The sequence below is a fragment of the Halomonas sp. KAO genome (genome assembly GCF_015595025.1).
Classification (GTDB): Bacteria; Pseudomonadota; Gammaproteobacteria; order Pseudomonadales; family Halomonadaceae; genus Halomonas.
Genome location: NZ_JADNRL010000024.1, coordinates 212,014 through 269,684 on the forward strand (window position 1 = coordinate 212,014; position 57,671 = coordinate 269,684).

49 protein-coding genes (2 of these 49 only partly in view) are annotated in these 57,671 nt (G+C 66.1%); 35 read left to right on the forward strand and 14 right to left on the reverse strand.

Going from position 1 to position 57,671, the window contains the following annotated elements; all coding sequences use genetic code 11:
• Positions 1–2,185, forward strand: the 3' portion of a protein-coding gene (locus IOC61_RS12015) for a heavy metal translocating P-type ATPase (protein WP_195689028.1). 41 nt of this gene lie to the left of the window's left edge; the window shows 2,185 of its 2,226 coding nt (coding positions 42–2,226); its start codon lies off the left edge, out of view; its stop codon occupies positions 2,183–2,185.
• 197 nt (positions 2,186–2,382) lie between these two features.
• Here the strand turns inward: IOC61_RS12015 and murU are convergent, their stop codons facing one another.
• Entirely contained in the window at positions 2,383–3,063 is a 681-nt protein-coding gene (gene murU, locus IOC61_RS12020) for an N-acetylmuramate alpha-1-phosphate uridylyltransferase MurU (RefSeq protein WP_195689029.1), read from the reverse strand.
• The gene (locus tag IOC61_RS12025) at positions 3,060–4,082 is read right to left on the reverse strand and encodes an aminoglycoside phosphotransferase family protein (protein ID WP_195689030.1); all 1,023 of its coding nucleotides are present in this window, start codon (positions 4,080–4,082) and stop codon (positions 3,060–3,062) included. The genes murU and IOC61_RS12025 overlap by 4 nt, the downstream gene beginning before the upstream one ends.
• Before the next feature lie 140 nt (positions 4,083–4,222).
• Here IOC61_RS12025 and IOC61_RS12030 point away from each other — a divergent pair, with 140 nt between their 5' ends.
• The 9 genes from IOC61_RS12030 to ltrA all read left to right on the forward strand — a co-directional run bounded on the left by IOC61_RS12030 (position 4,223) and on the right by ltrA (position 14,305).
• Positions 4,223–6,655: an LPS-assembly protein LptD gene (locus tag IOC61_RS12030; RefSeq protein WP_195689031.1), complete on the forward strand. Its 2,433-nt coding sequence runs from the start codon at positions 4,223–4,225 to the stop codon at positions 6,653–6,655.
• 27 nt (positions 6,656–6,682) lie between these two features.
• A complete protein-coding gene (locus IOC61_RS12035; RefSeq protein WP_229333106.1) occupies positions 6,683–7,357 on the forward strand; it encodes a SurA N-terminal domain-containing protein in 675 nt (224 codons plus the stop codon).
• Positions 7,357–8,400: a 4-hydroxythreonine-4-phosphate dehydrogenase PdxA gene (gene pdxA, locus IOC61_RS12040; RefSeq protein WP_195689032.1), complete on the forward strand. Its 1,044-nt coding sequence runs from the start codon at positions 7,357–7,359 to the stop codon at positions 8,398–8,400. Before IOC61_RS12035 ends, pdxA begins: the two co-directional genes overlap by 1 nt.
• Positions 8,401–8,594: 194 nt before the next feature.
• Positions 8,595–9,413, forward strand: a complete 819-nt coding sequence (gene rsmA / locus IOC61_RS12045) for a 16S rRNA (adenine(1518)-N(6)/adenine(1519)-N(6))-dimethyltransferase RsmA (RefSeq protein ID WP_195689033.1) — start codon at positions 8,595–8,597, stop codon at positions 9,411–9,413.
• A complete protein-coding gene (apaG, locus tag IOC61_RS12050; RefSeq protein ID WP_420706343.1) occupies positions 9,410–9,823 on the forward strand; it encodes a Co2+/Mg2+ efflux protein ApaG in 414 nt (137 codons plus the stop codon). Before rsmA ends, apaG begins: the two co-directional genes overlap by 4 nt.
• Before the next feature lie 53 nt (positions 9,824–9,876).
• Positions 9,877–10,698 carry a symmetrical bis(5'-nucleosyl)-tetraphosphatase gene (locus IOC61_RS12055; RefSeq protein ID WP_195689034.1) on the forward strand — a complete coding sequence of 274 codons (822 nt, stop codon included), beginning with the start codon at positions 9,877–9,879 and terminating at the stop codon, positions 10,696–10,698.
• Positions 10,699–10,779: 81 nt separating this feature from the next.
• Positions 10,780–11,100: a thiosulfate sulfurtransferase GlpE gene (glpE, locus tag IOC61_RS12060; RefSeq protein WP_195689035.1), complete on the forward strand. Its 321-nt coding sequence runs from the start codon at positions 10,780–10,782 to the stop codon at positions 11,098–11,100.
• Between the two features lie 2 nt (positions 11,101–11,102).
• The gene (locus IOC61_RS12065; RefSeq protein WP_420706344.1) at positions 11,103–12,251 is read left to right on the forward strand and encodes a polynucleotide adenylyltransferase; all 1,149 of its coding nucleotides are present in this window, start codon (positions 11,103–11,105) and stop codon (positions 12,249–12,251) included.
• A gap of 776 nt (positions 12,252–13,027) precedes the next feature.
• Complete coding sequence (gene ltrA / locus IOC61_RS12070; RefSeq protein ID WP_229333107.1) at positions 13,028–14,305, forward strand: group II intron reverse transcriptase/maturase; 1,278 nt, start codon at positions 13,028–13,030, stop codon at positions 14,303–14,305.
• A gap of 96 nt (positions 14,306–14,401) precedes the next feature.
• On the opposite strand, the gene folK is transcribed toward ltrA, so the two are convergent.
• Entirely contained in the window at positions 14,402–14,932 is a 531-nt protein-coding gene (folK, locus tag IOC61_RS12075) for a 2-amino-4-hydroxy-6-hydroxymethyldihydropteridine diphosphokinase (RefSeq protein ID WP_195689037.1), read from the reverse strand.
• Positions 14,932–15,297 carry a dihydroneopterin aldolase gene (gene folB / locus IOC61_RS12080; RefSeq protein WP_132044215.1) on the reverse strand — a complete coding sequence of 122 codons (366 nt, stop codon included), beginning with the start codon at positions 15,295–15,297 and terminating at the stop codon, positions 14,932–14,934. Before folB ends, folK begins: the two co-directional genes overlap by 1 nt.
• Positions 15,298–15,432: 135 nt before the next feature.
• Between folB and IOC61_RS12085 the strand changes: the two genes are divergently transcribed.
• Positions 15,433–16,020 (forward strand): glycerol-3-phosphate acyltransferase, encoded by a 588-nt coding sequence (locus IOC61_RS12085; RefSeq protein ID WP_420706345.1) that lies wholly within the window; start codon positions 15,433–15,435, stop codon positions 16,018–16,020.
• Positions 16,021–16,025: 5 nt separating this feature from the next.
• Here the strand turns inward: IOC61_RS12085 and tsaD are convergent, their stop codons facing one another.
• Positions 16,026–17,054, reverse strand: coding sequence for a tRNA (adenosine(37)-N6)-threonylcarbamoyltransferase complex transferase subunit TsaD (gene tsaD / locus IOC61_RS12090; protein ID WP_195689038.1), 1,029 nt, complete (start codon positions 17,052–17,054; stop codon positions 16,026–16,028).
• Between the two features lie 260 nt (positions 17,055–17,314).
• Between tsaD and rpsU the strand changes: the two genes are divergently transcribed.
• From rpsU to rpoD, 3 genes are all read left to right on the forward strand, one after another.
• Positions 17,315–17,530: a 30S ribosomal protein S21 gene (rpsU, locus tag IOC61_RS12095; protein ID WP_016416934.1), complete on the forward strand. Its 216-nt coding sequence runs from the start codon at positions 17,315–17,317 to the stop codon at positions 17,528–17,530.
• A gap of 151 nt (positions 17,531–17,681) precedes the next feature.
• The gene (gene dnaG / locus IOC61_RS12100) at positions 17,682–19,532 is read left to right on the forward strand and encodes a DNA primase (protein ID WP_195689039.1); all 1,851 of its coding nucleotides are present in this window, start codon (positions 17,682–17,684) and stop codon (positions 19,530–19,532) included.
• Positions 19,533–19,781: 249 nt separating this feature from the next.
• Positions 19,782–21,614, forward strand: a complete 1,833-nt coding sequence (gene rpoD / locus IOC61_RS12105; RefSeq protein ID WP_195689040.1) for an RNA polymerase sigma factor RpoD — start codon at positions 19,782–19,784, stop codon at positions 21,612–21,614.
• A gap of 150 nt (positions 21,615–21,764) precedes the next feature.
• Here the strand turns inward: rpoD and IOC61_RS12110 are convergent, their stop codons facing one another.
• Positions 21,765–22,421, reverse strand: a complete 657-nt coding sequence (locus tag IOC61_RS12110; RefSeq protein ID WP_195689041.1) for a hypothetical protein — start codon at positions 22,419–22,421, stop codon at positions 21,765–21,767.
• 244 nt (positions 22,422–22,665) lie between these two features.
• Between IOC61_RS12110 and IOC61_RS12115 the strand changes: the two genes are divergently transcribed.
• From IOC61_RS12115 to IOC61_RS12135, 5 genes are all read left to right on the forward strand, one after another.
• Positions 22,666–23,439, forward strand: coding sequence for an ABC transporter ATP-binding protein (locus IOC61_RS12115; RefSeq protein ID WP_195689042.1), 774 nt, complete (start codon positions 22,666–22,668; stop codon positions 23,437–23,439).
• Positions 23,440–23,501: 62 nt separating this feature from the next.
• The gene (locus IOC61_RS12120; protein ID WP_195689142.1) at positions 23,502–24,194 is read left to right on the forward strand and encodes an ABC transporter ATP-binding protein; all 693 of its coding nucleotides are present in this window, start codon (positions 23,502–23,504) and stop codon (positions 24,192–24,194) included.
• Between the two features lie 84 nt (positions 24,195–24,278).
• A complete protein-coding gene (locus IOC61_RS12125) occupies positions 24,279–25,499 on the forward strand; it encodes an ABC transporter substrate-binding protein (RefSeq protein WP_195689043.1) in 1,221 nt (406 codons plus the stop codon).
• Between the two features lie 57 nt (positions 25,500–25,556).
• The gene (locus IOC61_RS12130) at positions 25,557–26,444 is read left to right on the forward strand and encodes a branched-chain amino acid ABC transporter permease (RefSeq protein ID WP_195689044.1); all 888 of its coding nucleotides are present in this window, start codon (positions 25,557–25,559) and stop codon (positions 26,442–26,444) included.
• Positions 26,445–26,448: 4 nt separating this feature from the next.
• On the forward strand, positions 26,449–27,432 hold the full coding sequence (locus IOC61_RS12135) for a branched-chain amino acid ABC transporter permease (RefSeq protein ID WP_195689045.1): 984 nt from the start codon (positions 26,449–26,451) through the stop codon (positions 27,430–27,432).
• A 58-nt stretch (positions 27,433–27,490) separates the two neighbouring features.
• Here the strand turns inward: IOC61_RS12135 and IOC61_RS12140 are convergent, their stop codons facing one another.
• The gene (locus IOC61_RS12140) at positions 27,491–28,381 is read right to left on the reverse strand and encodes a LysR family transcriptional regulator (protein ID WP_195689046.1); all 891 of its coding nucleotides are present in this window, start codon (positions 28,379–28,381) and stop codon (positions 27,491–27,493) included.
• 125 nt (positions 28,382–28,506) lie between these two features.
• Between IOC61_RS12140 and IOC61_RS12145 the strand changes: the two genes are divergently transcribed.
• From IOC61_RS12145 to mtgA, 3 genes are all read left to right on the forward strand, one after another.
• Positions 28,507–29,616 carry an S-(hydroxymethyl)glutathione dehydrogenase/class III alcohol dehydrogenase gene (locus IOC61_RS12145; RefSeq protein WP_195689047.1) on the forward strand — a complete coding sequence of 370 codons (1,110 nt, stop codon included), beginning with the start codon at positions 28,507–28,509 and terminating at the stop codon, positions 29,614–29,616.
• 210 nt (positions 29,617–29,826) lie between these two features.
• Complete coding sequence (fghA, locus tag IOC61_RS12150) at positions 29,827–30,681, forward strand: S-formylglutathione hydrolase (protein WP_195689048.1); 855 nt, start codon at positions 29,827–29,829, stop codon at positions 30,679–30,681.
• A 130-nt stretch (positions 30,682–30,811) separates the two neighbouring features.
• Positions 30,812–31,516 carry a monofunctional biosynthetic peptidoglycan transglycosylase gene (gene mtgA / locus IOC61_RS12155; protein WP_195689049.1) on the forward strand — a complete coding sequence of 235 codons (705 nt, stop codon included), beginning with the start codon at positions 30,812–30,814 and terminating at the stop codon, positions 31,514–31,516.
• On the opposite strand, the gene IOC61_RS12160 is transcribed toward mtgA, so the two are convergent.
• Positions 31,498–32,400, reverse strand: coding sequence for a LysR substrate-binding domain-containing protein (locus IOC61_RS12160; protein ID WP_195689050.1), 903 nt, complete (start codon positions 32,398–32,400; stop codon positions 31,498–31,500). The two genes, mtgA and IOC61_RS12160, sit on opposite strands and share 19 nt — an antisense overlap.
• Before the next feature lie 116 nt (positions 32,401–32,516).
• Between IOC61_RS12160 and IOC61_RS12165 the strand changes: the two genes are divergently transcribed.
• The 8 genes from IOC61_RS12165 (at position 32,517) to IOC61_RS12200 (ending at position 44,688) form a co-directional block, all read left to right on the forward strand.
• The gene (locus IOC61_RS12165) at positions 32,517–33,959 is read left to right on the forward strand and encodes an aldehyde dehydrogenase family protein (RefSeq protein ID WP_195689051.1); all 1,443 of its coding nucleotides are present in this window, start codon (positions 32,517–32,519) and stop codon (positions 33,957–33,959) included.
• A gap of 28 nt (positions 33,960–33,987) precedes the next feature.
• Positions 33,988–34,995, forward strand: a complete 1,008-nt coding sequence (locus IOC61_RS12170; protein ID WP_195689052.1) for a dipeptidase — start codon at positions 33,988–33,990, stop codon at positions 34,993–34,995.
• Positions 34,996–35,078: 83 nt separating this feature from the next.
• Positions 35,079–36,767, forward strand: coding sequence for a BCCT family transporter (locus tag IOC61_RS12175; protein ID WP_195689053.1), 1,689 nt, complete (start codon positions 35,079–35,081; stop codon positions 36,765–36,767).
• Between the two features lies 1 nt (position 36,768).
• A complete protein-coding gene (locus IOC61_RS12180; protein WP_195689054.1) occupies positions 36,769–38,529 on the forward strand; it encodes a hypothetical protein in 1,761 nt (586 codons plus the stop codon).
• A complete protein-coding gene (locus IOC61_RS12185) occupies positions 38,526–39,320 on the forward strand; it encodes an Ldh family oxidoreductase (protein WP_195689055.1) in 795 nt (264 codons plus the stop codon). The genes IOC61_RS12180 and IOC61_RS12185 overlap by 4 nt, the downstream gene beginning before the upstream one ends.
• Positions 39,321–39,454: 134 nt before the next feature.
• On the forward strand, positions 39,455–39,838 hold the full coding sequence (locus IOC61_RS12190) for a RidA family protein (protein ID WP_195689056.1): 384 nt from the start codon (positions 39,455–39,457) through the stop codon (positions 39,836–39,838).
• A gap of 136 nt (positions 39,839–39,974) precedes the next feature.
• Positions 39,975–41,690 (forward strand): NADH-ubiquinone oxidoreductase-F iron-sulfur binding region domain-containing protein, encoded by a 1,716-nt coding sequence (locus IOC61_RS12195; protein WP_195689057.1) that lies wholly within the window; start codon positions 39,975–39,977, stop codon positions 41,688–41,690.
• A 10-nt stretch (positions 41,691–41,700) separates the two neighbouring features.
• Entirely contained in the window at positions 41,701–44,688 is a 2,988-nt protein-coding gene (locus IOC61_RS12200; RefSeq protein WP_195689058.1) for a molybdopterin-dependent oxidoreductase, read from the forward strand.
• Here the strand turns inward: IOC61_RS12200 and IOC61_RS12205 are convergent.
• Positions 44,648–45,571, reverse strand: coding sequence for a DMT family transporter (locus IOC61_RS12205; RefSeq protein ID WP_195689059.1), 924 nt, complete (start codon positions 45,569–45,571; stop codon positions 44,648–44,650). The genes IOC61_RS12200 and IOC61_RS12205 overlap by 41 nt on opposite strands.
• A gap of 410 nt (positions 45,572–45,981) precedes the next feature.
• On the opposite strand from IOC61_RS12205, the gene dctP reads away from it, so the two are divergent.
• From dctP to IOC61_RS12220, 3 genes are all read left to right on the forward strand, one after another.
• On the forward strand, positions 45,982–47,142 hold the full coding sequence (dctP, locus tag IOC61_RS12210) for a TRAP transporter substrate-binding protein DctP (RefSeq protein WP_195689060.1): 1,161 nt from the start codon (positions 45,982–45,984) through the stop codon (positions 47,140–47,142).
• Between the two features lie 139 nt (positions 47,143–47,281).
• Complete coding sequence (locus IOC61_RS12215; protein WP_195689061.1) at positions 47,282–49,480, forward strand: TRAP transporter large permease subunit; 2,199 nt, start codon at positions 47,282–47,284, stop codon at positions 49,478–49,480.
• A gap of 144 nt (positions 49,481–49,624) precedes the next feature.
• Complete coding sequence (locus tag IOC61_RS12220; protein WP_195689062.1) at positions 49,625–50,011, forward strand: DUF4168 domain-containing protein; 387 nt, start codon at positions 49,625–49,627, stop codon at positions 50,009–50,011.
• 153 nt (positions 50,012–50,164) lie between these two features.
• Here the strand turns inward: IOC61_RS12220 and IOC61_RS12225 are convergent, their stop codons facing one another.
• Positions 50,165–50,770: a hypothetical protein gene (locus IOC61_RS12225; protein WP_195689063.1), complete on the reverse strand. Its 606-nt coding sequence runs from the start codon at positions 50,768–50,770 to the stop codon at positions 50,165–50,167.
• A gap of 287 nt (positions 50,771–51,057) precedes the next feature.
• On the opposite strand from IOC61_RS12225, the gene IOC61_RS12230 reads away from it, so the two are divergent.
• Entirely contained in the window at positions 51,058–52,971 is a 1,914-nt protein-coding gene (locus IOC61_RS12230; RefSeq protein WP_195689064.1) for a DUF294 nucleotidyltransferase-like domain-containing protein, read from the forward strand.
• 2 nt (positions 52,972–52,973) lie between these two features.
• The gene (locus IOC61_RS12235) at positions 52,974–53,693 is read left to right on the forward strand and encodes a 3'-5' exonuclease (RefSeq protein WP_195689065.1); all 720 of its coding nucleotides are present in this window, start codon (positions 52,974–52,976) and stop codon (positions 53,691–53,693) included.
• 157 nt (positions 53,694–53,850) lie between these two features.
• Here the strand turns inward: IOC61_RS12235 and IOC61_RS12240 are convergent, their stop codons facing one another.
• From IOC61_RS12240 to IOC61_RS12255, 4 genes are all read right to left on the reverse strand, one after another.
• Entirely contained in the window at positions 53,851–55,524 is a 1,674-nt protein-coding gene (locus IOC61_RS12240) for a BCCT family transporter (RefSeq protein WP_195689066.1), read from the reverse strand.
• Positions 55,525–55,596: 72 nt separating this feature from the next.
• On the reverse strand, positions 55,597–56,025 hold the full coding sequence (locus IOC61_RS12245) for a universal stress protein (protein ID WP_195689067.1): 429 nt from the start codon (positions 56,023–56,025) through the stop codon (positions 55,597–55,599).
• Positions 56,026–56,299: 274 nt separating this feature from the next.
• The gene (locus tag IOC61_RS12250) at positions 56,300–57,169 is read right to left on the reverse strand and encodes a glycine betaine ABC transporter substrate-binding protein (protein ID WP_195689068.1); all 870 of its coding nucleotides are present in this window, start codon (positions 57,167–57,169) and stop codon (positions 56,300–56,302) included.
• 96 nt (positions 57,170–57,265) lie between these two features.
• Positions 57,266–57,671, reverse strand: partial view of an ABC transporter permease gene (locus tag IOC61_RS12255; protein WP_195689143.1) — the end only. The gene runs 428 nt beyond the window's last position; 406 of the gene's 834 nt are visible here — the last part of the coding sequence; its start codon lies off the right edge, out of view; the stop codon is at positions 57,266–57,268.

Consider the following 57,671-nt stretch of genomic DNA (forward strand, 5'->3'; position numbering starts at 1 on the left):
GGCGCTACAGGGTAGCGGCCACGCGCTGCTGTCGATCGACGGGCTCTGGTGCCCGAGCTGCGCCGCCGCCACGGAGCAGGTGATCCAGCGTACCCCCGGAGTCAGCGAAGTCGGTGTCAGCTTCGCCACTTCCACTGCCCTGATACGCTGGGACCCAACGCGGCTGCAGCTGCGAGACCTGGCTCGCCGAGTCCGCCGGCTGGGCTACCGCCTGGGCCCGCCCATGAGCGCGGAGGAAACCCTCTCGCGCATCGACCGTCAGGTCGAGGGGCTCGGCATTCGTCTGGCGGTCGCGGCCTTCTTCGGCATGTGGACCATGCTGCCGTCGCTGCTGCTTTATCTCGACAGCGGCGGCATCGCCACTTCTCCCGCCGGTTGGTGGATCGCCTTCGCCGCGGGTATCGCGTCGCTCCCGGTGCTGGCCCTTACCGGCGGCCCGATCCTGCTGGCGGGCTGGCGCACCCTGCGCACCGGAGTGCCGGGCATGGATACCCTGGTCGGCATCGGCGCCACTGCTGCCCTGGCCCTGTCGCTCTGGCAGCTCTACCGAGGCCAGGCCCACGTCTATTTCGATACCGCGGTGATGCTGGTCACCCTGCTGACCCTGGGCCGCTTCATCGAGACCCGTACCCTGCGCCATGCGGCCCAGGCCATCGACGCCCTGCAGGATACCCTGCCGGAAACCGCGGACTGGCTGCAGGACGACGGCAAGTTCCAGCGAGTCGATGCGACGGGGGTTCCGCCGGGCGCCTTGATCCAGGTGCCCGCCGGCCAGCGAGTGCCGCTGGATGGCCGCCTGGTGGAAGGCCGGACCCAGCTGGACCGGGCGGTGCTGACCGGGGAATCCCTGCCGGTGGCCGCCGCCCCCGGAGACGCTATCGAGGCGGGCTGCGTCAACCTGGTCAGCCCTATCCTGGTGAGAGTCGAGGCCGGAGTGGGGCAGCGGCATATCGACCGTATCGGTGCGCGTATCGCCGAGGCGGCGGGAGCCAAGGGCGACACCCAGCGCCTGGCAGACGGCGTGGCCCGCTGGGTGGTGCCGGTGGCGCTGACCCTTGCCTTCTTGACCGGCCTGGTAAGCGCGCTGCTCGGCCTGCCCGCGCAGGAAGCGGTGCTGCGGGCGGTCTCGGTGCTGGTGGTGGCCTGCCCCTGCGCGGTGGGTATCGCCGTGCCGGTGGCCTACGTGACCGCCGCCAGCCAGGCGGCTCGCCAGGGCATCCTGTTTCGCCACCCCGCGGCCCTCGAGACCATGGCCCGGATCGACCGGATACTCTTCGATAAGACCGGCACCCTCACCGAGGGACGGCTTGGCTTGCTGCGTGTCGAACGGCGCAGCGACAGCGCCCTCGACGACGCCGCCCTGATTGCCCTGGCCGCCTACGCTGAACAGGGCGTCGATCATCCCATCGCTCAGGCACTGCAAGACGCTACCGGTGAAAACCCTTCGATGGTGTCAGCGGCGCCCGTTCGGCGCCACCAGCGCGGGGTCAGCCGCGAGGACTCCCATTGGGGCCGTATTCTGGTGGGCAGCCGCGCCTTCCTGAGCCAGCAGGGTATTGCCTGTAACGACGCGGATGACCACGATGTGACAAGCCCCGATATTCAGCTACGGGTCGAGCTGGCGGTAGCCGGACGATGGCTGGCGACCCTGGTGCTGGAGGATCGTTTGCGGGAGGATGCCCCGGCGGCGATACGACGCCTGCATGATCAAGGGATCGAATGCGCCATCGTTACCGGCGACGCCCGAGCTCCAGCCGATCGGATAGCCGAGCGTCTTGGTATCTCGAAGCAGCGGGTCCATGCGGATTGCACCCCGGAAGCCAAGGCTCTGATCGTCAAGCATACTCGAGGCAGTGTTGCCTTCGCCGGTGACGGCATCAATGATGGCCCAGCCCTGGCCCAGGCAGCGATCGGCCTGTCCGTGGCGGACGCCAGCAGCACCGCCACCGCGGCGGCCGGTGTGGCCATTGCCGAGGGCGGTGTCGGTCGAGTCGCCGATGCCCGGGCGTTCGCCCGGCATGCCTATGGCGTCATGCGCCAGAACCTGGCGTTCGCGCTGATCTATAATGCCCTGGGCTTGAGCCTTGCTGCCTTCGGCGCTATTCCGCCGGTGGTCGCCGTTATTGCCATGGCGATGAGTTCGCTGACCGTGGTGGCTAATGCCACGCGACTGGCGGCACAGTAGCCGGCGAAGGCGACATCAGATGCCAGGATGACACGGTAACCCTCGCCCTCGAGCCCGCTGGTGGCGACACTCGGGAGACCAATCATCCGGTTGCCGTGGCCGAACGGTTCTATTAGTTCGGCAACCCAAGAGGCCATCCTGACCGCCTTGATTATCGCCACCGCAACACAGGCGACGATGCAGGAATCTGCTCCCGCTTAGTGTCGGGGGCGCCTTGGCACCAGCACCTCGCCCAGCATTCGGAGTCTCTCCGGCGTGCCCACATCGACCCATTGACCGCGGTGGTGGTGGCCGGCCACGCGCTCCTCGGCCATGGCGCGGCGCAGCAGTGGCGCCAGGGCGAAGGCGCCGGGAGGCTCGTCGGCCACCAGCGCCGGGTCGAGCAGGCTGATGCCCGAGAAGGTGAGCCGCGGCTCACCCTGGGGGTGCACCCGGCCATCGGCGTCGAGGTGGAAATCGCCATCCGGGTGATGCGCGGGATTGTCCACCAGCACCAGCCGCGCCAGGTCGCCGTCGCCGAGCGCGGGCAGTGTGGTCGGGTCGAGGTCGCACCAGATATCCCCGTTGACCAGCAGGAAGGGCGTGTTACCAAGCAGCGGCAGCGCCCGCTGGATGCCGCCGCCGGTTTCCAGGGGCGTCTCCTCCCGGCTCCAGGCGATGGAAACGCCGCAAGAGCTGCCATCCCCGAGCGCCTCGATGATCTGTTCGGCGCGATAGCTGACGTTGATCACGACCTCACGGATGCCCGCCGCGCGCAGCCGTTCGAGGTGGTGAACGATCAGTGGCTTGCTGCCCACCCGCAGCAGTGGCTTGGGGCAGTGGTCGGTGAGCGGTCGCATGCGGGTGCCGAGGCCGGCGGCCAGGATCATCGCCTTCATGTGCTCGCCTCCAGCCGGGTGACCAGGGCCGGCCGGAAGGTGTCGGACAGCCAGGTCTTGAAGGCGTCGTGTCCCTCCAGGCCCGCCAGGCTGTCCTCGAGATGATCGAGGAAGTGGGGCAGGCGCTCGAGATAACCCGATTTCTGGTCGCGCAGGGTCAGGCGGCAGAAGATGCCCAGGACCTTGAGCGAGCGCTGGGCGGCCATGGCGTTGGCCTGGGCCAGGAAGTCGGCCTCCGTGGTGCGGGAGGGGAGGCGACCGTCGGCGATCGCGCGGTGTCGGAAGGCCTCGACCCAGGCGGCGAAGCGCGGCGCGTCGAAGCGGCAGTAGCGGCCGCGCAGCAGCGAGACCAGATCGTAGTTGAGTGGGCCGGCGACGGCGTCCTGGAAATCGATCAACACCAGGGCGTCATCGCGAACCATCAGGTTCATGGCATCGAAGTCGCGATGCACGGTGACCATCGGCTGGGCCAGCGCCGGCTCCACCAGGGCCTGGCGTAGCGCCGTCCAGCTCGCGGGGGGCTCCAGGCCAAGCCATTCGCCCAGGCACCACTCGGGGAAGAGCTCCAGCTCACGCTCGAGCAGGGCGGCATCGAAGCGTGGCAGGGTTTCGGGTCCGGCGCGATTCTGGAGATCATGGAGCAGCGCCATGGCGCGCTCGTGCCAGGTCGTCGTCGCGGCGTCATCGTTGAAGCAGTGCTGCAGTGGCGTATCCCCGAGATCCTCCAGTTCGATGAATCCCGCCTCCAGGTCGACCGAGTAGAGGTGCGGCACCGGGAGCCCGGCGGCCTCCCAGCGACGGGCGATGGCCACGAAGGGGCCGCTATCCTCCTGGTCGGGTGGGGCATCCATCAGGATACGGGTGGTGTCATCGGGCAGGGCAAGTCGGTAGTAGCGGCGGAAGCTGGCGTCACCGGCGGCCAGGCGCAGCTCGAAGGCATCGGGCGCCAGGGCATGGCGCTCGGCGGCCCAGCGGGTGAGCCGTTCGTGGCGCGAGGCGTCGGAGGCGGCGTCGGTCATGGATGAGGCTCCAGTCGGTATGTCCGGTTGACGGTCGTGGGCAGGCACCGCATGCTGGGCGCTGCGCCGTCACCGCCGGCAGGACAGGCCGACGGCGGCCTGTATAATAGCGTTTCACCCCGCCAAGGACATCGACCAACATGGGCAAACGACTCTCATGGACAGCCCTCGCGGGCCTGGCGACCGCGGCGTTTGCCGGAGGTCCGCTGCAGGCGGCTCCCCCGGAGTCGTTGCCTGCCGAACAGCTGGACTTTCAGGCCTGGGGCGACGAGCGCCCCGCGGATGCCCGATGTCGTGGGCGATATGTGATGCCCGGCTATCGCCTGCCGCCGCCGGAGCCCGGCAAGGTGGCCAGCGAATCGACGAGCGCCCACTACGGCGAGGATGGCGAGACCCTGCTGCGGGGCGAGGTCGTGCTGCGCCGCGATACCGCCCAGCTCGAGACCCCCGAGGTGCGCGTGCCCCCCAGTCGGGAACGCGCCTACGCCGAGGGCCCCATGGCATTGCGCGACCAGGGGCTGCTGGTGCGGGGCAGTGCCGCCGAGCTCTCGCTGGTCAACGATGCGGCGAGCATCGACGAGGCCCACTATGTGGTTCACGACCAGCGCCTGCGTGGGGATGCCGAGCGCCTGGCACGCCTCGAGGATGGCCGCTATCGGCTCTCCTCGGCGAGCTTCACCACCTGCGACCCGGGCGACAATCTTTGGCGCCTGGTGGGCGGTGATGTCGTGCTCGACCGGGAAAGCGGCTTCGGTACCGCCCGCCATGCCCGGCTGGAGGTGAAGGATGTTCCGGTCTTCTACTGGCCCTGGGTGCGCTTTCCCATCGATGATCGCCGGCATACCGGCTTCCTGTGGCCGACGGTGGGCTTCTCCAGCGACTCGCTGGACTATGCCCAGCCCTTCTACTGGAATATCGCCCCGGACCAGGACGCCACCATCACGCCGCGCTGGATCAGCGACAGCGGGCTGCTGCTGGGTGGCCAGTACCGCTATCTGTTCCCTTCCGCGGCCGGTCAGGTCGAGGGCGCCTGGTTGGGCAGCGATGATGCCGGCAGCAGCGACAACCCCAATGACCCACCGCGGCGCTTCGAGGGCGAGGAGCGCTGGTACCTCGACTATCGCCATGCCGGCACCCTGGACCCCCGCACCCGCTATCGGCTGCGCTACGGGGCGGCCAGCGACGGTCGCTACTTCGATGATTTCGGCAGCGACTTCGCCGAGCAGAACACCTCGGCGATGCCGCGGCTGGCCCAGATCGATTACCGCGGTGACACCTGGCGCCTCGATGCTCGCGCCCAGGGGTTCCAGAAGCTCGACGACCCGCTGCTGGAGCAGGACAAGCCCTTCTACCGCCTGCCCAGTCTCAGCGCCTCTGCCCGCTGGCGTCAGGAGAGCGGCTTCTATCAGCAGTGGCGAAGCAACTACAGTTACTTCTGGCGCGACGTCGAGGAAAGCGAGATTCCTCAGGTGCGGGAGGCGGCCATCGGCTCCCGGCTGCATCTGTCGCCGGCCCTGGGCTGGCGCTTCGACACGAGCTGGGGCCACCTCGAGCCGCGCCTCGAGTGGCTGGGTACCGCCTATGAGCTGGACTACGGTAACCGTGACGTCGGCGACCGCGATACCAGCCTGACCCGCAGCGTGCCGGTCACCTCCGTGGATGCCGGCCTGGTCTTCGAGCGTGAGCTCGACCTGGGCGGCCGTGGCTATCGCCAGACCCTGGAGCCGAGAGCCAACTACGCCTATGTGCCGGCCCGTGACCAGAGCGACTTCCCCGACTTCGACACCAGCGAGCGCGCCTTCTCCTGGGGCCAGCTGTGGTCGCCCCACCGCTTCTCGGGCAGCGATCGGGTCGGTGATCTCAACCGCCTCTCCCTGGGCGTGGCGTCGCGCCTGCTGGAAGATGACAGCGGCCGCCAGCGCCTCTCCCTGGGGCTGGGGCAGGCGCTCTACTTCGAGGATCGCACGATCGACATGGCGGGCAACCCCGACGAGCTGCCGGCCAATGGTGCCGATCGCTATCGCGCCACCCGGGATCGCTCGCCGCTGGTGGCGAATGCCGACTGGCAGGTCACCGAACGCTGGCGTACCCGCTGGCAGTGGCTCTATGACGACGACCGGGAGCGTACCGAGCGTACCGGGGTCGACCTGCAGTATCGCTCGCCCCAGGGGCATGCATTGAACCTCGGCTATCACTGGGAGCTCGAAGGCTTCGACCCCTCGCTGGACCGGGGTGACGATGACTTCCGTGACTACGATCGCGAGGAGTATGACGTCTCGTTTGCGTGGCAGGCCGGCCGGAGCCTCGACCTGATCGGTCGTCTGCTCTACGACAATACCAACGACCGCTCCCTGGAGCAGCTGGCCGGGGTGCAGTGGAACGACTGCTGCTACGGCGTGCAGCTGGTGTGGCGCGAGTGGATCGATGACAACGACACCGGCGCCGTGACCGATGACTTCACCGACCGCGGGATCTTCCTGCGCTTCGTGTTCAAGGGGCTCGGCGGCGTGGGCCGCGAGGCCGACAGCTACTTCGAGGAGGCCATTCCCGGCTACCGCAGCACCGCCTTCTAGGCCGGGATGGCCCGTTAGAGAGGAAAGATGAAAGGACAGCACACCATGCGTAGTCGCCGTACCCCCCTCCTGGCCGCCGGCCTGGCGATGGCGCTGGGCCTCGCCGTGGTGCCGTTCGGCACCCAGGCCCAGGAGTTCACCTCCAGCCAGCGCCAGGCCCTGGACCATATCGTGGCGGTGGTCAACGAGGGGGCGATCATGCATAGCCAGCTCGAGGAGCGTATCGCCCAGGTACGCAGCCAGATGAGCGCCCAGCAGCAGGAGCTTCCCCCGGAAAGGGTGCTGCGCCAGCAGATCCTGGAGCAGATGATCCTCGAGGAGATCCAGTGGCAGATGGCCGAGGAGTCCGGCCTCACGGTGGACGACACCGAGCTCAATCGTCAGGTGCGTGGCATCGCCGAGCGCAATGGCATGAGCCTGGAGCAGTTTGCCGACGCCCTGGAGGCCGATGGCCTGACGCTGGCCAGCGTGCGGGAGGAGATACGTCGCGAAATTACGCTGCGCCAGCTTCAGCAGCGTCGTGTCGGCAGCCGAGTCAGTCTCTCCGAGCGGGAGGTGGAGCGTTTCATGGCGCAGCAGGACGTCACCCGCGAGCAGGCCCAGCAGGCCCTCTTCCAGCGCAAGGCCAACGCCGAGCTCGAGGCCTGGCTACAGGAGATCCGCTCCCAGGCCTTCGTCGACAATCGCCTCGACGCGCGCTGATGACGACGCCAGGCATGCCGCTGTTGGCGCTGACGACCGGCGAGCCGGCCGGGATCGGCCCGGATCTCGTCCTGAGACTGGCCGCGGAGGGGGTGGAAGATGCGCGGCTGGTGGCCGTGGGGGATCCGGCGCTGCTTGCCGAGCGCGCCTCCCGGCTGGGGCTCGACATCGAGCTGCTCCAGACAGCACCCGGCGAGGAGGTGCCATCGGCGGTTCCCGGTCGGCTTCCGGTATGGCCCGTGACGCTGCGTGAGCCGGCCCGACCGGGAGTGCTGGCGCCAGACAACGCCGCCTATGTGCTCGAGACCCTGGATGTGGCCATCGATGCCTGTCGGGCGGGGCACGCTCAGGGCATGGTCACCGCGCCGCTGCACAAGGGGGTGATCCTCGATGCGGGGCATGCGGGGTTTACCGGCCATACCGAGTATCTGCGCGATGCCTGCGGCGTCGAGGAGGTGGTGATGATGCTTGCCACCGACGCCGCCCTGCATGCCGAGCGGCCCGACTGGGTGGAGGGGCCGTCACTGCGAGTGGCGCTGGCCACCACCCACCTGCCGTTGCGCGACGTGGCCGAAGCCATCACTGCGGAGCGTCTGACACGGGTGCTGCGCATTCTCGACGCCGATCTGAAGCGCTGGTTCGGGGTGACCACTCCGCGCATCGCGGTGTGCGGGCTCAACCCCCACGCCGGGGAGGGGGGCCATCTGGGGCGCGAGGAGATCGAGGTGATCGAACCGGCGCTTGCGGCACTGCGCGACGAGGGGCTGACCCTCGATGGCCCGCTGCCCGCCGATACCCTGTTTACCCCGCGCCACCTGGCGGGCGTCGATGCGGTGCTGGCCATGTATCATGACCAGGGCCTGCCGGTACTCAAGTATGCAGGGTTCGGCCGGGCCGCCAATATCACCCTGGGGCTGCCGCTGGTGCGTACCTCGGTGGATCACGGCACCGCCCTGGATCTGGCCGGCACGGGCCGTGCCGACCCGGGTAGCCTGCGGGTCGCCGTGGCCCTGGCCGCGGAGATGGCCGGCCGCGGTGCGTGAAGCTTAACGAAAACGCGAGTGGCGCTCGAGGGGCGACGGGGACAGGTCGAAGCGGAGGTCCGATTCCAGGGAAGGAATCGGTAGCGTACAGGGAGGTATTCACAGCGCCTCCGCGAAGGGCCTGTCGCCGGGTCAGCCCCGAGAAAGCGGCACTGCGATACTTGGACTATTTAGTGATAGAAGGACACTCCTGAATGGCATCTCGCCCCCCGGTTCATCAGGCCCGCAAGCGCTTCGGACAGAACTTTCTGCGCGACCGAGGCATCATCTCGCGCATCGTGCGGGCCATCGGGCCACGCCCCGGCCAGCGCATCGTGGAGATCGGCCCCGGCCAGGGGGCGCTCACCGAGCCGTTGCTGGAGGCCGCCGACGGACGCCTGGAGGTGATCGAGCTCGACCGCGACCTGATTCCCGGCTTGCGCGTTCAGTTCTTCAACTATCCCGACTTCGTGATCCATGAGGGCGACGCCCTCAAGGTCGATTTTCGCGCCCTGCGCGGTGAGGGCGAGCCGCTGCGGGTGGTCGGCAATCTGCCCTACAATATCTCGACCCCGCTGATTGCCCACCTGCTCCAGGCCGGCGATGCCGTCGCCGACATGCACTTCATGCTGCAGAAGGAAGTGGTGGAGCGCCTCGCCGCCGAGCCAGGCGGTGCCGACTGGGGGCGGCTCTCGGTGATGGCCCAGTATCGCTGTCGGGTGGAGTCACTGTTCGTGGTCCCGCCGGAAGCCTTCGTGCCGCGGCCCAAGGTGGATTCCGCCATCGTGCGGTTGACGCCCCATGCCGAGTTGCCCCACCCGGCCCGCGATGAAGCGCTGCTGGCCACGATCGTCAAGGAGGCCTTCGGCCAGCGTCGCAAGACCCTGCGCAACAACCTCAAGGGCCGCATCACCGCCGACGAACTCGAGGCGCTGGGGATCGATCCCGGGAGGCGCCCCCAGACCCTGAGCGTGGAGGAGTTCGTGTCGATTGCCGATTACCTGACCCAGGCCACCGGGGAGGCGCGCCCATGAGCGATCGAGCCTCAGGCGATGAGCCCGTGATGACCGAGGGGGTGGCCGTCAGCGTCGAGGTCCAGCCGGAGTTTCGCCCCGAGGAGTCCGCTCCCGAGGAGGGGCGCTATGTGTTCAGCTACACCGTGACGGTGCACAACGCCTCGCGTCATAGCATCCAGCTGATGGCACGACACTGGACGATCACCCAGGGCAGCGGCAAGGTCCAGGACGTGCGAGGCAAGGGGGTGGTGGGGCAACAGCCGATGATCGCCCCCGGCCAGCACTTTCGCTATACCAGTCGCGCCATCCTCGATGGACCGGTGGGGGTGATGCAGGGCGAGTACACCTGCGTCGATACCGCCACCCAGCGCCCCTTCGAGGTGCCCATCGCCGCCTTCCGGCTGGCCGGTCCCAACCAGGTCCACTGAGTTCGCGGCAGCCGAGCCACAAGCTGCATCCGAATCATCAACAGGGAGCGTCCATGACGACCTATGCCATCGGCGACCTTCAGGGATGTCACGCAGAGTTCGTCGAGCTGCTCGAGACCCTCGACTTCGATCCGCGTCGCGACCGGCTGTGGCTGGCCGGCGATCTGGTCAACCGGGGCCCGGGGTCACTGGCCTGCCTGCGCGAGGTCGATGCCCTGGGGGACGCCGCCCTGACGGTGCTCGGCAATCATGACCTCCATCTGCTGGCGGTGGCTCGGGGGGGCGCCACGCTCAATCGCAAGGACACCCTCGACGCCATCCTCGCCGCCCCGGATCGCGAGCGACTGCTCGACTGGCTTCAGTCTCGCCCGCTGCTGGTGCGCGAGACGCTGGGCGGTGAGGATACCCTGATGACCCATGCTGGCCTGCTGCCCCGGTGGTCGCCGGACCAGGCCGAGAGGCTCGCCGCCGAGGTGGAGGCGATGCTCACCGGTGAACGGGCCGGGGGCTTTCTCGAGCGCATGTATGGCAATGCGCCGGATCGCTGGCGCGATGATCTCGAGGGCATCGATCGCCTGCGTGCCATCGTCAACGTGCTCACCCGCATGCGCTTCATCGATGCCGAGGGTCGGCTGGACTTCGCCGCCAAGGAGGGGCTCGACAGTGCCCCGGCGGGCTTCGCTCCCTGGTTCCGCTATCCGCGTGGCGACGACACTCGCCTCGTCTTCGGTCACTGGGCGGCGCTCCAGGGCGAGACACCGGGCAGCCGTGTCAATGCCTGCGCGCTGGACACCGGCTGCGTATGGGGTGGCTCCCTGACGGCCCTGGACCTCGAACGCGGCGAGCGCATCAGCGTGCCCAGCCGGCGGCGATAAGCGCGGCGGCACCGTTTCTATCCTGACCCCCTCACAAGCCGTTTATCCTGAACCGCTCACAACCCCGACATGAGGCGCGCCATGAGCTTCCAGCATCTCGATACCCCCACTCTCAAGGCCTGGCTCGATGAGGGCCGGGAGACGGCGCTGGTGGATATCCGCGACGCCCTGAGCTTCGCCCAGGGCCATATTCCCGGCAGTCGCCGGCTCGACAACGAGTCGGTAGGCGAGTTCGTCGAGGCGACGCCCACGGAGCGGCCGGTGGTGGTGGTCTGTTACCACGGCCACTCCAGCCAGCAGGCGGCGGCCTGGCTGGCCGGCCAGGGCTTTGCCGAGGTCTACAGTCTCGATGGCGGCTTTACCGACTGGCAGCTGCGTCATCCCGATCGAGTGGAGGCCTGAGCGTGGCGCGGTCGTGTGATCCGGCCGTGGCAGGGCTAAGGGTCTATCGGGTGGGTGGGGCGGTGCGCGATGCCCGCCTCGGCTGGCCGGTCACCGATACCGACTGGGTGGTGGTCGGGGCCACCCCGGAGGCCCTGCGTCGGCGCGGTTTCAGGCCCGTGGGACGTGACTTTCCGGTCTTTCTCCATCCCCGAACCCACGAGGAGTACGCCCTGGCGCGCACCGAGCGCAAGGCCGGCCATGGCTATACCGGCTTCGAGGTGCACGCCAGCCCCGAGGTGACCCTGGAGGAGGACCTGGCGCGCCGCGACCTGACCATCAACGCCATGGCCGAGACCCTGGAGGGGGAGCTGGTGGACCCCTATGCCGGCCTCGCCGACCTGGAGGCGCGGGTGTTGCGCCATGTCTCGCCGGCCTTCGTGGAGGATCCGCTGCGGGTGTTGCGTACCGCGCGCTTCCTGGCCCGCTATGCGGGCCTCGGCTTCACCATCGCCGAGGAGACTCGGGAGCTGATGCGCCAACTGGTGCAGAGCGGAGAGCTCGGCCATCTGGTGGCCGAGCGGGTGTGGGTCGAGACCGAGAAGGCGCTGGCCGAGCCCTGGCCCGAGGTCTACTTCCAGGCACTCGATGAGTGCGGTGCCCTGGCGGAGCTGATGCCGGCGCTGGTGACCGACCGCGAAGCGCTGGACGCGGCACTGGGCCGACTGCATCGCCTACCCGAGGAGGGGGAGGGTGAGGCGCTGGCCCGTTGGCGCTGGGCGCGCCTGGTGGAGCATCTGGGCGAGGCGGAGCGAGCCGAGTTGGCCGAACGCCTGCGACAGCCCAGGGCCTTTGCCGACCTGGCTCGCCAGGTGGCGCAGACTCGGGCGCTGGTCGCGGCGTCGCGTCAGGAGCCTGCGACGGGTGACGAGATCCTCGCCTGGCTGGATCGCATCGATGCCTGGCGACGTGGCGAACGGGTGATGCCGTTGATCAGCCTGGTAAGCCTGGAGGCGCCGGTGCTGGCCGAGGAGCTGGCCCTGGGCTGGCGGCTGGCCGCCCAGGTGCTGCCGAAGGCGCTGGTGGAGGAGGGCTTCAAGGGCCGCGAGCTGGGCCTGGAGCTAGCCCGTCGACGCCGTGAGGTGATCGATGCCGCCCTGGGCAGTGGGTGAGCTCGCCGCCGGCCGGCGGGCTAGACTCTGTCCGAAAACTGGCTGCGCTCGGCTATACAACGTTAAAAATCGACTCAAAGTACTCATTTACACTCCGTAAACTCCGTCTTTTCGCCGATTTTTGCCTTGTCTAACCTTCGCTCGCCGACTTTTCAGAGTGCGCCAGGAGAAGCCTGGTCGCCCAGGACACCAGCCAAAGGAGGTGAAAAGGGCGTAGTGAAACCCAGTGGGTGAAAGTCCCATCCGGCCAAGGTTAGCCACCAGCCGGTAGCGAGTCTTGCGCAGCTTCGAGCAATCGCTGCTGTGAAGCGTAGATAGCGAGTGGGCAGGCCGTGTGATTGAGCCCCGAAATAGTCATGGTCGCGATCGCCGACACTCTTCTGAAAGTGGAAGGCAACACGAACCCGTTGTATGGCTTGGCGGGGAGGGTCGCCGGGGTCGGAGAGCAGGGCATGTCCACATAGGGGTTTCCCAGGAACCTGGGAGGCCCGCCTTTCTCCCCTGAAGGGTAATGGCACAGGTGAGGGGCTGCCTGCTGCGAAAGCTCCTGGTTCAGTGCTGTCGTGCCTGACGGTACTGGAAGCGAATTACAGGCACTCAGGGGGTACGGCCACGCGACGACAAGGAGCCGGCCGAAAGGAGAGGCGGGAGTCGGAGTCGCTCATAGTACCTAAGAAAGCGGGGAACCGGCTCGACGGGACCCGCTGGAGGGAAGGGGCGGCCAATCATCAGAACCGCGAGAGGGAAACATGACAGGTGCACAGGAACCTGGTGTCATGTACACGAAACAATTGCGGATAGCTGCGCTGGCAGGGCGCTTCCCGCAGCGTGCCTTCACGTCACTGGCGCACAACATCGATGCCCAGTGGCTGAGGACGGCCTACCTGATGACGCGCCGAGACGGCGCCGTCGGGATCGATGGCCAGACGGCGGACGACTTCGTGCGCGACTTCGAGGCCAATATCCAACGTCTGCTGGAGGAGGCCAAGAGCGGTCGCTACCGGGCGCCGCCGGTGAGGCGAGTCCATATTCCCAAGGGAGATGGGCGCACCACACGGCCGATCGGCATCCCCACCTTCGAAGACAAGGTCCTGCAACGTGCCGTGGTGGCCCTGCTGGAGCCCCTCTACGAGCACGACTTTCTGGACGGCTCGTATGGCTTCCGGCCAGGGCGCTCGGCGCACCAGGCGATCAAGACGGTATGGGATGGCTTGTCTTCGATGGGGGGTGGCTGGGTCATTGACCTGGACATCCAAGCCTTCTTCGACACGATCGACCATCAGCACCTGCGTGAGTTTCTGCAGCAACGAGTGAAGGACGGTGTCATCCTCCGCCTGATCGGCAAGTGGCTCAAGGCCGGGGTGTTGGACGCCGGGCAGTGGCAGAAAGGTGAGGTAGGAAGCCCTCAAGGCGGGGTCATTTCCCCGTTGTTGGCGAACGTTTACCTTCACCATGTGCTGGATGAGTGGTTTGAGAAAGACGTCAAGCCACGCCTGCGTGGACGAGCATTCTCGGTGCGCTTCGCTGACGATGCCGTGCTCGCATTCAGCAACGAGGCCGATGCTCGCAAGGTGCTGGAGGTGTTGCCCAAGCGCTTCGCGCGCTTCGGGCTCACCCTGCACCCGACCAAGACCCGACTGGTGCGATTTCGACCACACCGCGAGCTACGTGCCGAGACCTTCGACTTCTTGGGCTTTACCCACTACTGGGGAAAATCCCGGCGTGGTCGCTGGATCATCAAACAGAAAACGGCTAAGGACCGCTTCAAAAGGTCACTGAGGAAAATTTCGCTCTGGTGCCGAGCGAATCGGCACCTGCCGCTTCAAGTCCAGCATCGCCATCTATGTCGGAAGGTCCAAGGGCACTTTGCTTATTACGGCATCTGCAACAATGGCAGAGCGCTTCAGGTATTCCGGTTCCGGGTAATCTGGTATTGGATAAAGTGGTTGAGTCGACGCTCCCAGAAAGGGCGGATTACTTGGGAGAAGGCAGGTCAACTGCTGGCTCGCCTTCCTTTGCCGCGTGCAAGGGTAGTGCACCGATGGTCCTTTTAGCGAATCTGATGATTGAGGAGCCGGATGCGTTAATTGCGCACGTCCGGATCTGTGGGGGGCCGGGACGAGCAATCGCCCGGTCTACCCGACCAAAGCCTAGTCGGTCGCACGGTCCGGGCTCGATACCCTGCGCCCGGCCCAGGTGAAGGATACCGGCCAGAGCCGCTGGTCACCCGCGTCGAAGCGGTGCCAGAGGGAGGCGTAGGTCTCCTGGCTCACGGGATGCCGCTCCTCGGGAAGCAGCTCGGCCAGGGGCTGCAGGACGAAGGCGTGGTGGGTGATCTCGCCTCGTGGCAGGCTGACCCCGCCGTGTTCGCCGCTTAGCTCGCCCACGGTGAGCAGATCCACATCCAGCGTGCGGGGGCTGAACTTGGGGCTCTCCTCGCGCCGGCCATTGGCGAACTCCAGGCGCTTGCACCAGGCCTGCAGCTCTGCAACCGAGGCGTCGCTTTCGAAGGCCGCCACCAGGTTGTAGAAGTTTCGCCCATCCTCGAAGCCTACCGGTTCACTCTCGAACACCCGCGAGACACGCAGGTTCTCGAAGGAGGCCGCCAGGGCGTCCAGGCAGACGCGCACATGGTGGTCGCGCTCGATATTGCTGCCGATGCTGACCGTGACCAGCGCCATCACGACACTCCCGGGCGCACGCCGCGCTCGATGCTGACGCCCACCGCGGCGGCGGCCGCCACGGCGCCGGGCTTGCGCACGACCAGGCGCAGCCAGGCGATGCCGAACTCCTCGCGCAGTGTCGCCGCCAGCCGCTCGGCGAAGGTCTCCACCAGGGCGAAGTCGTGGGCGGCAGCGAAGGCCTGGATGCGCTCGCTGATGGCGGCGTAGTCGAGGGTCTGGGCGATATCGTCGTCCGCCGCGGCGGGACGAATATCGGTGGCCAGCTCGAGGTCGAGTACCAGGCGCTGGGTGATGTTGCGTTCCCAGTCGTAGACGCCGATCACGGTGTCGACGGCGAGGGACTCTATCAGCACTAGATCCATGGTGGCTTCCGGGCGGGTGCAGGGGGAGTGGGGTGAGATTGTACGCGAGCCGCGCCGTGTGGAATACCTCGGTCGCTGGGCAGTCCGGGGCGGGACTGTCAGAATGGCCGAGTTCCCGTTGCAGGAGGGGCGGCCGTGGAGGCGCCACTGATCTCGCTATTGCCGCTGGTGGTGCTGGGCTACCTCAGCGGCAGCTGGCTCGGCGCGCTTACCGTCTGCCGGCTGGCGGGCGTGGGCGACCCGCGCCTGGCGGGCTCCTTCAATCCGGGCTTCTCCAATGTGCTGCGCCTGTATGGGCGCTGGCTGGCACTGGCGACCCTGCTGGTGGATGCCGTCAAGGGCATGCCGGTACTGGTGGGGGCGATCCTGCTGGGGTTGCCGCCCTGGGCCCAGGGGGTGGTGGGCCTCGCCGTGCTGCTGGGCCACAGCTACCCGGCCTGGCATCGCCTGCGCGGCGGCAAGGCGGTGGCCAGCGCCTTTGGTGTGATGCTGGTGCTGACCCCGGGAGTGGCGCTGGTGTGTGCCACGTTATGGGGGCTGCTCGCCTGGCGGGTGCGTACCGCCGCGGTAGCGTCGCTGGCCAGTGCCGCCGCCGCCCCTCTGGCCAGCCTGTGGCTGGCGCCGGACTATGTGGGCGTGGTGATCGCCTTCACCCTGCTGGTGCTGGGCCGCCATCTTCTCAATATCCAGCGCCTCGGCCGCGGCGATGAGCCGCCTCTCTAATCGGCTTACGGCTTGTTCAGGGAATCCATCGGCCAGCGCGGCACGGCCTGCATCGCGCCAGGTTCGTCGTGTTCGCCCGCCAGCAGGCGCTGGGCGCCCACATACGCGATCATCGCCCCGTTGTCGGTGCAGAAGCGTCCGCGGGGATAGAAGGCGCGAGCGTCGCGTTTTTCACACTCGCGCTCCAGGCGTTCACGCAGCCGCGTATTGGCGCTGACGCCGCCGGCCACCACCAGCCGCTTGAGGCCGGTCTGGTCCAGGGCGCGGCGACACTTGATGACCAGGGTGTCGACCACCGCCTCCTCGAAGGCGCGCGCCACATCGGCGCGGGCCTGCTCGTCGAGCTCGCCGGCCGCCTCGAGCCTGCGAATGGCGGTGAGCGTATGGGTCTTGAGGCCCGAGAAGCTGAAGTCGAGCCCCGGACGGTCGGTCATCGGCCGTGGGAAGCGCAGGCGGCCGGGGTCGCCCCGCTCGGCCAGGCGTGCCACCTGAGGGCCACCGGGGTAGGCCAGGCCCAGCATCTTGGCGGCCTTGTCGAAGGCCTCGCCGGCGGCATCGTCCACGGACTCGCCGAGCAGGCTGTAGTCGCCCAGTCCGCGCACCTCGACCAGCTGGGTATGGCCGCCCGAGACCAACAGGGCCGCGAAGGGGAACGCGGGGCGGTCCTCCTCCAGCATGGGGGCCAGCAGGTGCCCCTCCATATGGTGGACGCCGAGCACCGGAATGTTCAGCGCCCTGGCCATGCCGTGGGCGGTGGCGGCCCCCACCATCAGCGCCCCCACCAGGCCGGGGCCCGCGGTATAGGCGATGGCGTCGAGGTCCTGACGGGCCAGGCCCGCCTCGTCGAGCACCTGCTGGATCAGCGGCAGCAGGCGGCGCGTGTGGTCTCGAGAGGCGAGCTCGGGTACCACGCCGCCATATTCGGCGTGCATGGCGATCTGGCTGTAGAGGGCGTCGGCCAGCAGGCCGCGCTCGGTGTCGAAGAGGGCGACGCCGGTTTCGTCGCAGGAGGTCTCGATGCCCAGTACGCGCATGGTGTCGGCTCGTTTACTCGGAAAAGGCCGCCATTCTACGCGTTATGGGCACGGAAAGCATTTGCAAGAACCCGGTGTGGGGTCTAGAATGTCGTGCGCTGCAAGACTGGGTCGTGCACCCAGGTGGCGAAAACCGCGATCGAACCCCTCGTTTTCCGGCGCGCTCAGGCGTTCCGGGCGTTTGTTCTTCGCGAAACGTGCCACCCACAGGGGTGTGCGTACTAACCGAACTCTAGTTACCTAAGGTAGGTGAGTGCTTAATGCCTTCTGTTAAAGTACGTGATAACGAGCCGTTTGACGTCGCGCTGCGTCGCTTCAAGCGTTCCTGCGAAAAAGCCGGTGTTCTCTCCGAGGTGCGTCGTCGCGAGCACTACGAGAAGCCGACCGCGGAGCGCAAGCGCAAGGCGGCGGCTGCCGTCAAGCGTCACGCCAAGAAGCTCCAGCGTGAGCGCAAGCGCTTCGAACGGCTCTATTGATCCGTACTGGAGACGTCGGGCCCTAGGGTCGGGCGGTCTCAGGAGGACGCCAAGCGGCCGCCATCCGGTGGCCGCTTGTTTTTTCCGGGTCGATGGTGACTGCCGTCGACCCAGGGTGATCACACCGCAGTCGTCGAGGTGATTCGACTTCATGGCCGGACAGATTCCCCAGCGCTTCATCGATGACCTGCTGGCTCGCGTCGACGTGGTCGAGGTGGTGGGCGAGCGGGTCAAGCTCAAGAAGGCCGGACGCAACTACTCGGGCCTGTGCCCCTTCCATCAGGAAAAGACGCCGTCATTCACCGTGAGTGCCGACAAGCAGTTCTATCACTGCTTCGGCTGTGGCGCCCACGGCAATGCCCTGCGCTTCCTGATGGAGTACGACAAGCTGCGCTTCCCCGAGGCGGTGGAGCAGCTGGCCGGGCGGCTGGGCATGGACGTGCCCCGCGAGGGCGCCGATGACCCCCGTGCCCAGGCACGAGAGCGCAAGCGCAAGGAGGGGGTCAACCTGCTGGAGCTCTCGGCCGCCTATTTTCGCGAGCGCCTGAAGATGCCCGAGGGGCAGGGCGCCCGGGACTACCTGGAGCGTCGCGGCCTGGCGCCGGAGGTGCTCGAGACCTTCGGTGTCGGCTATGCGCCGGATGGCTGGGAAGGCCTCAAGCGGCACCTGGGTGAGCGCGGCATCGGCGAGCCGGTGCAGGTGGAGTATGGCCTGCTGGTGCATCGCGAGGAGAGTGGTCGCACCTACGATCGTTTCCGCGACCGGGTCATGTTTCCGATCCGGGATATCAAGGGGCGCACCATCGGCTTCGGAGGCCGGGTGCTGGGCGATGCCAAGCCCAAGTACCTCAACTCGCCGGAGACGCCGGTGTTCCACAAGGGGCGCGAGCTGTATGGCCTCTACGAGGCGCGCCAGGCCGATCACCGCCTGGAGCGGGTGGTGATCGTCGAGGGCTACATGGACGTGGTGGCCCTGGCGCAGTTCGGCATCCGCAATGCGGTCGCCACCCTGGGCACCTCCACCAGCGAGGAGCATCTCGGCCGCCTGTTCCGGATGGTCAACGAGGTGGTGTTCTGCTTCGACGGCGACCGAGCCGGGCGCCAGGCGGCCACGCGCGCGCTGGAGACGGCGCTGCCGCTGATGATCGACGGGCGCCAGGCGCGCTTTCTGTTCCTGCCCGAGGAGGAGGATCCGGACACCCTGGTGCGCCGGGAGGGCGCCGAGGCCTTCCAGGACCGCATCACCTGCGCCAGCCCATTGTCGGAGTTCCTCTTCGATCAGGCGGCGGCGGGGCGCGACCTGGCGCATATCGAGGAGCGCGAGCGGTACGCCAGCCAGGTGTTGAAGGCGATCGGACGGCTGCCGGAGGGCGTGCTCAAGTCGCTGATGCTGACCGAGCTGTCGCGTCGCACCGGGGTCGAGGCGGCGAACTTCTCGGCCCTGCTGGCAAGGGATGAGGCCATCGCGGGCCGTGAGGCGCGTGGCGGTGAGTCGCCGCCGGCCATGGAGGCAGGCGGCACCCCGGCGTCACCGCCTCCTCGGGAGCAGGGAGGGGGCCCCTTCCCGCAGCGCTCCGGCGGCGCCTTGAGCCTTGTCGCGCGGGCCCTGCAGCTGCTGCTGCACGAGCCGGAGCTGGTCGTGCAGCTGCCCGCCGAGGATGACTGGTGCCCCGATGAGGAGCCGGACGGCCTGCTGTGCCGCGAGGTGATTCGCCTGCTGAGGGCGGGTGGCTACCGCAGTCCCCAGGTGCTGCTGGCGCACTTTCATGGCAGCCCCGAGGGGGAGCGTCTGGCGGCGCTGGCGCGGCGCGAGCTGCTGATTCCGAAGGCGGCGCGAGGTGCCGAGCTGGAGGGCCTGGTGGGGCACTTTCGAAGGCATCGGCGCAGGCGTTCGCCTCAGGAGGAGTTCGACGCACTGCTGGCCAGGGAGAAGGCGGGGGAGCGGCTGTCACGGGAGGAGAGGCAGCGCCTGATGGCGTTGATCACCGAACTGCACCGCTGACCGGAAGGTCAAAAAGACATTCTGTAGACACTCCGGACTGGCCGTACGGTTGATTTCTCTCCTAACATCCCCACATAGGAGAGAGCGCTCGGCACCGGCGTAACCTGACAACCTAACACACCTGAGTAACCGCGCAAATAGATTGAACTGGCAGAAAGGTGCTTTCTGCCGCTATACTGTTCGGCTTTGTGAGTTTTCTCCACCCAGCGCTTCAGGTGTTTCATTCTTCTTCGTCGAGATAGGGTTTCTATGGCTGGAAATGCGCAGCAACAGTCGCGTCTGAAGGAGTTGATCGCGCGCGGCAAGGAACAGGGCTACCTGACCTATGCCGAGGTCAACGACCACCTTCCCGAGGATATCGCCGACCCGGATCAGGTGGAAGATATCATCGGCATGATCAACGACATGGGCATCAGCGTCGTCGAGGTAGCCCCCGATGAAGATACCCTGATGATGTCGGACCACTCCACCGACGAGTCGGCGGCCGAAGAAGCCGTGGCGGCCCTGGCGGCGGTGGAGAGCGACGTGGGTCGCACCACCGATCCCGTGCGCATGTACATGCGCGAGATGGGGACGGTGGAGCTGCTGACCCGCGAGGGTGAGATCGAGATCGCCAAGCGCATCGAGGAGGGCACCCGCGAGGTCATGTCGGCGCTGGCCTACCTGCCTGGCGCGGTGGACTCCATTCTCGAGGCCTACGACGCCACCCAGGACGAGGAAGCGCCGGGTCGCCTCTCCGACCTCTTTTCCGGCTTCATCGATCCCGACGAGGGCATCCCCGGGGTAGCCGAGGCGGAGGTGCCCGAAGAGGAGCCTCGTGTCGGCGGCGAAGATGACGAGGACGAGGAGGCCGAGGAGGAGAGTGTCGGCGGCCCCGACCCCGAAGAGTCACGCGCCCGCTTCGAGCAGATCCGCGAGAAGAACGCCGCCGTCAAGGCCGCCATCGAGGCCGAGGGGCGCAACTCCAAGGCGGCCCAGGATGCCCTGGCGCGTCTGGCCGAGCTGTTCTCGCCGATCAAGCTGGTGCCCAAGCATTTCGAGCGTCTGGTCAACCAGGTGCGGATCAGTGTCGAGCAGGTGCGCGCCCAGGAAAAGGCGATCATGCAGCTGTGTGTCAAGAAGGCACGCATTCCGCGCAAGACCTTTATCAAGGCCTTTCCGGGCAACGAGTCCGACCCCGAGTGGCTGGAGGCCTTCTCCGCCGAGCACCCCAAGTATGCCGAACGCCTGAAGCCGCTGAGCGGGGATATTCAGCGCGCCCAGCGCAAGATCGCCTTCGAGGAGGCGATGGTCTGCCTGCAGGTGCAGGAGATCAAGGAGGTCAACCGTCGTCTCTCCATCGGTGAGGCCAAGGCGCGCCGCGCCAAGAAGGAGATGGTCGAGGCCAACCTGCGCCTGGTGATCTCCATTGCCAAGAAGTACACCAATCGCGGCCTGCAGTTCCTGGACCTGATCCAGGAGGGCAATATCGGCCTGATGAAGGCGGTGGACAAGTTCGAGTATCGTCGCGGTTACAAGTTCTCCACCTACGCCACCTGGTGGATCCGCCAGGCGATCACCCGCTCCATCGCCGACCAGGCACGCACCATCCGTATCCCGGTGCATATGATCGAGACCATCAACAAGCTCAACCGGGTCTCCCGGCAGATGCTTCAGGAGATGGGGCGTGAGCCGACCCCCGAGGAGCTGGGCGAGCGTCTCGAGATGCCTGAGGACAAGGTGCGCAAGGTGCTCAAGATCGCCAAGGAGCCGATCTCCATGGAGACGCCGATCGGTGACGATGACGACTCGCACCTGGGCGACTTCATCGAGGACAGCTCCATGGTGCTGCCCATCGACTCCGCCACCGGTGAGGGGCTGATCGAGGCGACACGCAACGTGCTCGGCGGGCTTACCGCGCGCGAGGCCAAGGTGCTGCGCATGCGTTTCGGCATCGACATGAACACCGACCATACCCTCGAGGAGGTCGGCAAGCAGTTCGATGTCACCCGCGAGCGGATTCGCCAGATCGAGGCCAAGGCGCTGCGCAAGCTGCGTCACCCCAGCCGCTCGGAGCCGCTGCGCTCCTTCCTGGACGAGTAACGCCGGGCGCCGAGTGCGCCGTCCATGCATGCAGAAGGCCCCACCGCTCAACGAGCGGTGGGGCCTTCTTGTTGGGGCTTGTTGTTGGGGGCTTGCTTGCCCCTGCCTGGCTGTCAGGGCCCTCTTGTGGGCGTGCCCGGCGAGCCGAGCTCAGCCGTGCTGTCGTGCCAGGGCCCAGCGACGGGCGAGCAGGACCAGCTCGATGACTGCGATCAGCAGCACGGCATAGCCAAACAGCTCCACGACCTCCTCGGCGGCGCTCTTGAAGTCGCGAACATAGCTCTCCTGCAGGATCGCCTGCCAGAAGTCGCCACGTCCGTAGAGCCGCGAGAAGACATAGGTGGTCAGGAAGCCCGCCGCGAAGAGTCCGAAGGAGAAGCTGTTGGCATAGGCGGCGAACTCGGCCAGGAAGCGCTGTCGCTTGCGGATGACTACGAACAGGATCGGCAGCACGGTGAGGCCGACCAGCAGCTGCCAGGCACCATCGAAGAGGTAGGTGTCGAGCAGGGCGTCCTGCTCGCGGATCAGCGAGGCAAACAGAAACCCGAACATCAGCAGGCTGATGTAGGGCAGGGTGCGGATCACCAGGTGGCTATAGAGCAGCAGGCCGGCAGCGGCGGCCAGCAGGGCGGACTGGGCCAGCTCGGTGAAGCCACGTTCGGAGAAGCGTGCATCGGGAAGATAGAGGGACTCATAGAAGACCCCCTGGGCGATACCCGCCACCAGCAGGATATAGAGTGTCGCACGCAGGCAGGTGGCGCGGAAGCTGATGGGCCAGGAGGGGGGAGGCAGAGACTTATGTGGCATGGCGGAATTCGTGTCTGAGGGTAACGTTGAAGGACATCTTACCCGGTCCGCCGAGGGGGAGCTAACTTCGCCGGCGACTTGTTTGCAAACTATTGAATTTCAGGGGCCTACACCATTAGTCGCGTTTTTATGCCGAGCCTATTGCCGAGCGGTAACACATCCTCTAGCTTACGTTAACGTAAAGCCTGGCAACAACGATAACAGTACCACGGCGGGTCGCGTCGCGACCCCAAGAGGAAGGCACATGACCCAGGAGTTCATACTGGAAACTCGCGGGTTGACCAAGGAGTTTCGCGGCTTCACCGCCGTGGACGACGTCAACCTCAAGGTCCAGGAAGGGCACATCCACGCCCTGATCGGCCCCAACGGGGCCGGCAAGACCACCGTCTTCAATCTGCTCACCAAGTTTCTGCCGCCGACCCGCGGCGAGATTCTCTATCGCGGCAAGCCCATCACGCGGATGAAGGCCAACGAGATCGCCCGTCTCGGGCTGGTGCGCTCCTTCCAGATCTCCGCGGTGTTCGGCCATATGACCGCCCTGGAGAACGTGCGGGTGGCCCTTCAGCGCAAGCTGGGCACCTCCTTTCACTTCTGGAAATCCGAGCGCAGCCTCGATCATCTCAACGACCGTGCCATGGAGCTGCTCGATGAGGTCGGCCTGGCCGAGTATGCCGATGTGCTGACCGTAGAGATGCCCTATGGCCGCAAGCGCGCCCTGGAGGTCGCCACCACCCTGGCCCTCGAGCCGACGATGATGCTGCTCGACGAGCCGACCCAAGGCATGGGGGCCGAGGACGTCGACCGCATCGTCGAGCTGATTCGGCGGGTCTCGGCGGGGCGCACCGTGCTGATGGTGGAGCATAACCTTAGCGTGGTCAGCCGCCTGTGCGACCGCATCACCGTGCTGGCCCGTGGCGCCGTGCTGGCCGAGGGCGACTATCAGGAGGTGTCGCGCAATCCCCAGGTGCGCGAGGCCTACATGGGCAGCGAGGCGGCGGCAGAGGAGGCCAGCGCATGAGCCAGTCAGCCGAAGCGGTACAGGATCCGGTGCACCAGTACCAGGACCTGGAGGGCGCCGAGATGCTGCGGGTCAGTGATCTGCACGCCTTCTACGGCGAGTCGCACATCCTCCACGGCGTCGACTTCGATGTGAAGCGCGGTGAGCTGGTGACCCTGCTGGGGCGCAATGGCGCCGGTCGCAGCACCACCCTCAAGGCGATCATGAACATGGTGGGTCGACGCACCGGCTCGATCATGATCAATGGCAACGAGGCGCTGGGCATGAAGTCCCATCATATCCCGCGGCTGGGGATCGGTTACTGCCCCGAGGAGCGCGGGATCTTCGCAAGCCTCGACGTCGAGGAGAACCTGCTGCTGCCACCGACGGTGCGTTCGGGAGGCATGTCCATCGACGAGATCTACACGATGTTCCCCAACCTCTATGAGCGTCGGCGTAGCCAGGGCACCCGGCTCTCCGGGGGTGAGCAGCAGATGCTGGCCATGGCGCGAATCCTGCGCACCGGGGCGCGACTGCTGCTGCTCGACGAGATCACCGAGGGCCTGGCACCGGTCATCGTCCAGGCGCTCGGCGAGGTGCTGATCAAGCTCAAGGAGCGCGGCATGACCATCGTGCTGGTGGAGCAGAACTTCCGCTTCGCCGCGCCCCTGGCCGACCGTCACTTCGTGATGGAGCACGGCCGTATCATCGAGGAGATCACCGCCGCCGAGCTGCCCTCGCGTCGCGATCACCTCAACAGCCTGCTGGGCGTGTGACGGCGTGTTGGCCGTCCGGCAGTTTTCCTAGCGTCAACCGTATCGACAACAACAAACCGCCCCGCGTGGGCCACGGAGTCAACCATGACCTTCAATCGCAAGATTCTCGCCTCCAGCGTAGCCCTAGCCGCCGCGACCCTGATGGCGACCGGTGCCCAGGCCAGCATGAGCGACGATGCCGTGCGCATCGGCTATCTCGCCGACATGTCCGGCACCTATCGTGATCTCGCCGGCCCGGGTGGCCTCGAGGCCCTGAAGATGGCCGTCGAGGACTTCGGCGGCGAGGTCAATGGCGTGCCCATCGAGGTGTTCAGTGCCGACGACCGCAACAGCGCCGATGTCGGCGCCAACACGGTGCGCGAGTGGTTCGACACGAAGAATGTCGACCTGGTGGCGGGGCTGGTGGCCTCCTCGGTTTCCATTGCCGCCACCAAGGTGATCGAGGAGAACGACGGCCTGGGTATCGTCTCCGGTTCCGCCGCGTCCAGCATTACCAACGAGCACTGCACCCCCAACCATATTCACTGGGTCTATGACACCTACCCGCTCGCCAACGGGACCGCCAAGGCGGTGGTGGAGCAGGGTGGCGACAGTTGGTTCATGCTCACCGCCGACTACGCCTTCGGTCATGCCCTGGAGGACGACGTGACCAGGGTGGTGGAGGAGAATGGCGGTGAGATCGTCGGCGGGGTGCGCCATCCCTTCCCCACCAGCGACTTCTCCTCCTATATCCTCCAGGCCCAGGGCTCCGGTGCCAAGATCGTCGGTCTGGCCAATGCCGGCGCCGACACCGTCAATGCCATCACCACCGCCAGCCAGTTCGGCCTGACCCAGTCCGGCCAGCAGCTCGCCGGTCTGCTGATCTTCCTCAACGACGTCCACTCCATGGGCCTCGAGGCGACCCAGAACCTGCTGCTCACCACCGGCTGGTACTGGGACATGGATGAACAGGCGCGCGAGTGGGCCGATCGCTACTTCGAGCGGACCGGCAAGCGCCCGACCATGGTCCAGGCCGGCATCTACTCCAGCACCGCGCACTACCTGGAGACCGTGGCCGAGGCGGGTACCGACAATCCCGAGCAGATCCGGGCGGCCATGGCCGAGCGCCCCGTGGAGGACTTCTTCTCTCGCAACGGTTACATCCGTGAGGATGGGCGCATGGTCCACGACATGTACCTGGCGCAGGTGAAGACCCCCGCGGAGTCCGAGAACGAGTGGGATGTCTACGAGGTCCTCTCCACGATTCCCGCCGAAGAGGCCTTCCGTCCGCTTTCCGAAAGCCAGTGTGATCTGGTCAACAACTGAGCGGATGCAGAACCGGCGGCGGCGTCTGCCGCCGCCATCTGAGGGGAGGTTCATCGCATGACAATGATTTTCGGTGTGCCGTTGATGGTATTCATGGGCCAGCTGATGCTGGGCCTGATCAACGGCGCCTTCTATGCCCTGCTCAGCCTCGGGCTGGCGGTGATCTTCGGCCTGCTGAAGATCGTCAACTTCGCCCACGGTGCCATGTACATGCTCGGCGCCTTCACGGCGCTGCTGGGGCTGCAGTATCTGGGGCTCAACTACTGGGCGGCCCTGCTGGTGGTGCCACTGGTGGTGGGCGGACTGGGCATGTTGATCGAGCGCTTCATCCTGCGCCGCATCGCTCACCTCGACCACCTCTACGGGCTGCTGCTGACCTTCGGCCTGGCGCTGATCTTCGAGGGGTCACTGATCAACTTCTTCGGGGTCTCGGGGTCCAGCTATCCCACCCCCGCCGCCCTGGAGGGCGGTGTCAATCTGGGCTTCATGTTCCTGCCCATCTATCGTGGCTGGGTGCTGGTTGCCGCTCTTGCGGTCTGCCTGGCGACCTGGTTCATCATCGAGCGGACTCGCCTGGGGGCCTATCTGCGCGCCGGTACCGAGAATCCGGCCCTGATGCAGGCCTTCGGCGTCAACGTCCCCCAGCTGATCACCCTGACCTACGGCTTCGGCGTGGCACTCGCCGCCTTTGCCGGGGTGCTGGCCGCACCGCTCTATCCGGTCTCGCCCACCATGGGCTCGAGCCTGCTGATCGTGGTGTTTGCCGTGGTGGTGATCGGTGGCATGGGCTCGATCATCGGTGCCGTCATCACCGGCCTGGCCATGGGGCTGATCGAGGGCCTGACCAAGGTCTACTATCCCGAGGCCGCCAACACCGTGATCTTCGTGGTGATGGTGGTGGTCCTTATGCTGCGTCCCGCGGGACTCTTCGGCAAGGAGGCTTGACACCATGTCGGCAACCCAGACCCTGACGCCTGCCATGAAACTTCGCCGCAAGGCCAAGGTGCGTCGCAACTTCCTGTACCTGGCGCTGGTCGCCATCGCCCTGGTGGCCCCCTTCGTGGCCTACCCGGTCTTCCTGATGAAGGTGCTCTGTTTCGCGCTGTTCGCCTGCGCCTTCAACCTGCTGCTCGGCTATGCCGGCCTGCTCTCCTTCGGGCACGCCGCCTTCCTGGCCACCGGTGGCTACTTTACCGGCATCATGCTGGCCAGCTACCCGGGGCTGACGCCGGAGCTTGGCATCCTGATCGGTACCTTCGCCGCCGTGGTGCTGGGCACGCTGTTCGGCGCCCTGGCGATCCGCCGGCAGGGCATCTACTTCGCCATGGTGACGCTGGCGCTGGCGCAGATGATGTTCTTCTTCTTCGTCCAGGCGCCCTTCACCGGCGGCGAGGATGGCCTGCACGGAGTGCCGCGTGGCGAGCTGTTCGGGGTGATCAGCCTCGAGAGCAACCTCAACATGTACTACTTCGTGCTGGCGGTGTTCCTGATCGGCTTCGCGATCATCCAGCGTGCCGTGCACTCGCCTTATGGTCAGGTGCTCCGGGCGATCCGCGAGAACGAGCCCCGTGCCGTGTCACTCGGTTACAACGTCGATGCCTACAAGCTGGTGGCCTTCGTGCTCTCCGCCGGTCTGGCGGGCCTGGCGGGATCGACCAAGACCGTGGTCTTCCAGCTCGCCTCGCTGACCGATGCCCACTGGCACATGTCCGGCGAGGTGATCCTGATGACCCTGCTGGGCGGTGTGGGCACGCTGTTTGGCCCCCTGGTGGGTGCCGGCGTGGTGGTCAGCCTGCAGACCCAGCTGGCGCAGTCGCCGCTCGGCAACTGGGTCAGCGTGATCCTCGGCGCCATCTTCGTGATCTGTGTGCTGAGCTTCCGCAGCGGCATCGTCGGCGAGATCCAGAAGATGGTGCGCAAGAACTTCAAGTGAACCCCGGTTCCTGCGATGACCTATTACGATGACTTACGGCGCCTCGCGGGGCGCCTTTTCAATGCGCGCTGGACAGGCGTTGCGGCAGGTAGGCCACCAGGTGGTCGAGAAAGCGCTGCAGCTTGGGCGAGCGCTGGCGGTGGCGGGGGAAGACCGCCCAGACCGCCGTGTCGTCGTGGCGGTAGGCGTCGAGCACCGAGATCAGGGCGCCGCTCGCCAGATGCTCCTCCACGTAGTAGTCGGGCAGCTGGGCCAGCCCCAGTCCCTTAAGGGCGGCATCGAGCAGCGCAGGCCCCGAGTTGGCTCGCCACGAGCCACTGACGCGTACCTCGCGACGCACGCCATCCACCACGAAGCGCCACTGGTCACGACTGCCGACCAGGCAGCGGTGGCGGGAGAGCTCGGCCAGGGCATGGGGCTGGGAGATATGCTCGAAGTAGGTCGGGGCGCCGACCACATACTCGCGGCGTTCGCACAGTCGCCTGGCCACCAGGCTCGAGTCCTCCAGGCGGCCCATGCGGATCGCCACATCGAACCCCTCGTCGATGATATCCACCTGGCGGTTGGTGAAGTGCATGCGCACCTCCAGCTGGGGGTGTTCGAGCAGGAAGTCGTTGACCAGCGGGGCGAGAAAGCGCTCGCCGAAGGTGGTGGCGGAGGTCAGGGAGAGGCGCCCCTGGGGGCGGTCCTGGAGGTCATCGATCGCCGCCTCGGCCTCGCGAAAGCCGTCGAACAGATGGCGGCAGTGGCGGTAGTAGAGCGCCCCGGCGTCGGTCAGGTTGATCTGGCGCGTGGTGCGATAGAGCAGGGCGGTGCCCAGTTGTTGCTCGAGCTGGCTGACCAGCCGACTGACGTGGGAGTTGGAGACCGACAGCTCCCGCGCGGCCGCCGCAAAGGTGCCCAGCCGCACCACCTCGACGAAGGCTTCGATACGATCCCAGCGCTGCATGGACTCTCCTGAAGAATGCAAGATTGTTGCTGTGTGGCAATAATGTAATGCCTTTGGTGCGGTTTATACCGGTTCGGTTTATAGCCTAGACTGTATCTGAACTTTCCCAAGCGAGGAGAACGAATATGAAATCACGCGCCGCCGTTGCCCTGGAAGTGGGCAAGCCCCTGGAGCTGGTCGAGATCGATGTCGAGGGCCCCAAGGCCGGTGAGGTGCTGGTGCGCATGGCCGCCACCAGCGTCTGTCACACCGATGCCTTTACCCTCTCGGGTGCCGACCCCGAGGGTCTGTTCCCCTCGGTGCTGGGCCATGAGGGCGCCGGTATCGTCGAGGAGGTGGGCGAGGGCGTCACCAGCGTGCGCCCCGGGGACCATGTCATCCCGCTGTATACCGCCGAGTGCGGCAAGTGCAAGTTCTGTCTCTCCGGCAAGACCAACCTGTGCAGCTCGGTACGCGCCACCCAGGGCCAGGGCCTGATGCCCGATGGCACGTCACGCTTCTCGCTGGACGGCAAGTCGCTGCACCATTATATGGGCTGCTCCACCTTCAGTGAGTATACCGTGGTTCCCGAGGTGTCCCTGGCGGTGGTCTCCAAGGAGGCGCCGCTGGACAAGATCTGCCTGCTGGGCTGTGGCGTGACCACCGGTATCGGCGCGGTGATGAATACCGCCAAGGTCGAGCCGGGCTCCACCGTTGCCGTATTCGGCATGGGCGCCATCGGCCTGGCGGTGATCCAGGGCGCAGTAATGGCCAAGGCCAGCCGCATCATCGCCATCGACGTCAACCCCGAGAAGTTCAAGCTAGCCGAGCAGTTCGGCGCCACGGACTTCGTCAATCCCAAGGATCACTCTTCCAGTATCCAGGAGGTGATCGTCGACATGACCGATGGCGGCGTCGACTACTCCTTCGAGTGCATCGGCAACGTGAACGTCATGCGCTCGGCGCTGGAGTGCTGTCACAAGGGCTGGGGCGAGTCGGTGATCATCGGCGTGGCCGGTGCCGGCGAGGAGATCAGCACCCGTCCGTTCCAGCTGGTGACCGGCCGGGTCTGGAAGGGCTCCGCCTTCGGCGGCGTGAAGGGCCGCTCGGAGCTGCCGGGCTACGTGGAGCAGTACATGAACGGCGAGATCAATATCGACGACTTCATCACCCACGACATGCCGTTCGAAAAGATCAACGAGGCCTTCGATCTGCTGCACAAGGGCGAGAGCATTCGCACCGTGCTGCACTATTGATTGGTACGCGCCCGTTGCCGCGCGTGGTTGATTGGTACGCGCCCGTAGCCCGCGTGTAGCTGATTGGTACGCGCCCGTAGCCCGCGCGTAGTTAATTGATACGCGCCAGATACCGCGCGTGGTGATTGATAGGCGTCCGGTGCTGAGGCATCGGGCGCCACCCTGTCGATCGGCGGCCGGAAGTTCCCGGCCGACAAGGAGAGTGAATTCATGACCATGACCGAAAACCTCGAGCTGGTATCGGCCAACAAGAGTTTCGGCGGCTGGCACAAGCGCTACCGCCATCGCTCCCGGGCGCTGGATTGCGAGATGATCTTCGCCATCTACCTGCCGCCCCAGGCCGAGACCGAGCGGGTGCCGCTGCTGTGGTGGCTCTCCGGACTGACCTGCAACGACGAGAACTTCATGCAGAAGGCCGGCGCGCACCGGGCTGCCGCCGAGCTCGGCATCGCGATCATCTGTCCGGACACCAGCCCGCGTGGCACCGACCTGCCCGGTGAGCATGACAGCTATGACTTCGGCTCCGGCGCCGGCTTCTATGTCAACGCCACCCAGGAGCCCTGGAAGCGTCACTACCGCATGTATGACTATGTGACCGAAGAGCTGCCCTCCGTGGTGCGCCAGCACTTCCCGGTCAACGGTCGCGAATCGATCAGCGGCCACTCCATGGGCGGTCACGGCGCACTGGTGGCGGCGCTGCGTCGGCCGGGACACTATCGCTCGGTGTCGGCCTTCGCGCCGGTCGTCAACCCCTCCGAGTGCCCCTGGGGGCAGAAGGCCTTCTCGAGCTATCTCGGCGATGACCGCGGCAAGTGGACCCAGTACGACGCCTGTGAGCTGGTAGCCCGTGGCGCCTCCAGCCAGCCGCTGTTCATCGACCAGGGCGAGGCGGATGACTTCCTCGAGGAGCAGCTCAAGCCCGAGCGTCTCGAGGCGGTGTGTGCCGAGCACGACCATCCGCTGACCCTGCGCCGACAGCCGGGATACGATCACAGCTACTACTTCATCGCCTCCTTTATCGAGGATCACCTGCGCTACCACGCCGAGCATCTGCACAAGAAGTGATGTGTCGCCCAGGGGCCTAGATCTCCCGTGTGCATGACGTGCCGGGCCCGTATACTGCCTGCTACTACTGGCAAGCGGGCCTGGCACGAGGGGCATAAGTGGAGAGAGACGCGATGCGACGAGGGCAGCCATGATCAGGGCGCTGCTTCGTAGGGTAACGGGGTGGCTATGGCGTGCCGCGTTGGGCTTTGTGGTGCTGTCGGTGCTGCTGGTACTGTTGTTCCGCCAGGCGCCGGTATTCGGCTCCATGGTGATGGTGGAGCGCAAGGTACACTCCTGGCTGGTCCGTGAACCCATCGATCTCCAGCATCGCTGGCGGCCCTGGGAGTCCCTCTCCGATCACGCCAAGCTGGCGGTCATCGCCGCCGAGGATCAGCGTTTTCTCGACCACCACGGCTTCGACCTGGTGGAGATTCGGCGTGCCTGGCAGGCGAGTCGCAACGGGGGCCGGCTGCGCGGTGCCAGCACCCTGAGTCAGCAGACCGCCAAGAACCTCTTTCTGTGGAGCGGGCGCAGCTGGGTACGCAAGGGCCTAGAGGCCTGGTTTACCCTGCTGATCGAACTGGTCTGGCCCAAGCAGCGCATCCTCGAGGTCTACCTGAATATCGCCGAATGGGACAGCGGCGTCTTCGGCCTGGAAGCCGCGGCCCAGCACTACTTCGGCGTCTCTGCCGAGCGGCTCGGGCCGCATCAGGCCAGCCGCCTGGCGGCGATCCTGCCCGACCCGCGCGGCCGCGATGCCGCACGCCCCTCGGCCGATGTGGTCCAACGCAGCGCCTGGATTCGCCGGCAGATGCGCAATCTCGGCGGGACGGCCTACCTCGATCGACTGTGACGGCTTGCCTGCTCCCCGAGGTGCTCCATCAGATGCTGCCGCATCGCCGCCGCCGCCGGTGACAGGCTGACATCGACCCGGCAGATCAGCCCGATCTGACGCTCCACGTAAGGTTCCGACAGCGGCACGAAGCGCAGCCGTGCGTACTCCTCGGGAAATGCCAGTCGCGGCAGGGTGGTGATGCCGATGCCCGCCTCCAGCATGGCATTCAGCGAGATCATGTTGGAGATATCGAAAGCGCTCTGCGCCAGCAGAGGCTCGGCATCGGTTCCCGAGAGCAGCCGCGAGGTGCCGTTGCGGATCAACACCTCCCCCTGCAGCTCCTGCCAGTTCAGCGCCAGGCGGTCGGCGAAGCGGTGGTCCTCGCGGCATACCACCCCGATGGCATCGCGCATCAAGGGGTGGAAATCCAGCTCGGCGTCCGCCTGCCACAGGCTGGAGATGCCGAGATCCACCTCACCACTGGCCACCATCCGGCCCACGAAGTCGGCGTTGCCGTCGTGCAGGCTGACCCTGAGATCCGGGTAGCGCTGGATGAAGTCACTGAGCAGGCGTGGCATCAGCCGGCTGGCCACCGAGGGCACGGCCGCCATGTCGATATGCCCGGCGCGCTTCTCCACCCGGGCGACCAGATCCCGGCTGACGCGATCGTGCTGAGTCACGAGCTCGCGGAAGCGCGGCAGGCAGTAGGCACCGAAGGGGGTGAGAGTCGCCTTGCCCCCCTTCTCGAACAGTGGCTCGCCCAGCCGCTGCTCGAGCTCACGTACCGCCATGGAGAGCGCCGGCTGGGTGCGGTGCAGATGACGGGCGGCGGCATGAAAGCCGCCCTCGTCGACGATGGCCAGCACATAACGGAGGGGCTGTATCTTGAGCTCGGGATGCATGGCGACCTCGGCGGGGCAGGGTAATAAGAAGACCTTATCATTTTATCTTTATTTTTGATTACCTCTTATCTTCTGGCATCGCCTAGGATGGCCTTGATCATATTCAGGAGGTTTCCATGTCCCACGTTCACTCTCTCTACATCAATGGCACCTGGGTCGAGGGTCAGGGCAGCATCGCCAACGTCAACCCCTCGGACACCAGTGATATCGTCGGCGACTATGCCCAGGCCAGCGTCGCTCAGGTGGGGGAGGCCATCAGCGCTGCCAGGCAGGGCCAGAAGCAGTGGGCCAGGACCGGCCTCGAGCATCGCTATGGAGTGCTGATGGCCATCGGCGATGAACTGATCGCGCGCAAGGCCGAGCTGGGTGAACTGCTCGCCCGTGAAGAGGGCAAGACGCTGGCCGAGGGCATGGGCGAAGTCCACCGCTCGGGGCAGTTCTTCCACTACTACGGTGCCGAGGTGCTGCGCCAGATCGACGAGCGCGCCGAGTCGGTGCGGCCGGGCGTGGAGGTCGATATTCGTCGCGAGCCGGTAGGGGTGGTCGGCATCATCAGCCCCTGGAACTTCCCCATGGCCACGGCGGTGTGGAAGATCGCCCCGGCACTGGCCTTCGGCAACGCGGTGGTGTTCAAGCCCGCCAACCTGGTACCGGCCAGCGCCTGGGCCCTGACCGAGATCATCAGCCGCCAGGAGCTGCCCGCCGGTACCTTCAACCTGATCATGGGCTCCGGCGGCTCGGTGGGCGATGCGCTGATCTCGAGCCCCGAGATCCATGCCGTGAGCTTCACCGGCTCGCTGGAGGTCGGGCGCCGCGTGGCCACCGCCACCGCCGCCAACCTGGTCAAGTGCCAGCTGGAGATGGGGTCCAAGAACGCCCTGATCGTGGCCGACGACGCCGACCTGGACCTGGCCGTGGAGGCCGCCTTCAACGGGGCCTACTCCGGCACCGGCCAGAAGTGCACCGCGTCCTCGCGACTGATCGTCACCGAGAAGGTCCATGACGCCTTCGTCGAGAAGCTGATCAAGCGGCTCGAGCAGGTCAAGGTCGGTCATGCCCTGGAGGAGGGCGTGAGCTTCGGCCCGGCCGCCGATGCCCGGCAGCTGGAGTCGAACCTGGCCTGGGTCGAGCGTGCCCAGCGTGAAGGCGCCAGGCTGGCCTTCGGCGGCGAGCGCCTCGAGCGCGACACCGATGGCTACTTCATGGCGCCGACACTGTTCGTCGACACCACCAATGAGATGCCGATCAACCGCGAAGAGGTCTTCGGGCCCATCGCCTGCGTGATCAAGGTGGCGGATGCCGATGAGGCCATCGAGGTGCTCAACGACACCCACTTCGGCCTGACCGCCGGCATCATCACCGACTCCCTGGCGCTTGCCAGCGAGTTCAAGGCCCGCGCCGAAACCGGCTGCGTCATGGTCAATCTGGCCACCGCCGGCACTGACTACCATGTGCCCTTCGGCGGTCGCAAGAACTCGAGCTTCGGCCCGCGTGAGCAAGGCCGCTACGCTCGCGAGTTCTACACCGTGGTCAAGACCTGCTACGTCAAGGCCAACTGAGCCAGGGCCCGAGAGAGGAGTCGAGCTGATGTCCAAGCAGATGCTGACGGTCGATGGTCTGCAGTACTCCAACTGGTCGAGGGATATCTTCGAGCAGATGCGCGAGGGCGGCGTCGATGCCGTCCACGCTACCCTGGTCTACCATGAAACCACCCGCGAGACGCTCTCGCGGATGGGTGAGTGGAACCGGCGCTTCGAGGAGCATGCCGACCTGATCATGCCGGTGCGCCAGGCGAGCGATATCGAACGCGCGCGTCAGGCCGGCAAGGTGGGAATCTTCCTGGGTGCCCAGAACTGCTCGCCCATCGAAGACGACGTCGACATGGTGGAGGTGATGCGCGATCTGGGGCTGCTGATCATGCAGCTCACCTACAACAACCAGAGCCTGCTGGCCTGTGGTTGCTACGAGGCCGAGGACAGCGGGATCACCCGCTTCGGACGCCAGGTGATTCGCGAGATGAACCGGGTCGGCATGGTCATCGACATGTCACACAGCGGCGAGCGTTCTACCCTGGACGCCATCGAGCTCTCCAGCCGTCCGGTCATCATCTCTCACGCCAATCCGGCGAGCTTCCATCCGGCCAAACGCAACAAGTCCGACAGGGTACTCAAGGCCATCGCCGAGTGTGATGGATTGCTGGGGTTCTCCGCCTACCCGTTCCACCTCAGGAACGGCTCGGACTGCACCCTGACCGAGTACTGCGAAATGATCGCCCGCACTGCCGACCTGATGGGGGTGGAGCATCTGGGGATCGGTACCGATCTGTGCCAGAACCAGCCCACCTCGATCCTCGACTGGATGCGCAATGGTCGCTGGTCGAAGGAGATGGACTACGGCGAAGGCAGCGCCACCAATGCCGGCTGGCCCAAGCCGCTGGCCTGGCTGCGTGACAGCCGCGACTTCCCCAACCTGATCGAGGGTCTGCGTGGGGTTGGCTTCGCGGAGCAGGAGGTCGCCGGGATCATGGGTCGGAACTGGGTGGCACTGCTGGAGCGTGCCGCCACGCCCGAGCAGGGCCTGAACCGGGTCGCCTGAAGGGAAGAACTCAACGGTCACAAACATAAAAATCACAACAGCGGCCCCGCTCCTCGAGGGGCCCTGCGCCAGAGGCCACTCTGATGTCGTCAACCAAGACCAACACCAATACCTACATCGATAACAGCATCGATAACAACAGCGACACTCCCGAAGCCTCGCTGCCTGCCGGTCAGCATCGACTGGGCGATCCCGTCGTGCTGACCCTGAGCATCGGCTTCATCGTGTTGTTCGTGGGCCTGTCACTCTATGATATCAACGGCGTCGCCGATGCCATTGGCGCAGGCTTCGCCTGGACGGCCAAGGCCCTCGGCGCCTACTTCCAGCTGCTGCTGCTGTTGACCTTTCTGGTCGCCATCGGTCTGACCTGTACGCCCATGGCCGGCGCACGCATCGGCAATACTTTTACCCCGGAGCTCTCCACCTTCAAGTGGGTGTCGATCATCATGTGCACCCTGCTGGCCGGTGGCGGGGTCTTCTTCGCCGCTGGCGAGCCGATCTACCACTTCGTGACGACGCCGCCGTCATTCGACACCGAGGCGGGCACTGTCGACGCCATCGCGCCGGCACTGGCCCAGTCGTTCATGCACTGGGGCTTTCTGGCCTGGGCGGTACTGGGCAGCCTGACCTCCATCGTGCTGGCCCACGCCCACTACGACAAGGGCCAGCCACTGCAGCCGCGGACCCTGCTCTACCCGCTGTTCGGCGAGCGCATCATGAGCGGCATGTTCGGCGGTGTGGTCGATGCGCTCTGCGTTATCGCCGTGGTCGCCGGTACCGTGGGTCCCATCGGCTTTCTCGCCACCCAGGTGAGCTTCGGCCTGCATGAGCTGCTCGGTGTGGTCAACAACTACACCACCCAGCTGATCATCCTGGTCTGCCTCGGTGCCATCTATGTCACCTCGGCGATCACCGGCATCGACAAGGGCATCCAGCTGCTGAGCCGCTTGAATGTCTTCCTGGCGCTGGGCATCGCGGCGGTGATCTTCCTGTTCGGCCCCACGCTGTTTCTGGTCAACGCCTTTACCCAGGGCTTCGGCGAATACCTGACCAACTTCTTCACCATGTCGACCATGACCGCCCAGAGCGCACCGGACTGGTGGATGCAGTGGTGGACGGTGTTCTTCTTCGCCTGGTTCATTGGCTATGGTCCGCTGATGGCGATCTTCGTCGCGCGCATCTCCAGGGGGCGCACGATCCGCCAGATGATCCTGACCGTCGCCGTGCTGGCGCCCATCGCCACCACGATCTGGTTCACCCTGCTGGGCGGCTCGGGCATCTTCTTTCAGTTCACCGGGGTGATCGACCTGAGCGAGGCGCTGACCAACTTCCAGTTCGACGTGGCCACCCTCACCGTGGCTCAGGCACTGCCCGGTGGCACCTTCATGGCGCTGGCGATCCTGGTGCTCACCACCATCTTCGTTGCCACCACCGGCGACTCGATGAGCTATGCCATCGCCGTGGTCGGCGCCGGCCACGACAGGCCCAGCTCGCTGATCCGTGCCTTCTGGGGCATTACCATGTCACTGATGGCGGCAATCCTGCTGTACATGGGGGCCGGACAGATCAGCGCCCTGCAGCAGTTCATCGTGCTCACCGCCATTCCGGTGTCGCTGGTGCTGCTGCCGTCACTGTGGACCGGCCCCCAGGCCGCCATCGCCATGGCCCGCAATCAGGGGCTGGTCTCCCGGGACCTGCGGCCGATCGCGGTCCAGCCAGCCTCGTCAACACCGCCGGCACAGCCAGGCTCGACGCCCTCTCAGGAGCAGTAACATGATCGATCGCGTTTCTCCGCTCGAGGAGAGCCTGCGCCTGCGTGCCCCGGAGCGGGTCATGGACCTGGAGCGTCTGGGCAGCCTGCACCCCAGCCGTCTGAGCTTCGTGCGCAGCCTGATACGCCAGATGGCGCGTCAGCGCTGGCAGATCAGCACGACGCGTTTCGATCTCGACGACGACGGTCACGGCACGGCCATCTATCGTCTGCAGACGCCGCGGGGGCGCTATCACGGGGTGATCTTCTCCCAGCCGCTGCCCGATGATGCCCGTTCGGATCGCGTTATCGCCGAGGCCTGGGACGTGACCTTCGGTGTGGTCGAAGGGGATGTGGACGACGCCCTGCTCGAGCAGATGGCGGCCAACGTGCCGCTTCAGGAAGCCGGCCGCCAGCACCCGCGCCTGCTGGTGCTCTCCCGGGCCAATCGCAGCCTGCGCAACTTCGCCGCCTTTACCGAGGCGCTCAGCGCCGGCCAGCAGCCCGACCCCAGGTGGATCACCCGGGTCGGCTACCTGTATCGCACCACGGCCGTCTACGGCAACGGCAAGTTCGGCATCGCCGACTTCGACCGCCTGCGCGACAACCCGGACTTCCAGCGGCCCTTCTCGGCCCAGATGCTGGGGGTCTATCTGCTGCGCCACTTCTCCATCGAGCAGATCGAGCACATCGCCAGACGCCAGGCGCCGGCGACTGCCGTCGGGCTTGCCACCCCGCTGCGGCGCTATCTGGGGATCGGCAACTCGACCGGGCTCGGCATGGCGCCGTTTCTGATCAACCACCCGCAGCTGATCGAGCAGTGGGTCGAGAGCCGGGAACAGGCGCTGGCCCGGATCAGTGCCCAGCAGCCCGACGAGGAGCAGCGTGCCGCGCTGATCGCACTGGTCAGCCGTGCCCAGCGTCATCTGGAGCAGACCGTCACCGAGGATGTCGAACAGAGCGCGCGCAATGTCGAGACCGCGGCGGCCCTGCCCGAGGTGCGTGCCTGGCTCGAGCAGGTGCCGCTGACCGACGATCTCTGGCAGGAGCTGATCGAGTGGGGGCACCGGACCCTGTCGCTGGAGACCCAGGAGCTGATCAACACCCTGCTGCTGGAGATCTACCCGGACATCGTCGAGCCCTTCGAGGACCGCATGGGCGTCGATGAGCGCATGGAACTGACGCCGGAAATGCCGCTGGTGCGCCTGAAGCAGCTGATCGAGACCCACTATGACTGGGCGCTCTCCTATGACTTCGACGATCCCGACAATCGCTACTGGTTCTGGTATCGCTCCGTCGAGAAGGAGGAGCCACGGCTTGGGGTGCGCGACAGCGAACCCGGTGCCGACCGCGAGCTCAAGCTGGCCATCGCGCCGCGGGTAGCGGATACCCATCGCGTCATCAGCGACTATCTGGGCGACCACCCCCGCGCCTCGGTGGTCGACTTTCTGATCCAGCACTCGCGTCACAAGGACATCGTGCGCCGCATTCAGACCATGGTCGAAACGCCTTTCGGCGAGATTCGGGCCAACCTCTGGGCTCGCGACATGAAGCCCATGCATCTGCTGCGCACCAAGCTATCGTTCTTCGGCGCCAGCCGCTTCGACCCCAAGTCGGATCGCTGGGTACGCATCACCCTGTTCCAGGGGGCACCGCTGGTCGAGGAGCTCAACGCCGAGCCCGACGACCTGCGTGCCTTCGACGACTGGAGCTTTCCGCTCGAACCATCGACAAGCCACGCCGAGGATACCCCCACCCCCCTTACCACCGGAGTCACAACATGAAGGTCTCCTACAACGAGCTCCAAGGACTCTGCCGCAAGGCCTTTCTGGGCCTGGGCTTCGAAGATGGCGACGCCAGCGACGCCGCCGACATGGTCGCCTGGATGCAGCTCCATGAGCTCGATGGACTGGAGGCCCTGAATCGTGGCCTCGATTATCTGCTGGCCGAGCAGCATGCCCAGGAGCATGCGCCGGTGCAGCTCTATTCCGATGGTGATCTCGCGGTACTCGATGGCCAGGGTCATAGCGTTCTCAGAAGCTCGAGCCTGGCGCTGGAGCTCGGTTTCGCCAAGGCGCGCGCCCGGGGCCTCTCGGTGATCAAGATCCGGCGCTGTCACAATCGCCAGCTGATCATGGGCTATCTGGCCCGCATCGCCGGGCGGGGCATGAACGTCACCGCCTTCTGGCGTAACGCTCAGGCCCCGGAGGGCAGCGACCAGCCACCGCTGACCGAGCAGGTGGTCGGCTTTCGTGCCAACAGCTCGGTGCCCGAGATCCGCGTCTATGCGGTGAAGCAGGTCCCCGAGGAGAACGAGCCGAACGACGGCATCACGCTGGTGTTTGCCAACCACGTCGACCTGCTGCCGTCGATGCGCTCCGAGTTCGACTACGAACTGCTGGCCCGCCATGAAGAGTCGACGCTGCTGGCCTGCCGCGAGCGGGCCATGCTCGATGGTATTCCCATCAATGATGGCGTGTGGAACAGGCTCAAGGACCTGGCAGCACGCATTCTGGTCGAGTCCACCGATGCCTCCCGCGGTGGCGCCGGAGCCGGCGTCTCCGACAACGATTGAGTCATCGATTCATTGGGTGACGACCAGGCCCGGCGCTTACCCTCGAGGAGCGCCGGGGCCTCGTTATCCACCCATATATCTGTCCGCCCACCCCCTATCCACCTATCCAGAGCACCCCAGAGAAGGACACCCGCATGGTTCAGCCCGTTACCACCGATCTGTTCGCTTCCCGCGCCCCGCTGTCATGGGCAACCGTGGGCAATGGCATCCTCTTCACCGCCCAGATTCCGATCGACGATCAGGGCGAGGTCGTCAGCGGCGGCATTGAGGCCCAGACCCGCCAGACGCTGGATAATCTGGTACACACCCTGGAGTGCGCCGGCGGTGGCGTCGAGAACCTGACCCAGGTGCTGATCTATGTGACCCGGCGCGAAGACCTCGCCACGGTCAACAGGCTCTACGCCGAGGTGGTGAAGGCCCCCTATCCCAATCGTGCCGCCATCATCGTCTCGGGCTTCGCCCGCGAGGAGATGCTGGTCGAGATGGTGGCCTACGCCGCCATCGATGAGGCAAGCTGACGGAGGCGCTGGTGGCTGCCTGGAGATTGTCCTGGCGCGGGGCAAGTGCCACCATAGGGATGATTCATATCAACGCACGCGAATATAGAACCCGCTGACTGTCGCGCCTCTTAACAATTATGACAACGAGCTCGTTATGACTGTGGAGATCACTCAACCGAAGCGTCGCCGCGGCAGGGCCCGTGGCCGCGAACTGGCCCCGCTGGCGCTCGCCGGGCTGCGTCGCCTGCTGGGCGATGAACGCAGCGACCCCAGCCTGCAGCGCCGTGACCGGCTGATCGAGCATCTGCATGGTATTCAGGATGCCCATGGCCATCTGGCCATGGTCGAGCTGCGGGCGCTGGCCGCCTACATGAACCTGCCCATGGCGGCCATCTACGAGACCGCCACCTTCTACGCCCACTTCGACGTGGTCCACGACGACGAGGCACCGCCGCCGGCGGTGACGGTGCGGGTCTGTGACTCTCTCTCCTGCCAGCTGGCCGGCGCGGAAGCCCTCAAGGCGGAGCTCGAGGCCGGTGCCGCCCCGGAAGCGGTTCGCGTGGTGCGCGCGCCCTGCATGGGGCGCTGCGATAGCGCGCCGGTGGTGGAGGTGGGGCACCACCATGTCCGCTACGCCAGCGTGGAAGGGGTCGAGGCGGTGATCGATACCGGTCACTTCCACCCCGAGACGATCCTCTGGGAGCGCCTGGCCGACTACCGCAAGGCCGGTGGGTACCGGCTGCTGAACGCCTGCCGCGACGGTGAGGTGAGCGTCGAGAGGCTGATCAAGGCCTTCGAGCATGCCGGACTGCGTGGCCTGGGTGGCGCCGGCTTTCCGCTCTATCGGAAGTGGCAGGCGGTTCGCGCCGAGGCGGGCCCTCGCTATGCGGTGATCAATGCCGACGAGGGCGAGCCAGGCACCTTCAAGGATCGCTTCTATCTGGAGCGCGAGACCCACCGCTTCCTGGAGGGTGCCCTGGTCGGCGCCTGGGTGGTGGAGGCCGAGGCGCTCTATATCTACCTGCGCGACGAGTATCCCGGCCTGCACCGGGTGCTGCACAGCGCCATCGGCGAGCTGGAGGAGGCCGGCCTGGTGGCGCCGGGCTATATCGTGCTGCGTCGCGGTGCCGGCGCCTATATCTGTGGCGAGGAGTCGGCGCTGATCGAGTCCCTGGAGGGCAAGCCCGGCAAGCCCCGGCATCGCCCCCCCTTTGTTGCCCAGAGGGGGCTCTTCGACCGTCCGACCCTGGTCAACAATGTCGAGACCGTCTACTGGATCCCGCGGATCTGGGAGCAGGGGGCCGAGTGGTTCGCCGCCCAGGGGCGTCATGGCCGGCGTGGCCTGCGCAGCTTCTCGGTCTCCGGCCGGGTCAGGCGCCCCGGCGTCCACCTGGCCCCGGCGGGCATCACCCTGCACGAGCTGCTGGAGGAGTACTGTGGCGGCATGGCCGAGGGCCATCGGCTGCTGGGCTACCTGCCCGGCGGCGCCTCCGGGGGGATCCTGCCGGCCGACAAGGCGGATATCCCGCTCGATTTCGATACCCTTCAGGAGCATGGCTGCTTCATCGGCTCGGCGGCGATCGTCGTGCTTTCGGACCAGGATGATCTGCGTGCCGTGGCCAGCAACCTGCTGGCCTTCTTCGCCGACGAGTCCTGCGGTCAGTGCACGCCCTGCCGCGTGGGGAGCGAGAAGATGCTCACCCTGCTCGAACGCGACGAGTGGGATGTCCCGCAGCTCGAGCGGCTCGCCCGGGTGATGATGGACGCCTCCATCTGCGGCCTGGGCCAGGCCGCGCCCAATCCGGTGATCAGCCTGCTACGCGACTTCCGCGGCGAGCTTGCCGACCGCAACCTGATCGCCAAGGGGTGAGGAGGGAGAGATGAGTGACCAGAGCGTAATGGAAAGCTTTACCCTGAAGCTGGATGGCGCCGAGGTCAGCGCCTGGCCCGGCGAGACCCTCTGGCAGGTGGCCAAGCGTGCCGGCGAGACCATTCCTCACCTGTGCTTCAAGGACGCCCCGGGCTACCGTTCCGATGGCAACTGCCGCGCCTGCATGGTGGAGATCGAGGGGGAGCGCGTGCTCGCCGCCAGCTGCATCCGCGAGGCGACCCCCGGCATGGTGGTGAAGAGCGCCGGCTCCGAGCGGGCCCGCGAGGCGCGGGAGGAGGTGCTGGCACTGCTGCTGGCCGACCAGCCCAAACGCGAGGCGAGCCCCGATCGCTCGAGCCACCTGTGGGCCATGGCCGACCGGCTGGCCGTCGACGCCACGGCGGTGGGCGAGCGTCTGCCCGCCCGGGCGGAGCGGACGTCGCCCACGGTGCATCATGTGGCCGAGAGGGCGGACTCGCTGCCCCATGCCGGGGGGCATGACGCCACCCACTCGGCGATGAACGTCAATCTGGATGCCTGCATCACCTGCGGGCTCTGTGTGCGCGCCTGTCGCGAGGTGCAGGGCAACGACGTGATCGGCCTGGCCCATCGCGGGGCGGCGTCCAAGATCGTGTTCGACTTCGATGACCCCATGGGCGAGAGCACCTGCGTGGCCTGTGGCGAGTGCGTCCAGGCCTGTCCCACCGGGGCGCTGATGCCGGCGACCCTGATCGATGACGCGGGCCGTGGCGACTCCGCCGTGGCCGACCGCACCGTCGACTCGATCTGCCCCTACTGCGGGGTCGGTTGTCAGCTGACCTACCACGTCAAGGATGACGCGCCACACGTCGAGGAGCGCCGGGGGCAGGGCGAAGGGGAGGTCCGAGGACCAGGGATGGCCGAGGTAGCTTCCAGGGAGGGACTCGTAGCGCCTCCCCGCAGCCCTGCCGCCGGATCAGCTCCGTCCAATGCAGGAGCTGGGCGCATACTCTTTGTAACCGGTAGAAACGGTCCCTCCAACCAGGGCCGGCTCTGCGTCAAGGGGCGCTTCGGCTTCGACTACCCCAACCACCCGGCGCGGCTGACCCGGCCGCTGATCCGCCGCGAGGGCGTGCCCAAGGGGGTCGATCCCGATTTCGATCCGGCCGACCCGCTGACCCACTTCCGCGAGGCAAGCTGGGAGGAGGCGCTGGATCTGGCGGCGGAGGGGCTCACCAGCCTCAAGGCCAGCAACGGTCCCGAGGCACTCGCCGGCTTCGGCAGCGCCAAGTGCTCCAACGAGGAGGCCTGGCTGTTTCAGAAGCTGGTGCGTACCGGCTTCGGCTCCAACCATGTCGACCACTGTACCCGCCTGTGCCACGCCAGCTCCGTGGCGGCCCTGATGGAGTGCCTGGGTTCCGGCGCGGTCACCGCGTCGTTCATGCAGGCGCTCGAGGCCGATGTGGTGGTCCTCACCGGCTGCAACCCGGCGGTGAACCACCCGGTGGCGGCCACCTACTTCAAGCAGGCGGCCAGGAACGGCACCCGGCTGATCATCCTCGACCCCCGCGGCCAGGCCCTGGACGCCTACGCCTGGCGCAGCGTGCGCTTCACGCCGGGCGGCGATGTGGCGCTGCTGAACGCCATGCTCAATGTGATCATCGCCGAGGGGCTCTACGACCAGGCCTATATCGACGCCCATACCGAAGGCTTCGCGGCGCTGGCGGCGAGCGTGGTCGACATGACCCCCGAGGCCATGTCACCGCTGTGCGGCGTGGCGCCCGATACCCTTCGCGAGATCGCGCGGGCCTATGCCACCGCCGACAAGGCGATGGTCTTCTGGGGCATGGGCATCTCCCAGCACACCCATGGCACCGACAACGCACGCTGTCTGATCTCGCTGGCGCTCGCCTGCGGTCAGACCGGGCGCCCGGGAACCGGCCTGCATCCGCTGCGCGGTCAGAACAACGTCCAGGGCGCCTCGGACGCGGGCCTGATTCCCATGGTGCTGCCCGACTATCAGCCGGTGGGCGATGCCCAGCTGCGCGCCGCCTTCGAGGAGCTGTGGAACACCGAGCTCGACCCCGAGCCCGGGCTGACCGTGGTGGAGATCATGGATGCCATCGTGGCCGGCATCATCAAGGGCATGTATATCCTCGGCGAGAACCCGGCGATGTCCGACCCGGATCTCCACCATGCACGCCAGGCGCTGGCCACCCTCGAACACCTGGTGGTGCAGGACCTGTTCGTGACCGAGACGGCCCAGTTCGCCGATGTCATCCTGCCGGCCACCGCCTGGGCGGAGAAGGATGGCACCGTCACCAACACCAACCGCCAGGTGCAGATGGGGCGCGCCGCGGTGGCCCCGCCGGGGGAGGCGAAGCCCGACTGGTGGATCATCCAGGAGATGGCCAGGCGCTTCGGGCTGGGCTGGGACTATGCCCACCCGCGGGAGGTGTTCGCCGAGATGAAGCATGGCATGTCCTCGCTGGACCATATCAGCTGGGAGCGCCTCGAGGCGGAGGACTCGGTGATCTATCCCTGCCTCGCCCCCGACGCCCCCGGCGAGGACGTGGTGTTCAGCGACGCCTTCCCGCGGGCCGGCGGCAGGGCGAAGTTCTCGCCCACCCGACCGCTGCCGCCGGATGAGCCGGTGGATGCCGACTATCCGACGGTACTGACCACCGGGCGGCTGCTGGAGCACTGGCACACCGGCGCCATGACGCGTCGCAGCCGGGTGCTCGATGATCTGGAACCGGAGGCCGCGGCCAGCCTGGCTCCCGCGGAGCTGGGACGCCTGGGGGTGGCGCCGGGAGAGCCGATCACCATCGCCACCCGGCGCGGCACGATCACCCTGACGGCACGCTCAGATCCGCGCATGCCCGAAGGCATGGTGTTCGTGCCCTTCGCTTTCGTGGAGGCGGCGGCCAACCTGCTGACCAATCCGGCGCTGGACCCCTACGGCAAGATCCCGGAGTTCAAGTACGCGGCCTGTCGGCTCTCGCCGGCTGCCCCTTGACCACCAGCACCACGCCGGCGATGGCGATGGCCATGCCGGCAAGCGAGGCGGGAGGCAGGGCCTCGTCGAACAGCCACCAGGCCTGCAGGGCGGTGACCGGTGGCACCAGATAGAACAGGCTTGCCACCCGCGAGGCCTCGCCGCGCTTGATCAGCGCCATCAGCAGCAGGATGGCGCTGATCGAGAGCACCAGCACCAGCCACCCCAGGGTCAGGGTGAAGACGGGAGTCCACTCCACGTGGCGCTCCTCGAAGAGCAGGGCGCCCAGGCCGAACAGCGTGGCGGTGGCCAGATACTGCACCACGGTGCCGGAGAGCAGCGGCATGCCGGTGCAGTGGCGCTTCTGATAGAGGGTGCCGCCGGTAATGCCGAGCAGCGCGACCAGAACGGCCCCCAGCGCCCCCAGGCCGAAGCCCTGGAAGAGGCTCTCGCCCGGGTCCAGCTTGCCGCCCAGCACCAGGGCGACCCCCACCAGCCCTAGCAGCAGTCCTAGCCACTGGCGTGTCGTCAGCCGCTCGCCCAGCAGTGGGCCGGCGAGCCCCGCCGTCAGCAGCGGCTGCAGCCCCACCAGCAGCGAGGCGAGCCCCGCCGGCATGCCCAGGTAGATGCCGTAGAAGACACCCCCCAGATAGGCGCCATGCACCAGCAGGCCCGAGACCGCGATATGCCCCCATAGCCGGGAGCCGCGGGGCCACTCGCCGGAGAGCCAGTGGGCGAGAGGAGCCAGCAGCACCAGGGTCAGGGCGGAGCGAATGAAGAGGAAGGTGAAGGGCTCGGCGTAGGGCAGGCCGAACTTGGCGCCGATGAAGCCGGTGCTCCACAGCACCACGAACAGCAGCGGCATGGCGGCGAGCCACAGGCGATGAGAGAAGATGGCGGGCATGGGGGCATCCTTGCAGGGGAGGCAACCATCTTCGCCGCCTCGCGGCAGGCTGCCAAGGGGGCGTGGCGCCTTCGAGGGTTTGTGCTTTGGTCGTAGAGCGTAGGACCAGTGGCTAACTGGTCAGACCAGTTTTTCCCCATTGCTTACAACATATTGTCGTCGGTGGAGGGGCAGTGGTTCGCGGATGGCGGGCAGGGCAACGTTGAATCGCGGCATTGGCCGGGCACGGGGCTTTCGCTAGCTTCTTGAGGGGAGCGTCTGTGCGCTTACCGACCATGCACGATGGAGTCGAGCGTGGGGCGTCGGGGTCGCCTGGGCGGCCATGAACGGCGAATCGGTCCAGGGAAGATAACAACAAGATCCGGCCATGCCCCCGGCGGGGCCGGCCACCGCCATCTGGAGTTTATTCCATGCAAGATGACAAGCAGCCATCACGCATCCTGACGTCACCCGGCGAGGCGATCTCCGATCGTCGCGAGCCCGACCGTCGCCGTTTCCTCAAGGCCGCCGCCGTCGGTTCCGCCGCCGCCGTGGCGGCGCCCTGGATCGGCAATGTCCAGGCCCAGGAGGGCATCCGCATCCGCATGCAGTCCTCGTGGCAGCCTGGCACCGTCGGCTATCGCACCTTCGAGGCCTGGGCCAAGGGCGTGGTCGAGTCCACCAGCGGTGAGGTCAATATCGAGCCCTTTCCCGCCGGTGCCGTTGCCGGGGCCTTCGAGGTCGCCGACGCCGTGCGCAATGGCGTGCTCGATGGCCAGAACTGGTTCACCGTCTACTGGCCGGGCAAGATGCCGGCGGGTGTCTTCCTTACCGCCTACCCCATGGGGCTCTCTCTGCCCCACCAGTGGGACATGATGTTCGGCGCCTATGGCGGCCTGGATATTGCCAAGGATCTCTATCGCAAGCAGGGCCAGGAGCTGCTGGGCTATGTCCACCACGACCTCAACCTGATCCACTCCAAGGTGCCGCTGCGCAGCTTCGATGACTTCGACGGCATCAAGATCCGCATGCCCGGCGGGATCGTCGCCGAGACCTTTGCCGCCATGGGCGCGCGTACCACCCTGCTGCCGGGCTCGGAGGTCTACCCGGCACTCGAGAAGGGCACCATCGATGCCGCCGACTTCACTGGTGCCGCGGTCAACTACGAGCTGGGGTTCTGGCAGGTGGCCGACTACATCATCATGGGGCCGCCCTCCACCCCCTGCCTGCACCAGTCCGTCGACCTCATGGATATCGCCGTCAATCGCCGCGTCTTCGAGCGCATGTCCTCCCAGACTCAGGACCTGATGCATGACCTGGTCGCCGCCTACTCCCGCGAGCACTATGCGGCCATTCAGAAGGCCAATGCCGAGGCCTGGCCCAAGTACCGCGAGAAGGGCGTGGAGATCATCCACCTGACCGAAGAGGACGCCACCCGCTTCCGCGAGGTGGCGATCCCGCTGTGGTTCAAGTGGGCCAACAAGGACCCGGATGCCGCCCGCCTGTTCAAGGCGCACCTCGACACCATGATGGATCCCGCGGTGGCGCTGATCACGCCCGAGGACATCAAGGACTACGAGCTCAACGTCTGACCCACCGGCTCGGCCAGGCCGGGGGCTGCGTCTCAGCAGTCGCAGCCCCCGGCCCCGGGCATATCGCTCAACCCCGCATCTGCCGGGTCCATGATCCGTCGCTCTCGCCGGGAGGTGATGGCATCGCGGAGGAGTCTCAATGAATCTAGAGATCAACTTTATCCTGCCCCACTGGCTCTACTGGTCGGTGCTGATCTTCCTGCCGCTGGTGGTCATGTTCTTCGTCGATCGCAGCTTCCGCCGCGGTGGCCGCATCGATGGTGGCGAGGTCGCCGAGGTGCCGGCCGGTGAGGAGGTGGCGGTCGGCTATCAGCCTCCCGGCAACCTCCTTACCCTCGCCATCGATCGCGGGTCCGGCTTCTTCGGCCGCTACGTGGCCTACTGGTCGCTGATCGCGCCCTTCGTGTTCGCCTATGAAGTGCTGATGCGCTACGCCTTCAACTCGCCGACCAACTGGGCCCACGAGTCGATGACCCTGATGTTCGGCATGCAGTACCTGATGGCCGGCGCCTTCGCCCTGCGCGAGGGGGGCCATGTGCGCGTGGATATCCTCTACCAGCGCGCGCGGCCGTTGACCAAGGCGTCCCTGGACCTGCTGACCTCGGTATTCTTCTTTATCTTCACCGTGGCCCTGCTGGTCACCGGCTGGAAGTTCTTCTCCCAGTCGGTGAGCGACCGCCTCTTCTTCGGCGCGAGCTATGCCAACGAGGTCTCCTTTACCGAGTGGGCGGTGCAGTACTATCCGGTGAAGTTCATGCTCTTCTTCGGGGCGCTGCTGCTGCTGCTGCAGGGCATCGCTCAGCTGATCCGTGACGTCCAGGCGTTTCGGTATCATCGCGCAAGGGAGCGCCAGGGGCGCGGCTTCGCCCAGCTGCTGGTGGTGCTTGGCGTGCTGCTGGCCGCCTGGGTCCTGTTCGAGATGGTCAATATCGCCGTCACCGACTACGAGAGCCTGGCCGGTAGTCTCGAGAACAGCCTGAGTCGGCTGGGCATCGGCGGCCTGACCCTGCTGATGTTCGGCACCCTGATGGTGGTGCTGGTGGCGGGCCTGCCGCTGGCCTTTGTCACCGGTGGCCTGGGGGTGGCCTTCCTCTATCTGGTCGGCGACCAGGCCATGCTCAACCTGATGCCCTCGCGCATCTTCCCGATGATGACCAACTATCAGCTCTCCGCCATTCCGCTGTTCATCTTCATGGCATCGGTGCTGGAGAAGGCGGGCATCATCGAGGAGCTGTTCGATGTCGTCTACAAGTGGATGGGCGGGCTCAAGGCGGGCCTGGCCATCGCCACGGTCATCGCCTCGACGCTGCTGGCCGCCATGGTCGGCGTGATCGGCGCGGCGGTGGTGACCATGGGGCTGATCGCCCTGCCGGCGATGCTCAAGCGCCACTACGACCCCGAGATCGCCATCGGCTCGATCATGGCCGGTGGCACCCTGGGCATCCTGATTCCCCCCTCGATCCTGGCCATCATCTACGGTGTCATCGCCCAGCAGTCGGTGGGGGAGCTCTACCTCGGCTCGCTTCTCCCCGGCCTGCTGCTCGCCTTCATGTATGGCTTCTACTGCTGGATGCGCGGCACCCTGAACGTCAAGATGGCGCCGCCGATGCCGGTCGAGGACCGGGTCGACATGGGCGAGAAGCTGCGCCTGCTGCGCAATATGCTGGCGCCCATCGTGCTGGTGGTGCTGGTGCTGGGCATCATCTTCACCGGCATCGCGACGCCGGTGGAGGCGGCGGGCATCGGTACCTTCGGCGCCCTGGTGGTGGCCGCGATGCACAAGCGTCTGACATGGCCCAACCTGCATGCCGCCTGCATGACCACGCTGGTGGCGTCGGCCATGGTGATGTGGATCATCTTCGGTGCCAGCATCTTCGTCGGGTTCTATATCCTGCAGGGGGGGCAGACCTTCGTGCAGGAGCTGATCTCCGGTGCCGGCCTCGGCCCCTATGCGGTGCTGGCGCTGATGATGGTGCTGCTGGTCGCGCTGGGGATGTTCCTCGACTGGGTGGGCATCCTGCTGCTGGCGGTGCCGATCTTCGTGCCGCTGATCAAGGGGCTCACCTTCGACGGGGTATTCGGGTTACCGGGTGTGGACCCCGCCGATGTCTCGCTATGGTTCGGCGTCATCTACCTGGTCAATATGCAGATGTCCTTTCTCAGCCCGCCCTTCGGCTATGCGCTCTTCTATATCAAGGGGGTCTGCCCGCCACATATCACCATGGCGCAGATCTTCCGCTCCTCCTTCCCGTTCCTGGCACTGCAGGCACTGGGCCTGCTGCTGGTGATCCTGTTTCCGGCGTTGGTCACCTGGCTGCCCAACCTGGCATACGGCTGAAGAGGAGATGTTCACGAGCAGGGCGCCTGCGGGCGCCTTGTTACATTCCCACACAAAACGATCTGAACTCCTCCGGACACGGGGGCGTCACAGGGGGGCACACACATTTTGACGTATCCTTGTGACGTCCCCCTGGAGGTATCTATGAAACGCATGACTGCCCTGTTCTCCGCCGCCCTGCTCAGTGCCGGCCTGATGTCGGCCACGGCGCATGCCCAAGAGGACACTGCAGCCAATGCCTCAACGTCGGCCGAGGCCTCGGTTCAGGCCCAGGACTTCTCCGATGCCCAGCTCCAGCAGTTCGCCGATGCCTCGCAGGAGATCGCCGTGCTGTCTCAGGAGTACACCGAGCGTCTGCAGGCCGCCGAGGGTGAAGAGGCGCAGCAGCAGGTTCGTGTCGAGGCCAACGAGGAGATGGTCAGCGTGGTGGAAGAGAGCGGCCTCGAGGTCGACACCTTCAACGCCATCGGCCAGGCCATCCAGCAGGATCCCGAGCTGATGCAGCGTGTTCAGGAGATGGCGCAGTCGTAAGGCTTGCCCGACTCCCCGCCGGCTCCCATCGGCATTGACGGCCACCCTCCGGGGTGGCCGTTTTCATGATACGCCAGGCATGGCGCACCTGGCCGCGCTCGAAAGGGCCGTTGTCGAGGCCGATGGTATGCGAGTCGATTCTGGGCCGCATGGTCATCTTGCCCGCCGGCGCTGCAGCGCGATGGCCAGCAAATGTGAGGGCAGATACAGCACGATCGGCCAGCCGATCATCAGGCCTAGCAGATAAACGAGCGGATCGAGCAGGGCCTGAGGCTGGCCGAAGAGTCCATGCACCCAATTGATATTGCGCGCCGGCTCGGTGAGCAACAGGGTCAAGGGCAGTACCAGCCAGGTCAGGGCCGTCTGCAGCCAGAGGCCGCGTCGATCATAGCCCAGCCTGATCAGCGCATAGCTGGTCACCACCGGCAGCACCACATGGAAGAGCGAAAGCAGGCGAAAGGAGAGCGCCACCTGGGCATCGAACATGTATTCGGTGCCGCCGATGGGGTGAACGCCGAACAGCAAGGCCCCGCCCACATCCAGGCTCCACAGGATGCCCACCACCAGCACCGCGAGCCACTGGGCCGACATCAACAGACGACTCTCGGCCCACAGCGCGACGAGAATCAGCAGGCTGGCCAGATCGCACAGCCACAGGAAATTCTGCCAGCCCACCTTGGCGAAATAGGTCGGTGCCCAGATGGCGATCCACAGGGTGAAGGCGAGCTTGAGCCAGAGGGGAAGGCGGTGTGATGACATGGCGACCTCATCGTGAATCGAAGACGCTTGATCGGCTACGCAAGCCCCACCCGGCGCAATCCGTCGAGCCAGTGTGCGCCTTCGGTGCTCAGGCGCAAGAGCAATGCCCGATAGGCCAGGCCAAGCAACTAGATGCGATCACTCGGTTGGGGAATACCTTGCTACCGATAGTGTAGTTATCACGGCGCGATCGAGGTTGCAGCCTGATCAGAAGCAGAGGCTTGCTTTACAGCCTGTCGGCACTCTTACAGACTTGCCGGAAACCGCCTGACGAAGGGGAGAGACCCATGGAAGTGGAATGGCTGGAGATACGCCAGCATATGGGGCAGTTTCCGCCCTTCGACGCCCTGTCCGACGAGCTGCTCGACGAGATCTCCAGCCAGGTCGAGGTTGCCTACTTCCAGGCCGGCAGCGATATCCTGGTGCTCGACGAGGAGATCAGGGAGCTCGGCTATGTGCGCAGTGGCGCGGTGGAGGTCTATCGCCGCAACGGCAGTCTCCATAATCGCCTCGGCGAGGGCGATATCTTTGGGCACTTCAGCCTGCTGCGCAACTATCGGGTGCGCTTCCCCGCCCGGGCCCTGGAAGATAGCCTGATCTACTTCATCCCGGATGCCGTCTTCCAGCGCCTGTGCGAGCAGGATGACGACTTCGCCGACTTCGTCGAGGTGGAGCGTCCACGCCTCGAGACGGCGGTGGAGCAGCACAAGCAGCAGAACGACATGCTGATTACCCGGGTGCGCAAGCTGCTCAGCCGCTACCCGCTGATGCTGGAGGCCAGCACCACATTGCAGGAGGCGGCCAGCCAGATCACCGACTACGGCGCCTCGGCGGTGCTGGTGCTCGATGCTCCGGAGGAGAATTCGCGCTATGTGCTGCGTGACAGCGAAGAGCGCGACTGGCAGGTGAAGGGCATCCTGACCGACAGCGACTTTCGCCGCACGGTGGCCGAGGGGCGCCCGCCAAGCACACCGATCGGCGATGTGGCGGGCAACAGGCTGGTAGCGGTTCAGTCCGGCGAGTCGGTGCATGAGGCGATGCTCACCATGCTGCGCAACAATATTCACCATCTGCCGGTGATGCATCGCCGCAGCCCGGTGGGGATCGTGCACCTCTCCGATATCATCCGTTACGAGACCCACTCCAGCCTCTATCTGGTCAGCAATATCTACAGCCAGTCCACGGTGGAGGGGCTGGCCCGGCTGGCGCCGGATGTGAAAGGCACCTTCGTGCGCATGGTCGAGGATGGTGCCGACTCGCGAATGATCGGCAGCGCGCTCTCCACCATCGCCCGCAGCTTCACGCGCCGCCTGCTGGAGCTGGCCGAGGAGGAGCTGGGGCCGCCGCCGGTGCCCTACTGCTATATGGCCATGGGCTCCATGGCACGCAATGAGCAGACCATGGTTACCGACCAGGACAACGCCCTGGTGCTGGCCGATGACTTCGATCCCGAGCGCCACGATGGCTACTTCATGGCGCTGGCCACGCGGGTCAGTGATGGACTCGCCGCCTGCGGCTATGCCTACTGCACCGGCGATATCATGGCCACCAACCCACGCTGGCGGCAGCCGCTGTCGGTATGGAAGGGTTACTTCCAGGACTGGATTCGTGACCCCACGCCCGAGCGGCTGCTGCACAGCTCGATCTTCTTCGATCTGGACGGGGTCTATGGCGAGCACCGGTTCGTGGAGCAGCTCCAGGATCTGGTCGCCACCCAGGCGCCCCACAGCAAGCTGTTCCTGGCGGCCATGGCCCGTAACGCCCTCAACCGCACCCCGCCCCTGGGGTTCTTCCGCACCTTCGTGATGGAGAAGGATGGCAAGCACAACAACAGCATCAACCTGAAGCGACGCGGAACCGCACCGTTGACCGACCTGATCCGCGTTCACGCCCTGGCCTGCGGCTCCCACGCCCAGAACAGCTTCGAGCGCCTGGACGATATCAGCCATACCCAGCTGCTGCCGGATGGGGTAGGCGAGAAGCTGCGCCATGCGCTGGAGTTTCTGAGCATGACGCGGGTCCACCATCAGGTGATCGATGTTCAGGCCGAGCGTGAGCCGGACAACAATATCGAGCCGGAGAATATCAGCGACAGCGATCGGCACACCCTGAAGGATGCCTTCCAGGTGTTGAGCAATGCCCAGAAGTTTCTCAAGTTCCGCTACCCCCTGCCGCCTGCCTCCCAGCGGCGGAGGCGGTAGCCGTGATCTTCAGGGGGGTACGCCAACCCGCTCCGGGTTGGGCGGAGTATGTCGCCGACCGTGCCGGCCGCGTGCGCCATCCCTTGCTGGCCGACTACTATGCCGCCGGCTGCCCGGCGCCCGGTACCCCTATCGGCGAGGCGCCGCTGGTGGCGTTGGATATCGAGACCACCGGCCTCGACCCGCGGCGTCACGCCATCGTCAGCATCGGCGTGGTGCCCTTCAACCTGGCGCGTATTCCACTACGCGAGGCGCGATACTGGGTGCTGAAGCCGTATCGCGAGCTTACTCGGAGCTCGGTGACCCTGCACCGCATCACCCATAGCGAGGTGGTCGATGCACCCGACCTGCAGGAGGTGCTGCCCGAGATGCTGGATGCCCTGAGAGGGCGCCTGGCGGTGGTGCACTACCGCCATATCGAGCGCGGTTTCATCGATACGGCCGTGCGCCATCGGTGGGGGGAGGGGCTGCTCTATCCGGTGATCGACACCATGTCGCTGGAGGCACGGCTGCACCGTCAGTCGCTGTGGGCACGTTTCCGGCGCTGGCTGGGGCGGCCGCCGGTCTCCATTCGCCTCAATGCCAGTCGTGAGCGCTATGGCCTGCCAGCCTACCAGGGGCATCATGCACTGGTGGATGCGCTGGCCACGGCCGAGCTGTTTCAGGCCCAGGTGGCCAGCCGCTTCTCGGCCGAGACGCCGGTGGGCGAGCTGTGGAGTTGAGGAGTTAGACGCAGAAGCAGCAGAAGTCGGTGAGCCAGGCGCTGTGAGACCGGAGTCGAGACTGAGACGTTGGCCACAAATGCAGAGAGGCGGCCCGTAGGCCGCCTCTCTGCGTCTTGGCGAGTCGTGTCGCTTACCGACTCACTGGTTTGTCGACCTACTTGGCCTTGGGCTCGCTCATCAGCCCCTTGACGATGGCGTAACAGCCCACCAGCAGCACCAGGGTGAAGGGCAGCCCGGTGGTCAGCGCCGCGGTCTGCAGGGCACCGAGGCCGCCGCCCAGCAGCAGGGCGATGGCGATGCCGCCTTCGATCAGCGCCCAGAACACGCGCTGGGGCTTGGGAGCATCGACCTTGCCGCCGGCCGTGATCGAGTCGATCACCAGCGAACCGGAGTCGGAGGAGGTGATGAAGAACACGATCACCAGCACGATACCGACGAAGGAGGTGATGGCGGTCAGCGGCAGGTACTCCAGCATGGTGAACAGCTGAAGCTCCAGCGCCGCGTTCTGCACCTCGGTGATGCCCTGGTTGATCACCTGATTGATGGCGGTGGTGCCGAAGGCGGTCATCCATACCACCGAGGCCAGGGTCGGGACCACCAGCACGGCGATCAGGAACTCACGCACGGTACGGCCACGGCTGACCCGGGCGATGAACATGCCGACGAAGGGCGACCACGCGATCCACCAGGCCCAGTAGAAGGCGGTCCAGCCCTGGGTGAAGTTGGCATCCTCACGTCCGAACGGCATGGCGAGGGCCGGCAGGTTCTTCACATAGCCCAGCAGGTTCTCGACCACCCCGGTGGCGATCATCAGCGTCGGGCCCACGGCGATCACGAACAGCAGCAGCAGCAGGGCGAGCGCCATGTTGAGCTGCGACAGGCGCTGCACGCCCTTGTCGACACCCAGCATGATCGAGCCCAGGGCGACGAGGGTGATGCCCAGGATCAGCAGCACCAGGGTGAGGTTGGTATCGGGGATACCGAACAGATAGTTGAGGCCGGCCGATGCCTGGGTGGCACCGAGCCCCAGCGAGGTGGCCAGGCCGAACAGCGTGGCGAAGACCGCCATGATATCGATCAGGTGACCCGGCCAGCCCCAGATACGCTCACCCAGAACCGGGTAGAAGATCGAGCGCATGGTCAGCGGCAGGCCCTTGTTGTAGGCGAAGATCGCCAGGGACAGGCCGACGATGGCATAGGCGCCCCAGGGGTGCAGGCCCCAGTGGAAGATGGTGGCGGCCATGCTCAGCGACACGGCGCCGGCCTGGTCACCCTCGGCGCCGCCCAGCGGTGCCCAGTCGGTGCGCAGGCCATCCTCGCCCAGGCCGATGCCTCCCAGGGCGGTGCCAAAGTGGCCCAGCGGCTCCGACACGCCATAGAACATCAGGCCGATGCCCATGCCGGCGGCGAACAGCATGGCGAACCAGCCGGCGTAGCCGAAGTTCGGCTTGGCGTTGGCCCCGCCGATACGCACCTTGCCCAGAGGGGTGAAGATCAACACCAGCGCGAGTATCACGAAGACGTTGGCACCGAGCAGGAACACCCAGGTCAGCTTGGTGGTGAGGAAGCTGAACATGGCATCGAAGATCGGCTCCATCTGAGCCTGCATGGCCAGCGTCAGGATCACGAACAGCAGGATCACGACCGAAGAGACCATGAAGACCGTGCTGTGCAGATCCACGTCGACCCCTAGCGGGGACGCCTTGATATTGTCTTGACCGATCACGTAATCCGTGTCGATCAGGTTTGCCGGCCCTTCCGGGGCCGGAATCCCCTCGGAACCCTGCTGAGGCTCCCGGGGCTTGTCATCGTTGGTCGGATTGGCCACGAGACATCTCCCTTGAGGTTAATGGTAAGCGCAGGTTCGAGTTATTGGTGTGCGCGAGTGGTAGTGACGTCGTTATTCGTTAGCGTCGGGGCGCACCAGGAAGACCGATGCACTGGTGCGGCTGGCGACCTGGCTGCCATTGGCCGGCATGACGATATCCAGGTGACGGTGGGCGTGGGTCGGCATCACCACGAGGTCGGCCTCGACTTCGTCGATGGCCTTGACCAGCGTCTCGACCAGGTCGGCAACGGGGTCGACCCGACTGATCATCTTGCTGCTGACCGGCTGACCATGCACCTGCCCGCGCTGCTGAGCGAAGGCCTCCAGCTTCTGGGCATACTCCTCGGGTGTGCGGGCCACGCTGCCCGGCGTGGTGGCGGTGACCCCGACATAGCAGACCTCGGCCTGGTAGTGGCGTGCCATGTCCGCGGATACCTTCAGCGATGGCTCGATCACTTCGATATGTGCCAGATCGACCGGCACCATGATCTTGTTGAACATGCCTGCTTCTCCTTGTTTGCCACGCGCCCTGTTGCCACGGGGCTTCTTGCGACGCTCTTCTTGCTACGAGCTTGTTGCGATGCTCTTCTCGCAACGGCGTGCTTGCCGGCGACGGGCCTGGAACGGTGGCTCTCCTTCCGAATGCCAACCGTGCTGAGCCGACCTTGTTGAGGTTAGTGTAGTCGCATCTCGGCATGCAAAAGGGGAGGCACTGTGGTGCCTCCCCTTTGCCTGGTCAAGCATCAGCCAGGGAGGAGTGAGCCGTTGTCCGCCCTCAGGAGGCGGCGTCGAGCCACTCCTGAACCACGTCCTGGTTCTCCTCGACCCACTTCTTGGCCTCCGCGTAGGCGTCGTCACCCTCTTCCTGCATGAGCATGACCTCGCCCATCATCTCGGTGTCCCACTCGAAGGCGTCCAGGATGGCGAAGGCCTCGGGCATCTCCTCCTCGAGGCCCTGGCGGACGATGGTGTGGATCTTCTCCTCACCGCCGTAGGTGCCCTTGGGGTCCTCGAGGAACTTGAGATCCCAGCGGGCCAGCTTCCAGTGGGGCGCCCAGCCGGTCACCGCCACATCCTGCTCGTTGTCGATGGCATTCTTGAGGGCGGCGGTCATGGTGGCGCCGCTGCCGCTGACCAGGTCATAGTCGAGGTCGTAATCCTCGATGACCTGCTCGGTCAGGCGCATGACGCCGGCGCCCGGATCGATGCCGGTGATCTTGCCGTCGAAGCTGTCGACGTGATCGTTCAGGTCGGCGATGGAGTCGGCTTCACTGTAGGCGGGGACCACCATGCCCAGCTTGGCGCCTTCGAGGCTGGGACCGGCATCAACCAGGTCATCCTTGAGCTTGGCGTAGTAGTCCTCGTGGGTGATCGGCAGCCAGCCGGCCAGGTGTGCGTCGACGTCACCGGTGGCGACCGACTGCCACATGGCGGCGGCGGACAGCGAGGAGGTCTCGACATCGTAGCCGGCCTGCTCCAGCACCACCTGCATCACGTTGGTGGAGGCGACGGTGGAGGCCCACTCGACATAGGCCAGGTGCACAGTGCCCTTCTCTTCGGCTTGCGCGGCGCCCGCGGAAAGAGCGGCGCCGGTGGCCAGGGCCAGGCCGGCGAGGCGGATGCGATGGTTAAGTAGATGCTTCATCGTGATTCCTTCCTTCGAGTATTTACAGGCAATACTCTGGCGGCTTCTCTGCGGGCTTTCAACCGAGGCCCTCAACGCAGGCCTCGGTCGTCCGGCTCAGGACTTGCGCTGTTTGCGCAGGGACTGGGTCAGTCGGTCGAGCAGCATGGCCAGGATCACCACGGCGATGCCCGCCTCGAAGCCATCCCCCGGACGCAGGCGCTGGATGGCACGCCACACCTCGCTGCCCAGGCCATCGGCGCCGATCATGGCGGCGATCACCACCATGGAGAGGGCCAGCATGATGGTCTGGTTGATGCCCGCCATTACCGTGGGCAGCGACAGTGGCAGCTGCACCTTGAACAGCTTCTGGCCACGGGTGGCACCGTAGGCGTCGGCGGCCTCGATCAGCTCACCGGGCACCTGGCGGATGCCCAGGGTGGTGAAGCGGATCGCCGGCGGCATGGAGAAGATCACAGTGGCGAAGATCGCCGACACCGAGCCGATGCCGAAGAAGGGGATC

Coding starts and splice junctions, on each gene's coding strand:
- ltrA (WP_229333107.1), top strand. CDS start 13,028: ATGTACACGAAACAATTGCGGATAGCTGCGCTGGCAGGGCGCTTCCCG.
- IOC61_RS12120 (WP_195689142.1), top strand. CDS start 23,502: ATGCTGCGGGTCAGTGATCTGCACGCCTTCTACGGCGAGTCGCACATC.
- rpsU (WP_016416934.1), top strand. CDS start 17,315: ATGCCTTCTGTTAAAGTACGTGATAACGAGCCGTTTGACGTCGCGCTG.
- IOC61_RS12250 (WP_195689068.1), bottom strand. CDS start 57,169: ATGAAGCATCTACTTAACCATCGCATCCGCCTCGCCGGCCTGGCCCTG.
- IOC61_RS12030 (WP_195689031.1), top strand. CDS start 4,223: ATGGGCAAACGACTCTCATGGACAGCCCTCGCGGGCCTGGCGACCGCG.
- IOC61_RS12190 (WP_195689056.1), top strand. CDS start 39,455: ATGGTTCAGCCCGTTACCACCGATCTGTTCGCTTCCCGCGCCCCGCTG.
- IOC61_RS12145 (WP_195689047.1), top strand. CDS start 28,507: ATGAAATCACGCGCCGCCGTTGCCCTGGAAGTGGGCAAGCCCCTGGAG.
- rpoD (WP_195689040.1), top strand. CDS start 19,782: ATGGCTGGAAATGCGCAGCAACAGTCGCGTCTGAAGGAGTTGATCGCG.
- folK (WP_195689037.1), bottom strand. CDS start 14,932: ATGGCGCTGGTCACGGTCAGCATCGGCAGCAATATCGAGCGCGACCAC.
- IOC61_RS12180 (WP_195689054.1), top strand. CDS start 36,769: ATGATCGATCGCGTTTCTCCGCTCGAGGAGAGCCTGCGCCTGCGTGCC.
- IOC61_RS12140 (WP_195689046.1), bottom strand. CDS start 28,381: ATGCAGCGCTGGGATCGTATCGAAGCCTTCGTCGAGGTGGTGCGGCTG.
- mtgA (WP_195689049.1), top strand. CDS start 30,812: ATGATCAGGGCGCTGCTTCGTAGGGTAACGGGGTGGCTATGGCGTGCC.
- IOC61_RS12245 (WP_195689067.1), bottom strand. CDS start 56,025: ATGTTCAACAAGATCATGGTGCCGGTCGATCTGGCACATATCGAAGTG.
- IOC61_RS12225 (WP_195689063.1), bottom strand. CDS start 50,770: ATGTCATCACACCGCCTTCCCCTCTGGCTCAAGCTCGCCTTCACCCTG.
- IOC61_RS12055 (WP_195689034.1), top strand. CDS start 9,877: ATGACGACCTATGCCATCGGCGACCTTCAGGGATGTCACGCAGAGTTC.
- IOC61_RS12220 (WP_195689062.1), top strand. CDS start 49,625: ATGAAACGCATGACTGCCCTGTTCTCCGCCGCCCTGCTCAGTGCCGGC.
- IOC61_RS12025 (WP_195689030.1), bottom strand. CDS start 4,082: ATGACCGACGCCGCCTCCGACGCCTCGCGCCACGAACGGCTCACCCGC.
- IOC61_RS12165 (WP_195689051.1), top strand. CDS start 32,517: ATGTCCCACGTTCACTCTCTCTACATCAATGGCACCTGGGTCGAGGGT.
- IOC61_RS12205 (WP_195689059.1), bottom strand. CDS start 45,571: ATGCCCGCCATCTTCTCTCATCGCCTGTGGCTCGCCGCCATGCCGCTG.
- IOC61_RS12195 (WP_195689057.1), top strand. CDS start 39,975: ATGACTGTGGAGATCACTCAACCGAAGCGTCGCCGCGGCAGGGCCCGT.
- glpE (WP_195689035.1), top strand. CDS start 10,780: ATGAGCTTCCAGCATCTCGATACCCCCACTCTCAAGGCCTGGCTCGAT.
- IOC61_RS12135 (WP_195689045.1), top strand. CDS start 26,449: ATGTCGGCAACCCAGACCCTGACGCCTGCCATGAAACTTCGCCGCAAG.
- pdxA (WP_195689032.1), top strand. CDS start 7,357: ATGACGACGCCAGGCATGCCGCTGTTGGCGCTGACGACCGGCGAGCCG.
- IOC61_RS12170 (WP_195689052.1), top strand. CDS start 33,988: ATGTCCAAGCAGATGCTGACGGTCGATGGTCTGCAGTACTCCAACTGG.
- apaG (WP_420706343.1), top strand. CDS start 9,410: ATGAGCGATCGAGCCTCAGGCGATGAGCCCGTGATGACCGAGGGGGTG.
- IOC61_RS12175 (WP_195689053.1), top strand. CDS start 35,079: ATGTCGTCAACCAAGACCAACACCAATACCTACATCGATAACAGCATC.
- IOC61_RS12230 (WP_195689064.1), top strand. CDS start 51,058: ATGGAAGTGGAATGGCTGGAGATACGCCAGCATATGGGGCAGTTTCCG.
- IOC61_RS12215 (WP_195689061.1), top strand. CDS start 47,282: ATGAATCTAGAGATCAACTTTATCCTGCCCCACTGGCTCTACTGGTCG.
- tsaD (WP_195689038.1), bottom strand. CDS start 17,054: ATGCGCGTACTGGGCATCGAGACCTCCTGCGACGAAACCGGCGTCGCC.
- IOC61_RS12115 (WP_195689042.1), top strand. CDS start 22,666: ATGACCCAGGAGTTCATACTGGAAACTCGCGGGTTGACCAAGGAGTTT.
- murU (WP_195689029.1), bottom strand. CDS start 3,063: ATGAAGGCGATGATCCTGGCCGCCGGCCTCGGCACCCGCATGCGACCG.
- IOC61_RS12110 (WP_195689041.1), bottom strand. CDS start 22,421: ATGCCACATAAGTCTCTGCCTCCCCCCTCCTGGCCCATCAGCTTCCGC.
- folB (WP_132044215.1), bottom strand. CDS start 15,297: ATGGATCTAGTGCTGATAGAGTCCCTCGCCGTCGACACCGTGATCGGC.
- fghA (WP_195689048.1), top strand. CDS start 29,827: ATGACCATGACCGAAAACCTCGAGCTGGTATCGGCCAACAAGAGTTTC.
- IOC61_RS12185 (WP_195689055.1), top strand. CDS start 38,526: ATGAAGGTCTCCTACAACGAGCTCCAAGGACTCTGCCGCAAGGCCTTT.
- IOC61_RS12035 (WP_229333106.1), top strand. CDS start 6,683: ATGAAAGGACAGCACACCATGCGTAGTCGCCGTACCCCCCTCCTGGCC.
- IOC61_RS12200 (WP_195689058.1), top strand. CDS start 41,701: ATGAGTGACCAGAGCGTAATGGAAAGCTTTACCCTGAAGCTGGATGGC.
- IOC61_RS12160 (WP_195689050.1), bottom strand. CDS start 32,400: ATGCATCCCGAGCTCAAGATACAGCCCCTCCGTTATGTGCTGGCCATC.
- dctP (WP_195689060.1), top strand. CDS start 45,982: ATGCAAGATGACAAGCAGCCATCACGCATCCTGACGTCACCCGGCGAG.
- dnaG (WP_195689039.1), top strand. CDS start 17,682: ATGGCCGGACAGATTCCCCAGCGCTTCATCGATGACCTGCTGGCTCGC.
- IOC61_RS12130 (WP_195689044.1), top strand. CDS start 25,557: ATGACAATGATTTTCGGTGTGCCGTTGATGGTATTCATGGGCCAGCTG.
- IOC61_RS12125 (WP_195689043.1), top strand. CDS start 24,279: ATGACCTTCAATCGCAAGATTCTCGCCTCCAGCGTAGCCCTAGCCGCC.
- rsmA (WP_195689033.1), top strand. CDS start 8,595: ATGGCATCTCGCCCCCCGGTTCATCAGGCCCGCAAGCGCTTCGGACAG.